Here is a 52,146-nt window from a genome sequence, read left to right on the forward strand (position 1 = left end):
GTAATTATCAGTTTTTGTCAATTAATGTCAGTACATATCGATTAGAAGAACATAATATATATGACGTCCATAATCGCCAGCAGCGACCATAAAATAATGTAGAGCATGAAATGCTCGCGAATATTATTAACCAGATAGTGAAAGATGCGGCGCATCAATGTTTTTCCTGTCATTAAAAATGGCCTCACCAACGAGGCCATTGATCAATTATCGCTTAAAACGGGACAGCCTGAATGGCGTCAGGTCAAAAGCTGACGGTTTACCTTGGGCAAAATCAGTCGCAATTTCGCCCAGTACGGAAGCAAACTTAAAACCGTGTCCGCTGAGTCCGGTAATCACCAGCGTGTTGTCATGGTCTGGCAACGTATCGATAATGAAGTCTTCATCTGGCGAGTTATCGTAAGTACAGGATGCGCCATGCAGACAACAGCCAATGCCAGGCAAAATAGCGCGCAGGAATGGGAAAGCCTCAGAACCATCGCTGGCGACAGCGGCAAACGGTTTACGTTCTTCAGGTGAATGAATGACCTGTCCGCCGTTATGTTTGCCAATTTTTAACTCGTCATTCTCAGCCGGAAAACCGTAGTATTGATCGCCATTTGGCAGTTCGCCGGTAAATGCCGGGAATTTGTTTTTGACACTGTAGCGCCCGTCAGCCTGATACCATGCGAACACCTTACGCACCGGTTGTATCGGCAGTTCCGGCAGCAATGCCTTGACCCAGGTACCGGCGCTGACGACGACTTTTTTCGCGTGGTAGTCACCATCGGCTGTTGCAATCGTTACGCCATCATCGTGGTGATGAATCGCCGTGACGGGGCATTTAAACAGCTGTGCACAACCCGCCTCTTCAGCCAGGCGAATCCAGGTTTTAATGGCTAACTCACTACGTAAAAAACCGGATTCAGCTTCAAACAGTCCGATATAGTTTTCAGGCACGCGAAGTTCTGGCCAGCGAGCCATGATGGCTGCAGCATCCAGCTGCTCGACATTGAGCTGCCACTGTTTGGCACTTTGCGCTACGGTCGCTAAGAAGGTTGAATCTGCAGGGCCCAGGTTGATAACGCCAGAGCGAACAAAAACAGGCTCTTCATTTTGTGCGGAAAGTTCATCCCACAAGGTCTGGGCACGTAGCACCAGTGGAACGTATTTTTCACCTTCGCCATACGCATGACGAATTAATCGTGTATCGCCGTGGTGGCTGCCCTGCTGATGCGGTGGCATATGCGCATCGATCATCAAAACGTTGAGACCGGCGCGAGTGGCGTAGTATCCGGCTGCGGCGCCCACGGAACCGCTGCCAATAATGATTAAGTCGTATTTCATCCGCTTCTCTCTGCAATCGCGATAGTATACGTTAAATAATTCGAGTTGCAGGACAAAACGCTCTGGCCGTTTTGAATAGCGCTTGCGCTGGCCCCGAAGGGGCGAGGCCAAAGGCCGAGTAAAGCCAATGCACATGCAACTTGAAGTATGACAGGTATAGCAGCGTAAATAACTGAACCGGAATATTCAACCTGCAAATAAGAAAGGCACCGCGAAGGTGCCTTTTGATGGTGTGATGTATCAGGTTTAATGTCGCTGATACTCATTTACCTGGTAATCGCCAGATTCAATTTTGGCGATTCCGGCTTCTAATATCGAAATAAATTGCCTGGCAACATCAGTGGTTAACCAGAGCGTTTGACCGACTTCAGTCCCATCCGGGTCCGGACGATTCGGGGTCTGGTAGTGCAAACGCAGCATCAGCGCATCGTAGCTATCAACAGTGCTGATGTCCCACCCTACAAGCGGATGAGTCTGAATGACTTCATTATTCTTTTCCATCATGCCCCCTAATTCGTGTTACTAGACAACGGTTTTCGAGGTTCAATGCGTTTTTTTCTGAAGCAACTTCAGTATATCAATAAATAAGGGTATTCATTGAAAATTTAAAGAGGGCGGCGCATAAATTTTTTGTTTTCAGTGTTATCTGACTAATAAAACAACATGTTATTCATTTTTTTTTAGCATGTTGTGCAATTATTTTGGTGATTTGATTAAAAGATAATCAAGGTGCTTAATATAAATTATCTGCCAGCGTGGTGAATGCAAGATTGATTTAAAGGATTCACGTATAAAAAAGCCGGGGCGACCCGGCAAACAAACATCACTGCATATCATTTTTTATTCGTTGATGAACCAGTCATCCGCGCTTTCCCAGGTTTCCTGTAGGATTTCGCTGATGCGTTCTTTGTCCTCTTTTGATGCGCCAATAACCGACAGATTGTTGGCCCCGGCATAACGAACGGTAACGTTACCTTCGTTATCCGGAAAATGATGATGAATACGGCGGGAGAGTTCACCTGCCAGCGCGTCGATAGCACCGGCTGGTAAAGGTGAAGTTTTGGCAATAGTGACTTCAATACGCATAATAGCCCCCTGTTGGATATACTGGTTATTTATACAGTTAACTGCGCCAGTTGACAACAGTGGGCTACACTTTTTTAGCGTTTTACTGACCAGCGTACCGTTTCACCGCCAAGGAAAGGCACCAGCGTATCGTTTTCCAGCGCAATGCTCTCCGGGACCTGGTGCTCCACGCGTTCCAGCTCAATAAAGGTCTCATTCACCGGCAAACCATAGAACTGCGGGCCATTGAGTGAGCAGAAGGCTTCGAAATGGTCCAGAGCGTTCATCTCTTCGAACACAGTGGCATAGCTGCCCAGCGCGGTCGGCGCATTAAAGCAGCCCGCACAGCCGCAACTGGACTCCTTACGATGACGCGCATGCGGTGCGGAGTCGGTGCCAAGGAATGCACGACTGAATCCGCTGGCAACCAGTTCGCGCAGCGCCTGCTGGTGAACATTACGTTTGAGTATCGGCAGACAGTACAGATGCGGACGAATTCCGCCGACCAGCATATGGTTGCGGTTAAACATTAAATGCTGCGGTGTGATGGTTGCTGCAAGAAGCTCGTTGCCCTCGCGAACGTACTCGGCGGCATCTTTGGTCGTGATATGTTCAAACACCACTTTTAGCGCGGTTAAACGCTGACGTAAGGGGTCCATCACCGTTTCGATAAAACGTGCTTCGCGATCGAAAATATCGATATCAGCATGCGTTACTTCACCATGCACCAACAGTGGCATCCCCAATTTTTCCATGCGCTCCAGTACCGGCATAATGGCATCGACCGAGGTTACACCGTGTGTAGAGTTGGTTGTTGCATTGGCGGGATACAGTTTAGCGGCGGTGAAGACACCTTCGTTGAATCCACGCTCAAGTTCATTAGGATCCAGCGTGTCCGTTAAGTAGCAGGTCATTAATGGCGTAAAGTGATGTCCGGCGGGTACAGCGTCCAGAATGCGCTGACGGTACGCAATGGCCGCGTCAACGGTAGTGACCGGCGGAGCGAGGTTTGGCATAACAATCGCGCGACCATAAGTTTCACTGGTATAAGGCACGACAGTTTTCAACATGTCGCCATCGCGAAGGTGAAGGTGCCAGTCGTCTGGGCGGCGGATCTTTAAAACCTGGGATGGTGCAGTCATCAATATGCTCCGGCTGAGGATAGTCTTTTTTGCCGGAAACAAAGGATAAGCGGAAACGTTTTCGTTTGCACGAAAAAAAAGGGCGCATTCGCGCCCTGTTGTTGATTAATCGGTAAACGGGATAATGATTTCGCCCGGTTTAACCTCAATCCCTTTCGCCAGTTTTTTCGCCAACGCTTCGCCTTTGCTGCTGTCTTCACGCAGAATATAGGCCGGTTGCTGGTTAAAGTAATTGCGCAGCGACTGATTTAAGTAGGGCATCAGCGTTTGCAGTACAGATTGCATTTTCTCTGGTGTGACGGTCGCGTCGACCACTTCCATTTCTTGCAGATAAATCGCGCCTTTTTCTTTATTGAAGACTGGCAATGCTTTTAACTTCAATTTCATGGTCGCTTTCTGGCTACCAAAAAGGGAATTCATATCCAGATTGGCATCGCCTGTCAGCGTCACTTTATTCGGTTCTTCGCGACCAATCTGGCTGGCGAGATTGGTCAGTACGATGTGGGCTTCAGCGACGCCAGGCAGACCAATATCTTTCGAGAAGTCGTTATGCTTAGCCAGTGCCTGATTAATCTCTTGCTCGCTAACCGTGTATTGTGTGAGTTGATTACAACCAACCAACAGGCCGCTGACAATCAGTGCAGCAGCAAAAAAAATCTTTTTCATGGGGTTCCTCAACATGATGCTTGTGGCGTAATCGTGACACAAAGCAGCATCAAGCACCAGCGACCCGGACACCAGCAGAAAAAACTGAAATTGAGTCCGGGACGTCTGGTCAGCTATCAGGCATCAGGTTCCAGCATGCCGCGTGACGGGCGTTTATGGCTAAACTGCCAGCCCAGCGCGAGGAAGGTGATAAAGCCGATAATGCCGAGCATCATCCACGGGAGTTCTGGCTGTGACAATGCTTTACCCATGTCAAACAGCCAGCCGCCACCGATATAACCGATGGCACCGCCGATGGCTAACCCGAGGCGGCTAAAGCCCATGTAGCTGCCCCGTGCGCGCGCATTTGCCAACGACGCGCTCAGCGTCTCGCGTGCCGGTTCCGCAATGATAGAACCGATATAGAAGGTGCAAATCAGGGTGAAAAGCTGCTGTAAATTTCCGACCAGACCGATGGGCATCATGCTAAGAGACATGATCAGCAGGCCTGCCATCAGCCGATGCTCAAGACGAAAACGTTTCTCACTCCAGCGGGCGATAGGGTAGAGCAGCGTTAAAGAGAGACACGCCTCGATGGCATACATCCACTTCACGGCGGCTGGCGAACCGGCAATGTCATTAACCATAATTGGCAGCATCAACATAACCTGTACCGCCAACATGTAATACCCCGCCAGCGTCAGGACATAGGTGACAAATCGTTTGTCATGCATCACATGGCTCATGCCTTCGCGCACGGGAATTTTCACGGTGGACAGCTTCCATGCCGGAAGCAGCCAGGCGTTAAACGCAGCGCACAAAACGAACAAGATCGCACCCGTAGCGCAGACCAGACGGAAATCGTACTGTAACAGCCAACTGCCGAGTAATGCGCCAACAACGGCACCGGCACTGTCCTGCATCATCAGGATGGAGAAAAAGCGCCCGCGCTTTTCCGGGCGGATCAGTTTGACCACCAGTGCCGAACGGGGCGGGTCGAATAATGTACCGCCTAAGCCGGAGAGGAAACAGGAAAACCACAATAGCCAGGGTTCGTGCGCAATCCCCATCGTGGCGAACCCGGCGGCACGCATCAACATGCCGGTCACAATCATGGGTTTGGCACCAAAGCGGTCAGCAATTGCGCCGCCAAAAATCCCCAGACCTTGCTGAATAAATTGGCGCAATCCAAGTGCGATACCGACCATCACGGCGGCCCAGCCCATTTGGTCGACGAAACGGATAGAGATCAGTGGGAAAACGACAAAGAAACCCAGCACGACCAGCATATTATCGATGAGCAGGAAATATTTACCCAGGTTCCTTGCCTGCGAGACTTGCGACATTTCCCCTCCAGGGAAAAAACTCGTCACTCGGTGGAGAGTTTAAAAGATAAGCACCTTCTATTCTGCGGTGTCGTTTGCGCTTTTCCCACCCTTGGCGGGACAATATTTTTTTATCAAAAGTCCGTCTTGATAGAGAGTTTTCATCAAAATGTGTGAATAATTCAAAAAATGGCATTTTGCTCTTTTCACAGGGTGTATTTGCACAGGTATAGTAATGCGAATTGCGTATTGAAGACGTTACGGGAAGGAGTAGGTATAGAATGTTTGGCTATCGCAGTAACGTGCCAAAAGTGCGCTTAACCACGGACCGCCTGGTCGTGCGTTTGGTGCATGAGCGTGATGCCTGGCGTCTGGCAGATTATTACGCAGAGAATCGTCATTTCTTAAAGCCCTGGGAACCTATCCGCGATGAAAGCCACTGCTACCCCTCTGGCTGGCAGGCGCGTCTGAGCATGATCTCTGAATTTCATAAACAAGGTACAGCCTGGTATTTCGCGCTGCTCGATCCCGACGAAAAAGAAATTATCGGCGTTGCGAACTTTTCGAACGTGGTGCGCGGATCTTTCCACGCCTGTTATCTCGGTTATTCCATTGCGCAGAAGTGGCAAGGGCAGGGGCTGATGTACGAAGCCCTGACCGCCGCAATTCGTTATGTACAGCGGACGCAACATATTCACCGCATTATGGCGAACTACATGCCACACAATAAGCGTAGCGGCGATTTGCTGGCGCGACTCGGCTTTGAGAAAGAAGGGTATGCAAAAGACTATCTGCTGATTGATGGGCAGTGGCGCGATCATGTGCTGACGGCGTTGACAACATCAGAATGGACCCCCGGTCGCTAAGTTTCAGGCGCGCGGCCTGAATAATGGAGAAGACGATGAAATACGAATTAACCGCCACTGAAGCCCGTGTGATTGGCTGCTTATTAGAAAAACAGGTTACTACACCGGAACAATATCCCCTTTCCGTGAATGGTGTGGTGACCGCGTGTAATCAAAAAACCAACCGTGAACCGGTGATGAATCTGTCGGAAGCCGACGTGCAGGACCAGCTTGATAACCTGGTAAAAAGGCATTTTCTGCGTACGGTGAGCGGCTTTGGTAATCGCGTGACCAAATACGAACAGCGGTTCTGTAATTCAGAGTTTGGCAATCTTAAGCTTAGCGCGGGTGAAGTGGCATTGATCACCACGCTGTTACTCCGTGGCGCTCAGACACCGGGTGAATTGCGTAGCCGCGCATCCCGAATGTATGAGTTCAGCGATATGGCGGAAGTGGAGTCGACGCTGGAGAAACTGGCTACCCGGGAAGATGGCCCTTATGTGGTCCGCCTGGCGCGTGAACCTGGAAAGCGAGAAAGTCGTTATATGCACCTGTTTTGTGGCGAGGTTGATGAGTCACTCGCTGCGGCAGATGAACCGCAGGCGGCGTCTGGAGATTTGCAGGCGCGTGTTGAAGCGCTGGAAACTGAAGTGGCAGAGCTGAAACAGCGGCTCGATTCGTTATTGGCACACCTGGGAGACTAACGTGGGAAAATTGCGTATCGGCGTGGTCGGGTTAGGGAGTATCGCGCAAAAGGCATGGTTGCCTGTGTTGGGCGCATCTGCGGACTGGACATTGCAGGGCGCATGGTCGCCCTCGCGGGAAAAAGCGCTGCGTATTTGTGAAACCTGGCGAATGCCATACGTTGATTCTGTACAGAATTTAGCGGCAACCTGCGATGCCGTTTTCGTTCATTCCAGTACCGCCACTCACTACGCCGTAGTGAGTGAGTTGCTGAATGCCGGCGTTCACGTTTGCGTGGACAAGCCGCTGGCAGAAAATCTGCGCGAAGCTGAACAACTGGTGGAGCTGGCGGCGCGGAAAAAACTGACACTAATGGTTGGGTTTAATCGTCGCTTTGCGCCGCTGTATCAGGATCTAAAGGCGCAGTTGGGCAATGCGGCGTCTGTTCGTATGGACAAGCACCGTACGGATAGCGTCGGGCCGCACGATCTGCGTTTTACGCTGCTGGATGATTATCTGCACGTGGTAGACACCGCGCTGTGGCTGGCGGGAGGACAGGTTCAACTTAATGGCGGCACGCTGTTAACAAATGACACCGGTGAGATGCTGTATGCTGAACATCATTTTTCTGCCGACCAGCTACAGATAACCACCAGCATGCACCGCCGTGCAGGTAGCCAGCGCGAGTGTATCCAGGCCGTGACGGAAGGGGGCTTGATTGATGTGACGGATATGCGGGAATGGCGCGAGGAACGCGGGCAGGGTGTGGTACATAAGCCCATTGCAGGATGGCAAACGACGTTAGAACAACGTGGGTTTGCCGGATGCGCACGTCATTTTATAGCCTGCGTACAAAATCAGACGGTTCCTGAGACGGCGGGCGAGCAGGCGATTCTGGCGCAGCGTGTGGTTGAAAAACTGTGGCGGGAGGCGATGGAGGAATAACCCCCTGTAACATCTGGCGGTAGTAATTCACGCTAATCCAGGTACTATATGCCCACTCAAAAAACACCTCTTTTCAAGCTATAGACCAGTTTGTCGGCCTGATAAGACGCTTTAGCGTCGGCATTAGGCTCTGCGACATCACCGGATGAGGGCTCAACGCCTTCTCCGGCCAATGGACTGGCTATGCGGGGTTCTGCCTCAGAGTCTGGAATACAACATAGATGAATTTATTAAAATCGCTGGCAGCCGTCAGCTCGATGACGATGTTCTCACGTGTGCTGGGTTTTGCGCGTGACGCGATTGTCGCCAGAATCTTTGGCGCAGGGATGGCGACCGACGCCTTTTTTGTGGCATTCAAACTTCCTAACCTGCTGCGCCGTATTTTTGCTGAGGGTGCGTTCTCCCAGGCGTTTGTACCGATTCTTGCCGAATACAAAAGTAAGCAGGGCGAAGACGCCACCCGCGTGTTTGTCGCCTATGTTTCTGGTCTATTGACGCTGGCGCTGGCCGTCGTCACGGTGGCCGGGATGCTTGCTGCGCCGTGGGTGATCATGGTCACCGCGCCAGGGTTTGCTGATACTGCAGATAAGTTCACACTGACTACCCAACTGCTGCGGATAACTTTTCCTTATATTCTGCTGATTTCGCTGGCCTCACTGGCAGGTGCAATCCTTAACACATGGAATCGCTTCTCCATTCCCGCGTTTGCGCCGACGTTTCTGAATATCAGCATGATTGGTTTTGCGCTGTTTGCCGCGCCTTATTTCCATCCGCCGGTGCTGGCGCTGGCGTGGGCTGTCACCGTGGGCGGTGTGCTGCAATTGGTTTATCAGCTTCCGCATTTGAAGAAAATTGGCATGCTGGTACTGCCGCGTGTCAACTTCCGCGATGAAGGTGCGATGCGCGTCGTGAAGCAAATGGGGCCGGCGATCCTTGGGGTTTCCGTCAGCCAGGTTTCCATGATTATTAACACGATCTTCGCCTCGTTTCTGGCCTCCGGCTCAGTGTCATGGATGTATTATGCTGACCGTCTGATGGAGTTTCCCTCCGGTGTTTTGGGGGTTGCGCTGGGGACAATCCTGCTGCCGTCACTGTCCAAAAGTTTTTCCAGCGGTAATCATGATGAGTATTGTCGCCTGATGGACTGGGGGCTGCGCCTGTGTTTTCTGCTGGCGTTACCCAGTGCCGTGGCGTTGGGTATCCTGGCGAAACCGCTGACGGTGTCGCTGTTCCAGTATGGAAAATTTACCGCGTTTGATGCGGCGATGACCCAGCGTGCGCTGGTGGCGTATTCGGTCGGTCTGATTGGCATTATCATCGTGAAAGTATTGGCGCCTGGTTTTTACTCGCGTCAGGATATTAAAACGCCGGTAAAAATTGCCATTGTGACGCTGATTCTGACCCAGGTGATGAACCTGGCGTTTATCGGGCCGTTGAAGCATGCCGGACTGTCGTTGTCGATCGGTTTGGCGGCGTGTCTGAATGCTTCACTGCTCTATTGGCAACTGCGCAAACAGAAAATATTCACCCCACAGGCAGGATGGGCCTGGTTCCTGACGCGTCTGGTGATTTCAGTGCTGGTGATGTCTGCTGCGCTGGTAGGGATGCTTTACATGATGCCGGACTGGTCACAAGGGACAATGGTGTGGCGTGTGATGCGTTTGCTGGCGGTGGTGGTCGTGGGAATCGTGGCCTACTTCGCCGCTCTTGCGGCGCTGGGCTTTAAAGTGAAAGAGTTCGTTCGCCGGACGGCGTAATGGACATCCTATGCCGGATGGCGGTACCACGCCGCATCCGGCCAACAGAATAGCGTTGCCTGATAAGCACAATGCCATCAGGCAATGATCAAATAGAGAATTTTTTCCCACCGCGATGTGCCGCAGATGTGTGGCCGTTCGCGCCATACAGCGTCGGCTCCTGGTGCGGTTTCAGCACTTGAATTGCCTGTTGATTGCGTTCGATTTGCCCTTCCAGCAGCCAACCATTGTGCTGGTTGAGATCACGCAAATGCTGTGTTTTCTTCGTGATTGTCTGCCAGCGCTCGGCAATCTCATCGTTGGCGCTGCGCGTGGCGTCATTCTCCAGGCGGCGCTGCTGTTCCAGATAATCGAGGGTGGCCAGCAAAGAACTTTTTTCTTCTGTAATTCGCTGTAGCTGGCTACCGTTGATCTGCCCTGCAGAGAGCTGATGCTGCTCAGCATCCATCACTGTTTTTAGGTCATTGAGGACGGTCGTCATCTGATCAAGTATTTCTGACAAACGAGTCATACTTTATTTACTCTGTAGGTAGCTCTGTGCCTCGCGGATCAGCGAGTCGGCAATTTTTCCGGTATCCATTTTCAGCTCGCCGTTGCGGATCGCGGTTTTCAGCGCTTCGACACGTTCCATATTGATGTCATTGGTGCCGGGCTGCATCAATTTGGCCTGAGCGTCACTCAGCATTACGCTGGTGCTGTTTGTCGTCGCTGTTTTTTCCTTCCGCGCTTTTTGTACCGGCGAGTCGCTGGTTTCGCGTGGCTGGACAGTGCTTACTGGCTTCAATGGTGAGGTACGATCAATACTCATTTTTTCTATCCTCATCGAGGGGTTACGCTATAGCGGCCCGCTTTAATCATTGGTTGATTATCTATCGGCACTCGCTAAAAAATCTTTAACCTATTATAGGTTAATAAGAATATTCCCATCAGAATCGACGATTCCACTCACCACCTGACCAGAAATCATCCGCACTCGGGCGTTTTGCGCGACGGCTGCATTGTTGAGCGCTTTACCTTCGGCATTGACCCGAAAGCCGTCTCCGTTGGCGATAACCATCACGCGTTGACCCGCTTTTATCCGCCACGCCTGGCGCAACATTGTGAGCTGGATTGGCTGACCGGGAACCAGGTCGCGCAGGCTCACGGCATCCTGAACCTGGTTAATGTCCAGTACGGCGCGTGGCGGCAGTTGATCCAGACGACCACGTTTTAGCGTTACGCTGGCCGCGTTCAGTGCGCTTCCGCGGGCAACAGGGGTCGCTGCGACAACATAGTTGCCGGTGGCTTGCACAGTGACCTGCAGATAGCGTTTTTCATTGGCGCAGCGGGCCAGCACGTTCACGTTACCCCACAGTTTCGCACTGCCGGACACGCTCAGCGCAGGCTGATCGCAGCTGGGCTGCAAGTTTGGCGGCGTACGGACAGTGACGACCACCTCATCGCTAAACCCGGCCAGGCGCTGGGAAAACCACGCGGTTAACTGCGAATTCAGGTCTTGTGCCAGCGTCATAGGGCTGAACAGCAGTGCTGCCACGACTATTCCACGTTTAAACGTTTGCATCAAAACCTCGCGCTTTTTCAGGTAGTGGCAGGATTCTACCTGTGTGACGCAGTCATCAACGCAACAAATAGCGACGCATTTTGCGTTTATTCCGGCGATAACGCGCGCGTGATGGGATTTAAGCTGTCGGCTGAATTTTGTCATTTGCGGAGGAGATATGCTCGATAAGCTCGATGCCGCCTTACGTTTTCAACAGGAAGCGCTGAATTTGCGCGCCCAACGCCAGGAAATATTAGCGGCCAACATTGCCAATGCCGACACGCCGGGGTATCAGGCGCGCGACCTGGATTTCGCCAGTGAATTAAAAAAAGTCATGGTGCGAGGGCGGGAAGAAACAGGCGGTGTTTCGTTGACGCTGACCTCTGCACAACACATTCCTGCCCAGACTGTCTCGGCTCCTTCTACGGAGTTGCTCTATCGCATTCCTGACCAGCCGTCTCTGGATGGCAACACGGTGGATATGGACAGGGAGCGTACGCAGTTTGCGGATAACAGCCTGAAGTACCAGATGGGGCTTACCGCGTTAGGTGGGCAAATCAAGGGCATGATGAACGTGCTGCAAGGAGGGAACTAACCCGTGGCGTTGCTCAATATTTTTGATATCGCAGGTTCTGCGCTGACGGCTCAGTCTCAGCGTCTGAACGTGGCTGCCAGCAACATGGCGAACGCCGATAGCGTGACCGGACCTGATGGTCAGCCGTATCGCGCAAAGCAGGTTGTTTTTCAGGTTGATGCAGCACCAGGCGCAGCAACCGGTGGCGTAAAAGTTGCTGACGTCATTGAAAGTCAGGCGCCGGACAAGCTGGTTTATGAACCGGGCAATCCGCTGGCGGATGCGAATGGCTACGTAAAAATGCCGAATGTCGACGTGGTTGGCGAGATGGTTAACACCATGTCTGCTTCACGCAGCTATCAGGCAAACGTTGAAGTGCTCAATACCGTGAAGAGCTTGATGCTTAAAACGCTGACGCTGGGCCAGTAAAGGAGGCGCATATGTCCGTTGCTGTAAAAATGAATGACCCGAGTACGTCGGGTGTTAATGCTGCCACTGGCAACAGTTCGCTGACAGGGAGCAACGCGGCTGATCTGCAAAGCAGCTTTTTGACGCTTCTGGTTGCGCAGTTAAAAAACCAGGACCCGACCAACCCGCTGCAAAACAATGAGTTGACTACCCAGTTAGCGCAAATCAGTACCGTAAGCGGCATTGAAAAATTGAATACCACGCTGGGATCGATCTCCGGACAGATCGATAGCAGCCAGTCGTTGCAGGCCAGTACTCTGATTGGTCATGGCGTCATGATCCCGGGGACCACCATTCTGACCGGTAAAGGTGCGGAAGAAGGGGCAACGACGACCACGACACCGTTTGGCGTTGAGCTGCAGCAACCGGCAGATAAGGTTACCGCAACCATTACCGATAAAGACGGCAAGGTGGTACGCACCATCGATATTGGCGGGTTGAAAGCGGGTGTGCATACCTTTACCTGGGACGGCACGATGACGGACGGCACGGATGCACCGAGCGGTTCGTATAACGTCTCGATTGCGGCCAGTAATGGCGGAACGCAGCTTGTGGCGCAGCCTCTACAGTTTGCGCTGGTGCAGGGTGTTATCCGCAGTAACGGCGGTAACACGCTGGATCTGGGCACCTATGGAACCACCACCCTCGACGAAGTACGGCAGATAATCTAAGCCTTCACACTTATCAGGAGTAAGTCATGGCCTTTTCACAAGCGGTCAGCGGTCTGAACGCTGCAGCGACCAACCTCGATGTCATTGGTAACAACATCGCCAACTCCGCCACCTACGGTTTTAAATCCGGTACGGCATCCTTTGCCGATATGTTCGCCGGTTCTAAAGTGGGTCTGGGCGTTAAAGTTGCGGGTATTACCCAGGACTTTACCGATGGCACCACGACCAACACCGGACGTGGGCTGGATGTGGCTATCAGCCAGAACGGTTTTTTCCGTATGGTTGACAGCAATGGTTCCGTTTTCTTCAGCCGTAACGGTCAGTTCAAACTCGATGAAAACCGCAACATCGTCAATATGCAGGGTTTACAGCTGACGGGCTACCCGGCCACCGGTACGCCGCCGACCGTTCAGCAGGGCGCGAACCCGGCACCGATCACCATTCCCAACACGCTGATGGCGGCAAAAGCCACCACCACCGCGTCGATGCAGATCAACCTGAACTCCACTGACAAAGAACCAAAGAATAAGACATTTAGCCCAAGTGATGCGGATTCGTACAACAAAAAAGGTACAGTGACCGTTTTTGATAGCCAGGGTAACGCCCATGACATGAATATTTTTTATGTCAAAAATGCGCAAAGCAACACTTGGGAAGTCTTCACGCAAGATGCTTCTACCGGAGATCCTGCGAAACCTGCAGGATTTATGCGCTTTGACGATAATGGAGCGTTTATAGGTATTAGTACTACCGCCAATGAGGCGGTACCGGGTGCTACACAAACACCATGGCCAAAGTCTATCAATATTGATACCGGTACGATCAATGGCGCGGTCCCGGCTGGCTTCTCGCTGAGCTTCCTTAACTCCATGCAGCAGAACACCGGTGCAAATAACATTGTTGCCACGAATCAGGACGGCTACAAACCAGGCGATCTGGTGAGCTACCAGATTAACAATGACGGTACCGTAGTCGGTAACTACTCGAACGAACAGAAACAGCTTCTGGGACAGATCGTGCTGGCAAACTTTGCCAACAACGAAGGTCTGGCGTCTCAGGGTGATAACGTCTGGGCGGCAACTCAGGCCTCCGGTGTGGCGCTGCTGGGTACCGCGGGTACGGGTAACTTCGGCAAGCTGACCAACGGTGCGTTGGAAGCCTCTAACGTGGATTTGAGTAAAGAACTGGTGAATATGATTGTCGCTCAGCGTAACTATCAGTCGAATGCGCAGACTATCAAAACCCAGGATCAGATCCTTAACACACTGGTCAACCTGCGCTAAGCGCCTGACGGGATGGCTTAATGGATCACGCAATATATACCGCCATGGGCGCGGCCAGTCAGACGCTGAATCAACAAGCGGTGACGGCCAGCAACCTGGCAAATGCCTCGACACCGGGTTTTCGTGCTCAGCTCAACGCGCTGCGTGCGGTTCCCGTAGAAGGGCTTTCACTGCCGACGCGTACGCTGGTGGTTGCTTCCACGCCTGGGGCCGATATGACGCCAGGCCAGATGGATTATACCTCCCGCCCGCTGGATGTGGCCTTGCAGCAGGATGGCTGGTTGGCTGTGCAGACCGCTGATGGCAGCGAAGGATACACCCGCAATGGCGCTATTCAGGTGAGTCCAACCGGTGAGCTGACTATTCAGGGACATCCGGTGATCGGCGAAGCGGGGCCGATAGCGGTACCGGAAGGGTCGGAAGTGACTATCGCCGCTGACGGAACGATTTCGGCGCTCAACCCAGGCGATCCCGCAAATACGGTGGCGCCAGTAGGACGTCTGAAGCTGGTTAAAGCGACGGGAAGTGAAGTGCAACGTGGTGATGACGGGATGTTCCGTCTGAATGCGGCAGCGCAGGCTACCCGCGGGCCGACACTGCAAGCCGACCCCAGCATCCGCGTGATGTCGGGCGTACTGGAAGGCAGTAACGTCAAACCCGTTGCGGCGATGAGCGATATGATTGCCAGCGCTCGCCGCTTCGAAATGCAGATGAAGATTATCAGTAGCGTGGATGATAACGCGGGCCGCGCCAACCAACTGCTGTCGATGAGTTAATACAGGACATTTTATGATCAATTCATTATGGATCGCCAAAACCGGCCTGGACGCGCAGCAAACCAACATGGATGTGATTGCCAACAACCTGGCAAACGTCAGTACGAATGGTTTTAAACGCCAGCGTGCGGTGTTTGAAGATCTGCTGTACCAGACAATTCGTCAACCGGGAGCTCAGTCTTCTGAACAGACAACACTGCCGTCTGGTTTGCAGATTGGTACCGGTGTGCGTCCGGTTGCGACCGAACGTTTGCACAGCCAGGGTAATCTGTCACAGACCAATAACAGTAAAGATGTGGCGATTAAAGGCCAGGGCTTTTTCCAGGTCATGTTACCGGATGGGACGTCAGCTTATACACGTGATGGCTCTTTCCAGGTGGATCAGAACGGTCAGTTGGTCACGGCGGGTGGTTTTCAGGTACAGCCTGCAATCACTATCCCGGCTAACTCGCTGAGTATCACCATTGGACGAGACGGTATTGTCAGTGTGACTCAGCAGGGCCAGGCTGCGCCTGTTCAGGTGGGACAACTCAACCTGACGACCTTCATGAATGATACTGGCCTGGAAAGTATTGGTGAGAATTTGTACACCGAAACGCAATCGTCCGGTGCACCGAACGAAAGCACGCCAGGGTTGAACGGCGCGGGCCTGTTGTACCAGGGTTATGTGGAAACCTCTAATGTCAACGTGGCGGAAGAACTGGTCAACATGATCCAGGTTCAACGTGCTTATGAAATCAACAGTAAAGCGGTATCGACCACCGATCAGATGCTGCAGAAACTGACGCAACTCTAAAGTGACGTCCGGTGGGGTGAAAGCCTCACCGGCGCACTGATTTTGAAGATGAAGGCAATGCGAAAATACGCGCTTCACCCATACCCGATTTTGGCCCTGCTGGTGGTTTCACTGACAGGATGTGCCTGGATACCGGCCACTCCGCTCGTGCAGGGCGCGACGACTGCCCAGCCCGTTCCAGGCCCTACGCCGGTGGCGAATGGATCAATATTTCAGTCTGCGCAGCCGATTAATTATGGCTACCAGCCGTTATTTGAAGACCGCCGTCCGCGCAATATTGGCGATACGCTGACTATCGTATTGCAGGAAAACGTCAGTGCGAGCAAAAGCTCCTCGGCGAATGCCAGTCGTGATGGCAAAACTAACTTTGGTTTTGACACGGTACCCCGTTACCTGCAGGGGCTGTTTGGCAACGAGCGTGCCGACGTAGAGGCTTCTGGCGGCAACTCGTTTAACGGTAAAGGCGGCGCGAACGCCAGAAACACCTTCAGTGGTACGTTGACCGTGACGGTTGATCAGGTACTGGTGAATGGCAATTTACATGTCGTGGGTGAAAAACAGATCGCCATTAACCAGGGCACTGAATTCATTCGCTTCTCTGGAGTTGTTAACCCGCGCACCATTAGCGGCAGCAACTCTGTACCGTCAACGCAGGTTGCGGATGCGCGTATTGAATATGTCGGTAACGGCTATATCAACGAGGCGCAGAATATGGGCTGGTTGCAGCGTTTCTTCCTTAATTTATCGCCGATGTAAGCGAGGTATCCAGTGTTTAAAACTCTTGTTGGAATGGTACTGGTCCTGGCTACCACCTTTGCGCATGCCGATCGCATTCGTGATCTGACCAGTGTTCAGGGGGTGCGTGAAAACTCGCTGATAGGCTACGGGCTGGTGGTGGGGCTGGACGGTACGGGTGACCAGACTACCCAGACACCGTTTACCACGCAAACGCTGAATAACATGCTTTCTCAGTTGGGGATCACCGTGCCGACGGGCACCAATATGCAGTTGAAAAACGTGGCGGCGGTGATGGTGACTGCGTCATTCCCGGCGTTTGGCCGTCAGGGACAAACCATCGATGTGGTGGTCTCTTCAATGGGGAACGCCAAAAGCCTGCGTGGCGGGACGTTGCTGATGACGCCGCTGAAAGGGGTTGATAGCCAGGTATATGCGTTGGCGCAGGGGAATATTCTGGTCGGTGGTGCAGGTGCCGCAGCGGGTGGAAGTAGTGTCCAGGTGAACCAGCTCAATGGTGGACGTATCACCAACGGTGCCATTATTGAACGTGAGTTACCCACCCAGTTTGGTGGTGGTAATACCATTAATCTGCAGCTGAATAATGAAGATTTCACCATGGCACAGCAGATAACCGACACCATTAACCGTTCTCGCGGATTTGGCAGTGCGACTGCGCTGGATGCACGCACGATTCAGGTACGCGTCCCGAGTGGTAATAGCTCGCAGGTACGTTTCCTCGCGGATATCCAGAATATGGAAGTGAACGTCACACCGCAGGACGCGAAGGTGATTATTAACTCCCGTACGGGATCGGTGGTAATGAACCGTGAAGTGACGCTGGATAGTTGCGCTGTAGCACAAGGCAACCTGTCGATTACGGTTAACCGCCAGGCGAATGTCAGCCAGCCGGATACACCGTTTGGTGGTGGACAAACCGTGGTGACGCCACAAACGCAGATTGATCTGCGCCAGAGCGGTGGTTCGTTGCAGAGCGTTCGTTCCAGTGCCAACCTGAACAACGTCGTACGAGCATTGAATGCGCTGGGGGCAACACCGATGGATCTGATGTCTATCCTGCAGTCCATGCAAAGTGCAGGTTGTCTGCGCGCCAAACTGGAAATCATCTAATGATTGGTGATAGCAAACTGCTGACCAGCGCAGCCTGGGATGCACAATCACTGAACGAACTGAAAGCGAAAGCGGGTCAGGACCCGGCGGCCAATATCCGCCCGGTCGCCCGCCAGGTTGAAGGGATGTTCGTGCAGATGATGTTGAAAAGCATGCGCGAGGCGCTACCCAAAGACGGTGTGTTTAGCAGCGACTCCACGCGTTTATACACCAGCATGTATGACCAACAGATCGCCCAGCAGATGACGGCAGGAAAAGGACTGGGACTGGCAGAAATGATGGTCAAGCAGATGACGCAAGGACAGGGGCAACCTGCGGATGATGCGCCGCAGGTGCCGATGAAGTTCTCGCTGGAAACGGTGACCAGCTATCAAAATCAGACGCTGACGCAACTGGTGCGTAAAGCGATGCCCAGAACTACAGAAAGCAGTGATGAACCGCTGTCGGGTGACAGCAAAGACTTCCTCGCTCAACTTTCGTTGCCTGCAAAACTGGCCAGTCAACAGAGTGGGGTTCCTCATCATCTGATTCTGGCGCAGGCTGCGCTGGAGTCCGGGTGGGGGCAACGACAAATTCGACGAGAGAACGGCGAGCCGAGCTTTAACATTTTTGGGGTAAAAGCCTCGGGAAGCTGGAAAGGGCCGACCACTGAAATCACCACCACCGAATACGAAAACGGTGAGGCGAAAAAAGTGAAAGCGAAATTCCGTGTTTATAGCTCCTATCTTGAAGCACTGTCGGATTATGTCGGTCTGATATCTCGAAATCCGCGTTACGCCGCGGTGACCGGTGCTGCGACCGCTGAGCAGGGTGCCCAGGCATTGCAGAATGCCGGTTACGCCACTGACCCTAACTATGCGCGTAAATTAACTAGCATGATCCAGCAGCTAAAATCGATGAGCGAAAAGGTGAGTAAAACCTACAGCACGAATCTCGATAATCTCTTTTAAATAGCTCAAGTCTGCTGACCTGCTGCCGATAATACCGAGTATTGAAGGATTACAAGGAACCTCCATGTCCAGCTTGATTAATAACGCGATGAGTGGACTCAGCGCAGCGCAGGCCGCGTTGAACACTGCCAGTAATAACATCTCCAGCTATAACGTTGCCGGATATACCCGACAAACGACAATTATGGCGCAAGCGAACAGCACGCTGGGTGCGGGGGGCTGGGTCGGCAATGGTGTTTATGTTTCTGGCGTACAGCGTGAGTATGACTCATTTATCACTAATCAGTTACGTGCGGCGCAGAACCAGAGCAGCGGTCTGACGACACGTTATGAGCAAATGTCAAAAATCGACAACCTGCTCGCCAGCAAAACCAGTTCGATCTCAACGTCGATGCAGGGCTTTTTTACCAGCCTGCAGACGTTGGTGAGTAACGCAGAAGATCCGGCGGCACGTCAGGCACTTATCGGTAAAGCTGATGGCTTAGTCAATCAGTTCAGAACGACGGACCAATATCTGCGCGATCAGGATAAGCAGGTCAATATTGCGATTAAAGCCAGCGTCGATCAAATCAACAACTATTCGAAGCAAATTGCCAGCCTTAACGACCAAATCTCCCGTTTGACGGGCGTTGGCGCGGGTGCATCACCTAACGATCTGCTCGATCAGCGCGATCAACTGGTGAGTGAGCTGAACAAGATTGTCGGCGTGGAAGTCAGTATTCAGGACGGCGGCACCTATAACGTGACCATGGCGAATGGCTATTCGCTGGTGCAAGGCAGCAATGCTCGCCAACTGGCCGCTGTACCTTCCAGCGATGATCCCTCTCGCACGACTGTCGCTTATGTTGACGGTGTGGCCGGAGAAGTTGCCATCCCGGAAAAGCTGATCACGACCGGTTCGCTGGGCGGGCTGTTGACGTTCCGTTCGCAGGAACTCGACCAGACGCGTAATACCCTTGGTCAGTTGGCTCTCGCTTTTGCTGATGCGTTTAACACGCAGCACAAAGAAGGTTTTGATGCCAACGGCGACCCGGGCAAAAACTTTTTCGATATTGGTGGCCCGGCAGTCCTTAGCAATACGAAGAATAAAGGGACCGGTGCGCTTGATGTAAAAATGACGGATAGCTCGTCGGTACAAGCCACAGACTATAAAATTACGTTTGATGGTACTGACTGGCAGGTGACCCGTCTGGCTGACAATACCAGCTTTAAGCCGACGGTCACTGGCGGAAAAATGTCGTTTGATGGGCTGGAAATCACCGTCAAAAATGGTGCGGTGGCAAATGACAGCTTTACGGTGAAACCCGTGGGGGACGCCATTATTAATATGAAAGTGGCGGTGACCGATGAGTCGAAAATCGCCATGGCTGAAGTGTCCAAAAATGACGCTGATCCCAATGTTGATAAAGGAAAAAGCGATAACCGTAACGGCCAGAAACTGCTGGATCTGCAAACCAAGGCAACCATCGGGAATAAAACCTTTAACGATGCTTACGCTACGCTGGTGAGCGATGTCGGCAACAAAACGGCGACCTTAAAAACCAGCAGCACCACGCAAAACAATGTGGTCACGCAGCTTTCAAATCAGCAACAGTCTATTTCCGGGGTTAACCTCGACGAAGAGTACGGGAATTTGCAGCGTTATCAGCAGTATTACCTGGCCAACGCTCAGGTGCTGCAAACGGCGAATTCGCTCTTTGATGCACTGCTGAATATTCGCTAAGGGAGAGGAACTCAATGCGTATCAGTACTCAGATGATGTACCAGCAGAACATGCGCGGCATCACCAACTCTCAGGCTGAATGGATGAAATTTGGCGAGCAGATGTCAACGGGGAAACGCGTGAACAACCCGTCTGACGATCCGATTGCCGCATCACAGGCCGTGGTCCTTTCGCAGGCTCAGGCGCAGAACACGCAATATACGCTGGCACGCTCGTTTGCAACGCAAAAAGTCTCGCTGGAAGAGAACGTATTGAGTCAGGTGACGACGGCAATTCAGGCTGCGCAGGAAAAAATTGTTTATGCCGGGAACGGAACGTTAAGCGATGACGACCGTGCATCGCTGGCCACCGATCTGCAGGGGATCCGCGATCAGCTGATGAACCTGGCAAATAGTACCGATGGTAATGGTCGCTATATTTTCGGTGGATATAAAACTGAATCGGCACCGTTTGCCCAGGCAGATGGCGCTTACAGTGGCGGTACAACAAACGTTACCCAACAGGTCGATGCCTCGCGCACTATGGTTATTGGTCATACTGGGGATAAGGTGTTTGCCAACGTCACCAGCAATGCCGTGCCGGAACCGGGTGGCGGTACTCAGGAAAAGAACCTGTTTAAAATGCTGGATACTGCTATTGATGCGCTCAAAACCCCTATTGAGGGTGATGACGTGGCAAAAGCTACCGCCGCTGCTGCCATTGATAAAACCAACCGTGGTTTAAAGAATTCACTCAATAATGTTTTGAGCGTCCGTGCAGAACTAGGTACGCAGCTTAGTGAATTAAGCTCGCTTGATTCACTGGGTGCCGATCGCGCATTAGGCCAAACCCAGCAGATGAGCAATCTGGTTGACGTTGACTGGAATGCGGCGATTTCTTCGTATGTTATGCAGCAGGCTGCGCTACAGGCATCGTATAAAACGTTTACCGATATGCAGGGAATGTCACTGTTCCAGCTCAACCGGTAACGACCCTTTTTGAAACATATCATGAAACTGGATATGTTTGTCTGCCCGCTCCACATACACCCCGGAGCGGGCATTTTTTTAGGCTGCAGTTGTCTGGCTAACAGGCAATTTACCGGTCAGTCTAATTACCAGTGCAACAACACCGCAGAAAGTGGCCAGCGTCACCACGCCTTCCCAGTTTGCCAGCGCATAGACCTGACTTCCGAGTACGGAACCCAGCGCCATGCCGATAAACACCATGGTAAATAGCAACGCATTCAGACGACCTCTTGCCTGAGGCTCCAGGCTATAAACCAGGTTTTGGTGGGCGACCAGGCTGGATTGCAGCCCGAGATCAAAGCCTATCGCCGACAGGGCAATCAGCAGCCACTGCCCCTGTACTGGCAGGGCTGGAAGCAAGAACATAAGTGCAAAAGAAAGCGTGACTAACAGCGCACCCAACTGTGTTACCCGTCCGGCACCTACTTTATCTGCCAGATGACCTGCCATAGGGGCTGCCAGCGCTCCGGCTGCCCCTGCAATACCAAATGCTCCCGCCATCGCGCTGCCCATGTGGTAATGTTCAGAGAGCATAACCGCCAGTGTTGACCAGAAGGCACTGAAGGCAACAGACAGGAAGCCCTGTGCCCACGCCGCCCGGCGCAGTGGAGGATAACGTCGCCACAGTTGCGCCATGGACAGCATTAATGCCGGATAACTCAGCGTGGAATGGACCGTAAAGCGGGGCAGCATTTTCCACATCAGCACGGTAATCACGGCAATACTGACGGCGGCAAGTTGATACATTTCCCGCCAGCCATAGGCTTCACCTACCAGCCCGCTGATGGTCCGTGAGAGTAAGATCCCCAGTAGAAGACCGGTCATGACGGTACCCACCGTTTTTCCCTGTTTGCCTTCAGGCGCCAGGATGGCTGCGGCCGGCACGATATCCTGAGCCATGGTCGCTGCCATTCCCATCATTAAGCTAACCAGCAGTAGCGAATGTAGCTGCCCGGTAAAACTGCAGGCCAACAGCAGTGCGGCAAGAGAGACGCTTTTTAGCAGGATTAATGTCCGGCGGTCATAACGGTCGCCCAACGGCAACAAAAATAAAATGCCCAGCGCGTATCCTGCCTGGGTGAGCGTTGGCACCAGACCCATGCCGGTGATGCTTAAGGCCAGGTCCTGGCCCATTAATGGTAAAAGAGGCTGGGCATAATAGATTGCTGCAACGCTGAACCCAGCGCCCAGTGCCAGAACAAAAATAACCCAACGGGAAAGTGCGGTGTGTGTGTTCACAAATGATTCCTCAATCACGGGATGTGCGGCTATTTTTATCCTTCAACCGGTGGCACGGTAGCGAGCGCAGTGGTAAAACAGTTATACGCTACACGTATGAATAATGACTAAATGATAAAAACTGAACGTATAGATAGGGTGGAGTTGATGCGCACGTTTGTGCGCATCGTTGAGGCTGGTTCGCTTTCAGCGGCGGCAAAGCAAATGGGCACCACTCAGGCAACCGTCAGTCGACGACTGCAATCCCTTGAGACGCTGTTGGGCGTTAAGCTGATTATGCGTACCACCCATGCAATGAAACTGACTGATGATGGTGAACGGGGGTATCAGCACGCCAAACACATTATCGACGCCTGGCTGGCGCTGGAGGACGGGTTGAACGTCACGGAGGATGAGCCAGTGGGGACGTTGCGGGTTCGGGCACCGCATGCGTTCGGCCAACAGCAACTCCTTGAACCGCTTCTGCAATTTCTTTCCCGCTATCCACAGTTATCCGTTGAGTGGATGCTGAATGATAAGACCGTTGATTTTCTCAGCGACAATATCGACTGCGCTATCCGGGTTGGGGCTGAGGTCGATCCGGCAACGGTTTCGGTATTGTTAGCTGAAGTCCCGCGAAGTATGGTGGCAAGTCCCGAGCTTCTCGCGCAATTTGGGATTTTGACTCACCCTGAACAGTTATCGGCGCTGCCCTGGATCGCGGTAAATACATTTTATCAGCACAACGTGTCGTTACTTCACCACAGGCGTAAAGAAGCTATCACGCTGAATATTTCTCCCAGATTAAGTACCGACAGTATTTACGTCGCCAGAAATGCTGCACTTGCGGGGCTGGGGATTACCCTTGTCTCAAGCTGGATGGTTGAAGACGATATCGCCTGTGGAAGATTGATTACGCTATTACCTGACTGGCATGCGGCGTCATTGCCTGTGCATTTGGTTTATCCCTGGGCTCGTTATTACCCAACCCGCTTGCGCAAATTTCTGGCATTAATGAAAGAGGTTATGCCACAGGTAACGGGGATGAGGGGCGTTCACGACGTATAAAAAAAGCCGACCCAGAGGTCGGCTTTTTCATTGCTTATGATTTACTCAACAGGCTGCGGGCGTGTTGCTGGCGCGGTTGCCTGATGGCTGGCACTGTGTCCGCCTGCCGCACCTTTACCCTCAAAGGCAAAAGCAGGACGCTGCCAGTCGCTATGACGCGGCGCTTCTGGTACATATTCCGGTGCTGGTGCACGAGTCATCGGCGCGGTCGCATGGCTGTGAAGATGTTCCGCATCAGCGCTGGTTGCGATAACTTCAGCCTTAACGACTGCGGCTTCAACGACAGGCGTTGTAACAACTTCTTTCGGCGCTGCAACTTCTTCAACAACTGGCACGGTTTCAACAACAGGCGCTGATTCCACAACTTCTGCAGTCTCTGCAACCACTTCTGGCTGAGAAATAATAACTTCTTCCGCAGGCGCCTCGACAACCGGCGCAATCACGGCTTCAGAGACAGGTTCGGCTTTCGCAGCGGTCTCCTCGGCAACGGGTGCGTCAGACTCAGCGATAATTTGCGGTTGTTCCTCAACCGGAGTAGCTATAACTTCCGGATGCGTGGTTTCAACCTGTGCGGTTTCAACAACTGCGGCCTGAGGTTCAACAATGGTCACCTCTGGCTTAGCGGCTTCAACTGGCGCAGGGGCGTCCGCAATGTGCTCAACGACAGCAGCAGCGATCTGAGGCTCTACCGCCACAGATGCGTTTTGTTCCAGCTCCAGTTTCTGCTCGCGCTGTTCTTCAACCTGCATGTCCTGAGTACGGGCAACAGGGTAGCTAATCCAGACTTTGCCGGATGCTAATTCAGGAGAAGCACAGGCAACTGTTAACGGCATCGGCGACTGAACCGGATAACGTTCGTCACGATAGCGACGACGACGCTGCCCGCTTACGCGCAGATGGCGAGGAGAACGACGCGAGCGACGAGGCATACCGTTGGTATCACGTGCTTCGTTGTTGTCTTCCTGCTCTGGTGCAACGACTGCAGGTAAATCGACTTTAGCCAGTTCGGTACGTTGTGCCGGTGCGGACTGTTCAACTGGTTGAGCAATGACGGTTTCAGCAACCATGACTGCAGTGGCCACTTCGGCTTCAACCGGCGCGCTGTCGGTGAATCGAACTTTCTGATTCAACTGACGCTGTTTACGACGAGTCTGCGGCTGACGCACGCGTTCTTCCTGCTCGGAATCCTGTGCAGGCTGTTCAGCCAGGTTCAGCTCTTTAACTTCCTGCTGCGCCTGACGCTTATCATCGTTGCGACGGCGGTTGCGCTCGCGACGTGGAGCCTGCTGCTCGTCGCCGGATTTCGCTTTATCTGCAACATCGCTGGATTGCTGGCGGTTGTCACGCGTTTCAGCATTCTGCTGTTGCGCCTGACGACGGTTACGACGATTTTCATCGCGGTTTTCGCCATTTTCAGAACGTTCGTTGCGGTTGTCACGATCGCCACGGTTGTCGCGGTTATCACGGCGTTCGTTGCGGTCGCGACGATTGTTTTGGCGCGGCTTACGACGATCCTGCTGGCGTTCAGTCTTTTCTTCGGCTTTCGGTGCAGGTTGTTCCACTGGTTTCACTTCTTCGCTGCCACTAAAGATAGACTTCAGCGCGCCGAAGAAACGGCTAATCAAACCAGGCTGTGCGGCTGTTGCGGCAGTTGTTGCGGCAACTTTTGGCGCAACGGAAGGTTTAGCAACAGGTTCTTGTAGCGCCGGGGCAGGCGGAACATCAGGCATCGCGAACGTTGCAAGTGCCGGTTGCTCAGGTTGCTTACGCTCGACGTATTCTTCTTCCGTCGGTAATGCCATCGCTTCTTCGTGCAGTTTCGGCAGCAGATAGCTCAGGGTTGGCGTCTCTTCCCCTTTGCGTACACGCAGTACGGAATAGTGCGGCGTTTCCATCTGATCGTTTGGCACGATCACACAGCGCACACCATTCTGACGCGTCTCAATGGCATTGACTGCAGTACGTTTTTCGTTGAGCAGATAAGACGCAATGGGTACCGGGACGATCGCGTGAACTTCCTGGGTATTCTCTTTCAGCGCTTCTTCTTCGATCAGACGCAGAATGGAGAGCGACAGCGATTCGTTGTCACGCACGGTACCGGTGCCGGAGCAACGCGGGCAGACGTGGTGACTGGATTCACCCAGAGACGGGCTCAGACGCTGACGGGACATTTCCAGCAGACCGAAGCGAGAAATATGGCTGATCTGAATACGCGCTCTATCCTGGCGAACGGCTTCACGCAGACGGTTTTCTACCGCACGCTGGTGGCGAACCGGGGTCATATCGATAAAGTCGATGACGATCAGGCCACCAAGGTCACGCAGACGAAGTTGGCGCGCAATTTCATCGGCAGCTTCGAGGTTGGTGTTAAACGCCGTTTCTTCAATATCACCGCCGCGGGTTGCGCGTGCGGAGTTGATATCGATAGCAGTCAGCGCTTCAGTGCTGTCGATAACGATTGACCCGCCGGAAGGCAGACGCACTTCACGTTGGAAGGCAGATTCAATCTGGGATTCAATTTGGTAGTGGCTGAATAGCGGGATTTCGCCAGTGTACAGTTTGATTTTGCTGCTGAAATCCGGACGCCCCAGCGCAGCGATGTGCTGACGCGCCATCTCCATCACTTTCGGGTTATCGATAAGGATTTCACCAATATCCTGACGTAAATAGTCACGGAAAGCACGAACGATGACGTTGCTTTCCTGGTGGATCAGGAACGGAGCAGGGCGGCTTTCAGCCGCTTTTTGAATGGCTTCCCAGTGTTTCAGACGGAAGCTCAGGTCCCACTGTAGTGCTTCGGCGGATTTGCCAACACCCGCGGTACGTACGATAAGCCCCATGCCATCAGGCAGTTCAAGGCTTGCCAGCGCTTCTTTTAATTCGGTACGATCGTCGCCTTCAATGCGACGAGAGATGCCGCCCGCACGCGGGTTGTTTGGCATCAAAACGAGATAGCTGCCTGCCAGACTGATAAAGGTTGTCAGTGCTGCGCCTTTATTTCCGCGCTCTTCTTTATCTATCTGAACGATAACTTCCTGACCTTCACGCAACACATCTTTAATGTTGGGACGGCCATGGGAACTGTAGTTTGCAGGAAAATATTCGCGGGCAATTTCTTTTAACGGGAGGAAACCGTGACGTTCAGCGCCGTAATCAACGAAAGCAGCTTCCAGACTCGGTTCAATACGGGTAATTTTACCTTTATAGATGTTGGCTTTTTTCTGCTCGTGTCCAGGACTTTCGATATCCAGATCGTACAGACGTTGCCCATCTACAAGGGCGACACGCAACTCTTCCTGCTGAGTCGCGTTAATTAACATTCTTTTCATCGTAACTTACTCATTATTCTTACATTGACGACTAAGCTGCGGGCAGAGAAATGCCTTTCCGGGTGTGAACCGATGGCCTCGTGTCTATTCGCGTCGCCAACCTCACGGTTATCGTCAGCTCAAAGAGGCGCAGAGTGTCGGTTGCCTGTATTTCATACGGAAACACAGCGCAATTATCAGGGGAACAGTCTGGGTATTACTCTCCAGAGAAGCTTCCATTGTGCTTGTCGTCTTTCACGCTGTTGGTGCGTTGGCTTCATCTTCTCACCCCAGCTACTTACGGGAGTAAGCTGCTGGGAATTCCAGACTTGCCGCCTTCCTACAACGCGAAATCCATAGAGCACTTACCGGTAAGGACTGCAACCCGCAGCCCGCTAACTGCCTGAAAGATCAATACGTCTTACGCCATTGCTGCGTTGATGATCGGTCGGGCAAAATTGGGTCATTCCGGAAAAGTTCTTGTTTTAACAAGATTCAACACGGAAACAAGCTCATTATTCCACTGCTAACCTTGTTATAGCAAGATGACTTTTGCCATTTATCACCCGGTTACTCACAGTTTTTACACTTCCGCCTGGTGATTGCTTTAATAACCACCAAATCGGTTATGTCAAACTTAAGTAATAGGGTATAGCAGTTAATATAAGCATAGAAAAATGTGTGGCGCGAATCTTGATGGCTATTTAAAATCGGCCCCCATGAAAACAGAGACTCCAGCCGTAAAAATAGTTGCCATTACTGCCGATGAAGCAGGGCAACGCATCGACAACTTTTTGCGCACCCAGCTCAAAGGCGTGCCGAAAAGTATGATTTATCGCATTTTGCGTAAAGGCGAAGTGCGGGTGAATAAAAAACGCATCAAACCCGAGTACAAACTTGAAGACGGGGATATTGTGCGTATTCCACCTGTGCGTGTCGCTGAGCGTGAAGAAGAAGCGATTTCTCCGAATTTGCAGAAGGTCGCTGCGCTGACTGATGTCATTTTGTATGAAGATGACCATATTCTGGTGCTTAACAAACCTTCTGGCACTGCCGTTCATGGTGGCAGCGGATTAAGCTTTGGGGTGATCGAAGGTTTACGCGCCTTACGTCCGGAAGCGCGTTTCCTTGAACTGGTGCATCGTCTGGACCGTGATACCTCCGGTGTGTTGCTGGTCGCCAAAAAGCGCTCGGCGCTGCGTTCACTGCATGAACAATTGCGTGAAAAAGGGATGCAAAAAGACTACCTGGCGCTGGTGAGGGGTCAGTGGCAATCGCATGTCAAAACTGTGCAGGCACCTTTGTTAAAGAACATTCTGCAAAGCGGTGAGCGTATCGTGCGGGTGAATCAGGAAGGGAAACCGTCGGAAACCCGTTTTAAAGTGGAAGAACGCTATGCGTTTGCCACGCTGGTACGCTGTAGCCCGGTAACCGGTCGTACTCACCAGATCCGTGTTCATACGCAATTTGCCGGGCATCCGATTGCTTTTGATGACCGCTATGGTGACCGTGAGTTTGATAAGCAACTGGCGGGTACGGGGTTGAACCGGCTGTTCCTGCATGCTGCTGCGTTGAAGTTTACTCATCCCGGTACGGGCGAGATTATGCGTATTGAAGCGCCGATGGATAATCAGCTGAAACGCTGTCTTGAGGTATTGCGCAGTAAAGCCTGATACGCGTTGCTTATCAGGCCTACAATCGCGCAATGCGCCGTAGGCCTGATAAGACGCACCGCGTCGCCATCAGGCAGATTAACTAGGCTTTTAACGGGTTCATGTCTTCCCGGCGCAGCATCTGACACAACGCGATCAGCGGCAAGCCAATCAGTGTGTTAGGGTCGCGGCCCTCCAGACGCTCAAAGAGCGCTATACCTAATCCTTCACTTTTAAAGCTACCTGCGCAATGTAACGGGCGTTCTTTACGCACGTAATCTTCAATTTCCATTTCACTTAAATGGCGGAAATGGACGTCGAACGGTTCAACTTCGGTTTGTAGATGACCGTTAGCTGAATTATAAAGCGCCAGTCCTGTGTAAAAAGTGACAATATTTCCACTGGCTTTGGTTAATTGTCGTCTGGCATTTTCTTCTGTTAATGGCTTACCGGTTATTTCGCCATCAAGAACACAAATTTGATCAGACCCAATTATCAAATGTGATGGAAACCGATGGGCAAGGGATTGCGCTTTTTCCTGTGCCAGGCGTAACACTAAATGCCGAGGTGTTTCGCCAGGTAAGGGGGTTTCATCAACCTCTGGGGCTGCGCATTCAAACGGGATGGCCAATTTTTCGAGCAAAGCGCGACGCCAGGGAGAGGTGGACGCAAGAATAAGTTGAGGCATATTTTTTCCCCCGCATATAGCGTAATGATGAGAGCCATTTTAAACTATGGACTTCGTCCTTCAAGCTGGCTGCGATGGCTTGTCGTGATCGATTTTAAGTCGATGACCCGCAATGTGTGCGAATTATTGGCAAAAGGCAACCACAGGCTGCCTTTTTCTTTGACTATATGACGTTACAAAGTTAATATGCGCGCCCTATGCAAAAGGTAAAATTACCCCTGACTCTTGATCCGGTTCGTACGGCTCAAAAACGCCTCGATTATGAAGGTATCTATACTTCTGATCTGGTTGAGCGCGTCGCCGATTCTGTAGTCAGTGTGGACAGTGATGTGGAATGCTCCATGTCGTTCGCTATCGATAACCAGCGCCTTGCCGTTATAACCGGTGATGCGAAGGTTTCGGTCACGCTCGAGTGTCAGCGTTGCGGGAAACCGTTCCCACTTCATGTTCACACAACATATTGTTTTAGTCCTGTCCGTTCTGACGAGCAGGCTGAAGCACTCCCGGAAGCGTATGAGCCGATTGAGGTAAACGAATTCGGTGAAATCGATCTGCTTGCAATGGTTGAAGATGAGATTATCCTCTCCTTGCCGGTAGTTCCGGTGCATGATTCTGAACACTGTGAAGTGTCCGAGGCGGACATGGTCTTTGGCGAATTGCCTGATGAAGCGCAAAAACCAAACCCATTTGCCGTATTAGCCAGCTTAAAGCGTAAGTAATTGAGGAGTAAGGTCCATGGCCGTACAACAGAATAAACCAACCCGTTCCAAACGTGGCATGCGTCGTTCTCATGACGCTCTGACCGCAGTCACCAGCCTGTCTGTAGACAAAACTTCTGGTGAACAACACCTGCGTCACCACATCACTGCCGACGGTTTCTACCGTGGCCGTAAGGTAATCGCTAAGTAATCACGCATGGCTCAATGGATTTCCCACTTCGGTGAGAAAGACAGAGAGCACACGCGTGATGAAGCTTAGTGAGGCTTTCCCCGGGTAACTGGGGAAATACCTAACCGGGCAGCGACGATACCTTGACACGTCTAACCCTGGCGTTAGATGTCATGGGGGGAGATTTTGGCCCTACCGTGACAGTGCCTGCAGCATTGCAGGCACTGAATTCTAATTCGCAACTCACTCTTCTTTTAGTCGGGGATCCCGATACAATCACGCCATTACTTGCCAAAGCTGACTTCGAACAACGTTCACGTCTGCAGATTATCCCTGCTCAGTCAGTTATTGCCAGTGATGCCCGGCCCTCGCAAGCAATCCGCGCCAGTCGTGGAAGCTCAATGCGTGTCGCCCTGGAGCTCGTGAAAGAAGGTCGAGCGCAAGCCTGTGTCAGCGCTGGTAATACGGGCGCACTAATGGGGCTTGCGAAACTCTTGCTCAAACCCCTTGAGGGTATTGAGCGTCCTGCGCTGGTCACGGTTTTACCGCATCAGCAAAAGGGCAAAACGGTGGTACTGGACTTGGGTGCCAACGTGGATTGCGACAGTACGATGTTGGTGCAATTTGCCGTCATGGGTTCCGTGTTGGCAGAAGAGGTGGTTGGGATTGCCAATCCTCGCGTTGCGTTACTCAATATCGGTGAAGAAGAAACTAAGGGTCTCGACAGTATTCGGGATGCTTCTGCTGTGCTAAAAACAATCCCTTCCATCAATTATATCGGCTATCTTGAAGCCAATGAGTTGCTGACTGGCAAAACTGATGTGTTGGTCTGCGACGGCTTTACAGGTAATGTCACATTAAAGACGATGGAAGGTGTTGTCAGAATGTTCCTTTCACTGCTGAAATCTCAGGGTGAGGGCAAAAAACGGTCGTGGTGGCTGCTGTTATTAAAACGTTGGTTACAAAAAAGCCTGACAAGGCGATTTAGTCACCTCAACCCCGACCAGTATAATGGCGCCTGTCTGTTAGGATTGCGCGGCACGGTGATTAAGAGTCATGGTGCTGCCAATCAGCGAGCATTTGAAGTCGCGATTGAACAGGCAGTGCAGGCGGTGCAGCGACAAGTTCCTCAGCGAATTGCCGCTCGCCTGGAATCTGTATACCCAGCTGGATTCGAACTGCTGGACGGTGGCGAAAGTATCAACTCACGAGTGCACAGGTAACAGTGCCGGCTGAGGGTGCTGTCAACGTACCAGTGATTTGCTCGTGGCGGTATATAACCAAAAAGTGACTGAGCGTACATGTATACGAAGATTATTGGTACTGGCAGCTATCTGCCTGAACAAGTGCGTACTAACGCCGATTTGGAAAAAATGGTCGAGACGTCTGATGAGTGGATCGTCACTCGTACAGGTATCCGCGAGCGCCATATTGCTGGGCCAAATGAAACAGTTGCGACGATGGGCTTTGCTGCCGCTAACCGTGCACTTGAAATGGCCGGCATCGACAAAGAGCAAATTGGTCTGATTGTGGTTGCTACCACGTCATCAACCCACGCATTTCCAAGCGCGGCGTGCCAGATCCAAAGTATGCTGGGGATCAAAGGCTGTCCAGCGTTTGATGTTGCAGCAGCCTGTGCTGGTTTTACCTATGCACTTAGCGTTGCCGATCAGTATGTAAAATCTGGCGCGGTCAAACATGCGCTGGTTGTCGGATCGGATGTGCTGGCGCGCACGTGTGATCCAACCGATCGCGGGACAATCATTATTTTTGGTGATGGCGCCGGTGCGGTTGTACTGAGCGCATCAGAAGAGCCGGGTATTATCTCCACCCATCTGCATGCTGATGGTAGCTATGGCGAACTGCTGACGCTGCCAAATGCCGATCGCGTGAATCCGGAAAACCCGATTCACCTGACGATGGCGGGTAACGAAGTATTTAAAGTTGCGGTTACCGAACTTGCTCATATCGTTGATGAAACGCTGGAAGCAAATAATCTCGACCGTTCTGCGCTGGACTGGCTGGTGCCACATCAGGCAAACCTTCGCATTATCAGCGCGACAGCGAAAAAGCTGGGTATGTCGATGGATAATGTCGTCGTCACGCTGGACAGACACGGCAATACGTCAGCTGCTTCCGTACCGTGCGCGTTGGACGAAGCCGTCCGCGACGGGCGAATTAAAGCAGGGCAGTTGGTATTGCTTGAAGCCTTCGGAGGTGGATTCACCTGGGGCTCCGCGCTGGTTCGTTTCTAGTATAAGGATTTTAACATGACGCAATTTGCATTTGTGTTCCCAGGTCAGGGTTCTCAAACCGTTGGAATGTTGTCGGATATGGCAGCAAGCTACCCAATTGTTGAAGAAACTTTTGCTGAAGCTTCAGCGGCGCTGGGCTATGATCTTTGGGCTCTGACTCAACAAGGTCCGGCAGAAGAACTGAATAAAACCTGGCAGACGCAGCCAGCACTGTTGACGGCATCTGTCGCGTTGTATCGCGTATGGCAGCAGCAGGGTGGTAAAACGCCTGCGCTGATGGCGGGTCACAGTCTGGGTGAATACTCTGCGCTGGTGTGTGCAGGTGTTATCAATTTTGCTGATGCCGTGCGCCTGGTTGAACTGCGCGGCAAATTTATGCAGGAAGCTGTTCCGGAAGGCACAGGTGGCATGTCTGCTATCATCGGTCTGGATGATGCCGCTATCGCGAAAGCGTGCGAAGAGTCTGCTGAAGGTCAGGTGGTTTCACCGGTAAACTTTAACTCACCGGGTCAGGTAGTTATCGCTGGGCACAAAGAAGCTGTAGAGCGTGCAGGCGTGGCCTGTAAAGCTGCTGGTGCTAAGCGTGCGTTACCGCTGCCAGTGAGTGTTCCATCTCACTGCGCGCTAATGAAGCCTGCAGCCGAGAAACTGGCTATTGAACTGCAGAAAATTACCTTTAACACGCCGACTGTTTCCGTTGTGAACAACGTTGACGTGAAGTGCGAAACCACCGCCGATGCCATTCGCGATGCGTTGGTTCGTCAGCTTTACAGCCCGGTTCAGTGGACTAAGACCGTTGAATTTATGGCATCTCAGGGCGTAGAGCACCTGTATGAAGTCGGTCCGGGTAAAGTCCTCACCGGTTTGACGAAACGTATTGTTGACACCCTGACTGCTTCGGCACTGAATGAGCCGGCGGCGTTGTCTGCGGCGCTAGAGCAATAAAAGAGGAAAACCATGAGTTTTGAAGGAAAAATCGCGCTGGTTACCGGTGCAAGCCGTGGCATTGGCCGCGCAATTGCTGAGACACTCGTTGCCCGTGGCGCGAAAGTGATCGGTACTGCAACAAGCGAAAGCGGCGCGCAGGCCATTAGCGATTACTTAGGTGCAAATGGTAAAGGTCTGATGTTGAATGTGACCGATCCTGCATCTATCGAATCTGTTCTGGAAAATATTCGTGCAGAATTTGGTGAAGTCGATATCCTGGTCAATAATGCCGGGATTACTCGTGATAACCTGTTAATGCGCATGAAAGATGACGAGTGGAACGATATCATCGAAACCAACCTGTCATCTGTTTTCCGTCTGTCAAAAGCGGTAATGCGAGCTATGATGAAAAAGCGTCATGGTCGTATTATCACTATCGGTTCTGTGGTTGGTACCATGGGAAATGCGGGTCAGGCTAACTACGCTGCGGCGAAAGCGGGTCTGATTGGCTTCAGTAAATCACTGGCGCGTGAAGTCGCGTCCCGTGGTATTACTGTAAACGTTGTTGCTCCGGGCTTTATTGAAACGGACATGACGCGTGCGCTGTCTGATGATCAGCGTGCGGGTATTCTGGCGCAGGTTCCTGCGGGTCGCCTTGGTGGCGCTCAGGAAATCGCCAGCGCGGTTGCATTTTTAGCTTCCGACGAAGCAAGTTACATCACTGGTGAGACTTTGCACGTCAACGGCGGGATGTACATGGTTTAACCACGATTGAAAAATATTTGCGTTATTAGGGCGAATGGCCTCAAAATAACGTAAAATCGTGGTAAGACCTGCCGGGATTTAGTTGCAAATTTTTCAACATTTTATACACTACGAAAACCATCGCGAAAGCGAGTTTTGATAGGAAATTTAAGAGTATGAGCACTATCGAAGAACGCGTTAAGAAAATTATCGGCGAACAGCTTGGCGTTAAGCAGGAAGAAGTTACCAACAATGCTTCCTTCGTTGAAGACCTGGGCGCGGATTCTCTTGACACCGTTGAGCTGGTAATGGCTCTGGAAGAAGAGTTTGATACTGAGATTCCGGACGAAGAAGCTGAGAAAATCACTACCGTTCAGGCTGCCATTGATTACATCAACGGCCACCAGGCGTAAGTGAACATCTCCAGGCGGTCATTCGACCGCCTGAGTTTTATCTTTTTTTCCCACTTGAATTATTTTTCCCTCCCTGGAGGACAACCGTGTCTAAGCGTCGTGTAGTTGTGACCGGACTGGGCATGTTGTCTCCTGTCGGCAATACCGTAGAGTCTACCTGGAAAGCTCTCCTTGCCGGTCAGAGTGGCATCAGCCTGATCGACCATTTCGATACTAGCGCCTATGCAACGAAATTTGCTGGCTTAGTAAAGGATTTTAACTGTGACGACATTATCTCGCGCAAAGAACAGCGCAAGATGGATGCCTTCATTCAATATGGAATTGTCGCTGGCGTTCAGGCCATGCAGGATTCTGGCCTCGAAATTACGGAAGAGAACGCTCACCGTGTTGGCGCCGCTATCGGCTCCGGTATTGGCGGTCTCGGTCTTATCGAAGAAAACCATACCTCTCTGGTAAATGGTGGACCGCGTAAGATCAGCCCGTTCTTCGTTCCGTCGACGATTGTTAACATGGTGGCGGGTCATCTGACCATCATGTACGGCCTGCAAGGGCCAAGCATCTCCATCGCCACGGCCTGTACTTCAGGCGTGCACAACATCGGTCATGCCGCGCGTATCATTGCATACGGCGATGCAGACGCGATGGTTGCGGGTGGAGCAGAAAAAGCCAGTACGCCGCTGGGTGTGGGTGGCTTTGGCGCAGCACGTGCGCTGTCTACGCGTAACGATAACCCGCAAGCGGCAAGCCGTCCGTGGGACAAAGAGCGTGACGGTTTTGTGCTGGGCGACGGCGCAGGTATGGTGGTACTCGAAGAGTACGAGCATGCGAAAGCACGTGGCGCAAAAATCTATGCTGAAGTGGTTGGCTTTGGTATGAGCAGCGATGCTTACCATATGACATCACCGCCGGAAAACGGTGCAGGTGCTGCACTGGCGATGGTCAATGCACTGCGTGATGCGGCGATTGAACCTGGACGTATTGGCTATGTCAATGCGCATGGTACGTCCACACCAGCAGGTGATAAAGCAGAAACCCAGGCCGTGAAATCGGTGTTTGGTGATGCTGCACGTAGCGTGATGGTCAGTTCAACCAAATCCATGACCGGACACCTGTTGGGTGCTGCGGGCGCGGTAGAGTCTATTTTCTCTATTCTGGCGCTGCGCGATCAGGCAGTTCCGCCAACCATCAACCTGGATAACCCGGATGAAGGTTGTGACCTGGACTTCGTTCCGCACGAGGCGCGTCAGGTTAGCGGTATGGAATATGCACTGTGCAACTCCTTCGGCTTCGGTGGTACCAACGGTTCTGTGATCTTCAAAAAGATCTAAGTACCCGAAGGTGACCTACCTGGCTCTAAGAGAAAAGGCCCGCTTGTCGGGCCTTTTTTTATTCAATTTTCAGTCCTTGTCCTGGGTGACTCATCCTGCCAAACTAGCGGACCACGAATAAGGAGCCACTATGTTCTTAATTAATGGCCGTGAGCAGGAAATGCTGGCTGCCAGCGATCGGGCGACGCAGTTTGGTGATGGCTGCTTTACCACTGCGCGTATTACCGACGGCAAAATTTGTTTTTTTGCAGCGCATCTCCAGCGTTTACAGGACGCATGCCAAGCATTGTTTATCCCCTTCGATAAGTGGTCAGAACTGCAAGCTGAAATGGAAAAACTGGCTGCAGGCCATGCACGTGGCGTACTGAAAGTGATTATCAGTCGTGGCAGTGGCGGTCGTGGTTACAGTGGGGCAAGCTGTCTTGAGCCGACTCGTATCCTCTCCGTTTCTGTTTACCCTGCACATTATGATAGCTGGCGAAAGCAAGGCATCGTGCTGGCGTTAAGTCCTGTTCGTCTGGGACGCAATCCGATGCTTGCCGGGCTTAAACATCTGAATCGGCTGGAGCAGGTGCTGATCCGCTCTCATCTTGAACAGACGGATGCCGATGAAGCGCTGGTGCTTGACAGCGAGGGATGGGTTACGGAATGCTGTGCGGCTAATTTGTTCTGGCGAAAAGACGACGTGGTTTATACGCCGCGGCTGGATCAGGCTGGTGTGAATGGCATTATGCGACAATTCTGTATACGTATGCTGGCACAATCGCCTTTCAGGGTTGTCGAAGTGTATGCCGGGTTGGAGGAGGTTATGCAGGCTGAAGAAATCGTCGTCTGCAATGCATTAATGCCTGTTCTCCCCGTGCGTACCTGTGATGACAGGCCGTTGTCTTCACGTTTGTTATTCAATTTTTTAGCCCCACTTTGTGAGCACCCAAATTAGTCATGAAAAAATTGTTACTCGTTGTCCTGTTATTGCTGGTTGTGCTGGGCATTGCCGCGGGAGTGGGAATGTGGAAAGTTCGCCATCTGGCGGACAGTAAGTTATTGATCAAAGAAGAGACTATTTTTACGCTAAAAGCGGGGACGGGCCGCCTGGCGCTGGGGGAACAGCTGTATACGGACAAGGTTATTAATCGTCCGCGGGTATTCCAGTGGTTATTACGTGTTGAACCCGATCTTTCGCATTTTAAAGCCGGAACCTACCGTTTAACGCCTGATATGACCGTACGCGAGATGCTGCAATTGCTGGAAAGCGGCAAAGAAGCACAGTTTCCGTTACGTCTGGTCGAGGGGATGCGCCTGAGCGATTACCTGAAACAATTGCGCGATGCGCCGTATATCAAGCATACGCTGAGCGATGATAGCTACGAAACCGTCGCCAGGGCATTGAAGCTGGAAAACCCGGAATGGGTGGAAGGCTGGTTCTGGCCAGATACCTGGATGTATACCGCGAATACTACTGATGTGGCGTTGCTGAAGCGTGCGAATCAAAAGATGGTTAAAACCGTGGATACGGTCTGGGAAGGGCGCGCTGATGGCCTGCCGTATAAAGACAAAAATCAACTGGTGACGATGGCCTCAATTATTGAGAAAGAGACCGCTGTTGCCAGCGAGCGTGACCAGGTGGCCTCAGTCTTTATTAACCGCTTACGTATCGGTATGCGCTTACAGACCGATCCGACCGTGATTTACGGTATGGGGGCACGGTATAATGGTAAATTGTCGCGTGCAGATCTGGAAATGCCGACCGCCTATAACACTTATACCATCACAGGTTTGCCGCCGGGTCCGATTGCCATGCCTGGTGAGGCTTCGCTGCAGGCGGCCGCACATCCGGCAAAGACCCCGTATCTCTATTTCGTGGCTGACGGTAAAGGCGGTCACACGTTTAACACTAATCTTGTCAGCCACAACCGCTCCGTGCAGGATTATCTGAAAGTGCTTAAGGAAAAAAATGGGCAGTAATTACATCGTCATCGAGGGCCTGGAAGGTGCCGGAAAAACCACTGCGCGTGACGTAGTGGTCGAGACACTTGAGCAGCTTGGGATTCGCGACATGGTATTTACCCGCGAACCCGGTGGGACCCAGCTTGCGGAGAAATTAAGAAGTCTGGTGCTGGACATCAAATCGGTTGGCGATGAAGTGATTACCGATAAAGCCGAAGTCCTGATGTTTTATGCCGCGCGCGTACAGCTGGTTGAAACCGTGATTAAGCCAGCGCTGGCAAAAGGCCGCTGGGTTATTGGCGATCGTCACGATCTGTCGACTCAGGCCTATCAGGGCGGCGGCCGTGGCATCGATCAAAACATGCTGGCAACACTGCGTGATGCCGTGCTAGGCGATTTTCGCCCTGACCTGACCCTGTATCTGGATGTGACACCCGAGGTAGGGTTAAAACGTGCTCGAGCACGTGGTGAACTGGACCGTATTGAACAGGAGTCTTTCGATTTCTTCAATCGCACCCGCGCACGCTACCTTGAACTGGCTGCCAAAGACGCCAGTATTCGTACGATTGATGCAACACAGCCGCTTGATGTCGTGATGGAGGATATCCGCAATACCATCACCGAGTGGGTGAAGGAGCAGGGCGCATGAAATGGTATCCATGGTTACGACCAGATTTTGAAAAACTGGTAGCCAGCTACCAGGCGGGTCGTGGTCACCATGCGCTACTGATTCAGGCGTTACCCGGAATGGGTGACGACGCGCTGATTTACGCTCTTAGCCGCTATTTAATGTGCCAGCAGCCGGAAGGACACAAAAGCTGCGGGCACTGCCGTGGCTGTCAGTTGATGCAGGCAGCTACACACCCTGACTACTATTCGCTGCTGCCAGAAAAAGGAAAAAGTACGCTGGGTGTTGATGCGGTACGTGAAGTCAGTGAGAAGCTCTACGAGCACTCACGGCTGGGAGGGGCAAAGGTGGTATGGATCCCCGATGCTGCTCAGTTGACCGATGCGGCAGCCAATGCTTTGCTGAAAACGCTGGAAGAGCCACCGGCACAGACCTGGTTTTTCCTCGCCAGCACAGAGCCGGCAAGATTATTGGCGACGCTACGCAGCCGCTGTCGGTTACATCATCTTGCTCCCCCGCCTGAATCGTATGCCATTTCCTGGCTTGCCCGCGAAGTGACGGCATCTCAGGAGGCGCTACTGAGCGCATTACGGCTGAGTGCCGGGTCGCCCGGAGCGGCATTAACGTTGCTACAAGCTGAAAGCTGGGCGCACCGGACTGACTTCTGTGTGGCACTGGCGAACACATTGCAATCCGGCGACTGGTATATCCTGTTGGCGGCACTTAATCATGAGCAAGCTGCGACCCGTTTACACTGGCTGGCAACGTTGTTTACAGATGCCCTCAAACGCCCGTATGGTGTGGCCCATTTAACCAATCCTGACGCTCTGGCGTTGATATCGTCAATCGCTGAGCGGTTATCCGTAGCGCAGATACAGGCGATACTCGGTGATGTTTGTCACTGTCGTCAGCAATTGCTAAATGTGACCGGCGTAAACCGTGAACTGGTATTAACCGATCTTATTCTCCGTACTGAGCATTATCTGCAACCAGGCACCATACTGCCTGTTCCCCATCTTTGAGAGAGACATTATGTTCTTAGTCGACTCACACTGCCATCTTGATGGTCTGGATTATCAATCTCTGCATAAGGACGTGGATGACGTGTTGGCGAAAGCGGCCGCGCGTGATGTGAAGTTCTGTCTTGCCGTTGCCACCACGCTACCGGGATACCGCAGTATGCGCGAACTGGTTGGTGAGCGTGACAATGTGGTTTTCTCATGTGGTGTTCATCCGCTAAACCAGGATGAAACCTATGATGTCGAGGATTTGCGTCGTTTTGCCGCCGAAGAGGGCGTCGTTGCGATGGGTGAAACGGGGTTAGACTATTTTTACACACCGGAAACTAAAGTTCGCCAGCAGGAATCATTCATTCACCATATCCAGATTGGCCGTGAGTTACACAAGCCAGTTATCGTTCATACCCGCGATGCGCGTGCCGATACGCTGTCGATTCTGCGCGAAGAAAAAGTGACGGATTGTGGCGGCGTACTACACTGTTTTACAGAGGACAGGGAAACTGCGGGTAAATTGCTGGATCTCGGATTTTATATTTCATTTTCTGGCATCGTCACGTTCCGCAATGCCGAACAGCTCCGTGATGCCGCGCGTTATGTTCCTCTGGATCGTTTGTTGGTTGAGACTGATTCCCCATACCTTGCGCCTGTACCGCATCGCGGAAAAGAGAATCAGCCCGCCATGGTTCGTGATGTCGCAGAGTACATGGCCGTATTGAAAGGTGTTGCCGTTGAAGAACTGGCGCAAATCACCACAGATAACTTTGCCCGCCTGTTTCACATCGACGCTTCTCGCCTGCAATCAGTCCGCTAACTGAGTTTTTTTAAAGCTCGTAATTAATAAATAAAGCGAGTAAAGTTCACCGCCACAAAATGGGCGGTGAATAACCAGTTGGAAACATTCAGATACTCATTTTATCGGAATGTGCGAGTTTTTCGGCCATCCACAGCTGAATTGTGATAGCCGTCAAACAAAAATGAACTGAATTATTTTACTCTGTGTAATAAATAAAGGGTACTTAGATGCCCTGTCCACGGCGAGGTTCTCCCCCCTCGCCAATGCGTGAGAACGTAGAAATACACAATATCATGCAAGCTTGCGTCAAGACGGCAAGTGAGTGAATCGCCAGGAGCTTACGTGGGTAAGCCACTGGGGTAAATGAACGCAGCCAGCGCCGAGACGGTTTGCAGGATGAAGTGTATAAAAGCACAAATACTCAGGAGCACTCCTAATTATGTTTAAGAATGCATTTGCTAACCTGCAAAAGGTCGGTAAATCGCTGATGCTGCCGGTATCCGTACTCCCGATTGCAGGTATCCTGCTGGGTGTCGGTTCCGCTAACTTCAGCTGGCTGCCAGCCGTTGTATCGCACGTAATGGCAGAAGCAGGCGGTTCTGTTTTTGCGAACATGCCGCTGATTTTCGCTATCGGTGTTGCGTTAGGCTTCACCAACAACGACGGCGTATCTGCTCTGGCATCAGTTGTTGCCTACGGCATCATGGTCAAGACCATGGCTGTTGTTGCGCCGCTGGTTCTGCATTTACCTGCTGAAGAGATCACAGCGAAACACCTGGCAGATACGGGTGTTCTCGGGGGGATTATCTCCGGTGCGATCGCAGCGTATATGTTCAACCGCTTCTACCGAATCAAATTGCCTGAGTACCTCGGCTTCTTTGCCGGTAAGCGCTTCGTTCCTATTATTTCTGGTCTGGCTGCCATCTTCACCGGTGTGGTCCTGTCCTTCATTTGGCCGCCGATCGGTACTGCTATTCAGACGTTCTCCCAGTGGGCGGCGTACCAGAACCCAGTTGTCGCATTCGGTATCTATGGTTTCATCGAACGCTGCCTGGTGCCGTTTGGTCTGCACCATATCTGGAACGTTCCATTCCAGATGCAGATCGGTGAATACACCAACGCTGCGGGTCAGGTATTCCACGGCGACATCCCTCGCTATATGGCTGGTGACCCAACTGCGGGTAAACTGTCTGGTGGCTTCCTGTTTAAAATGTACGGCCTGCCTGCTGCTGCTATTGCAATCTGGCACTCTGCTAAACCGGAAAACCGCGCGAAAGTGGGCGGTATCATGATCTCCGCTGCGTTGACCTCGTTCCTGACCGGTATTACCGAGCCGATCGAGTTCTCCTTCATGTTCGTGGCACCGATCCTGTACATCATCCACGCTATTCTGGCTGGTCTGGCATTCCCAATCTGTATTCTGCTGGGTATGCGCGACGGTACATCGTTCTCCCACGGTCTGATCGACTTTATCGTTCTGTCCGGTAACAGCAGCAAGTTGTGGTTGTTCCCGATTGTCGGTATCGGTTATGCGATCGTGTACTACACCATTTTCCGTGTGTTGATTAAAGCGCTGGACCTGAAAACTCCGGGTCGTGAGGATGCGACTGAAGACAATAAAGCGGGCGCGACTGGCGAAATGGCTCCGGCCCTGGTTGCCGCGTTCGGTGGTAAAGAAAACATCACTAACCTCGATGCGTGCATCACGCGTCTGCGCGTCAGCGTTGCTGACGTTGCCAAAGTGGATCAGGCTGGCCTGAAGAAACTGGGTGCGGCAGGCGTTGTGGTCGCGGGCTCTGGTGTTCAGGCGATTTTCGGTACCAAGTCCGATAACCTGAAAACTGAAATGGATGAGTACATCCGTAACAGCTAAGCAGTAAGAAGTTGGGGAGAACTAAGGCAGCCTGCGGGCTGCCTTTTTTATGTTTTAATTAGCTTGAACGCGAATCGGCGCCGTTGCAGCGAACAGCCATGGGCGCGCGTCGCTGCCCACGCGTGGCGATAGCGTTTCTCTTACCTGTTGATGATAATCATCAATCCACTGTTTCTCTGCATCACTCAGCAGATGCAATTCCACAAGGTTCAGATCGATGGGGACCAGTGTCAGGGTAGAGAAGCGGCAAAAACCGGGTCGGCTATTGATAATCTCCACCTGATTTTCAATGCGGATGCCATATTGTCCAGCCAGATAATAACCGGGTTCGATGGTGATAATGTTACCCGCCACCAAAGGCCAGGGATTTACTTTTTTTGCAATTCGATGGGGTTGTTCATGGATCAGTAGCTGGTGGCCTACACCGTGTCCTGTGCCGTGGTCAAAATCCAGACCCAACTCCCAAAGCGCCCGGCGGCTAAACGCATCCAATTGATGACCCTGCGTGCCGCTGGGGAATTGCAATGAGATCAGTGATAAAAACCCTTTCAGCACGGCGGTGTAATGCAGTCGTCGCTGCGGATCCTGTGGACCAAAGGCGAGTGTTCTTGTTGTATCCGTAGTACCATTTTTATACTGGCCGCCGGAATCATTCAGATACATTGCCTGTGTGGTGATGGGCGTATTTGTTTTCTCACTGGAATGGTAATGGCACATCGCCGCATTGCTGGCAGAGGCGGAAATAGTACTGAAACTTTGTTCTATAAATCCTGGCTGCTGCTGGCGAAACGCCAGCTGTTTGGCCTGTGCTTCCAGTTCAGTGACAGGATTACCTGCTGCCTCGCGCAGCGGGACCTCATGCGCCAGCCAGGCCAGAAAGTTTACCCATGCGGCACCATCCTGTTCATGGCATTCCCGATACCCTGACAGTTCAACATCATTTTTATGCGCTTTAATTAATGTGATGGGATCGGGGGCCCAGAGAACCTCTCCCCCGTTTTGCTCAATGGCGAACCGCAGCGCGACTGGCGCATAGTCTTTATCAACCAGGAAACGCTTACCTTGGGCAAGTTGCTGGCAGCGTGGGAGAAAGTTCTCTTGTGGGGCCAGCGTGACCGTCTCCAGCAATGATGCAGGCAGTTGCTGCGTCTTATTATTATCAACAAACCACTCCAGTTCGCCGCTGCGATGGAGCAGGGCAAACGAAAAAGGAACAGGAACCATCGCAAGATCGGCTCCACGTACATTGAGTAGCCAGGCGATGTTATCCGGTAGCGTGATCGCCAGCACGTCGGCCTGATGCTGAGTCAGTTGCTCCACTATTCGTACGCGCTTATGCGCGCTACTTTCACCGCTTATCTCAATGGGCATTTCACGAATAACACCACAGGGGGCAGCTGGACGGTCGAGCCAGATCTGGTCGAAGGGATCGCGTTCCATCGGAATCAGTTTGCAGTGAGTGGCCGACAGTGCTTCAAATTGACTGTTGACCATCAGCAGAGGTTCAAAGCCGATACGCGCACCAGAGGTTACGTAAGCCTGCAAATAGTCGGCCAGAGGTTCATCGTGCAAATGATGGATTTCAAAATCATCGAGAGAGACTTCGTTACGCACCTGGACCTGATAGCGCCCATCGACAAACATCAGCGCGCGATCGCGAAGTACCAATGCAAGACCAGCGGAACCGCTAAAGCCGGTGAGCCAGGCCAGTTTATTGTCGTGCGGAGTGCAGTCTTCGCTCTGATGAGCATCGGCACGGGGGACAATCATGCCATCCAGTCCCTGAGCTAATAGCAGACTGCGCAGGGCGGAAAGGGGAGTTGAGTTGTGCATAGTTACCTTCAGGCCTTAACGGAACGGCGGTTCGTTGAATGTACGTAATTTGCGGGAATGCAGCCGGTCGCCTTCAGCACGCAGTCGGTCGATAGCCCGGATGCCAATTTGCAAGTGCTCAGAAATAGCCCCTTCATAAAAACGGTTGGCCTGACCTGGCAGTTTGATCTCGCCATGCAGTGGCTTGTCGGAAACACACAGCAACGTGCCATAAGGGACGCGGAAGCGGTAGCCCTGGGCTGCAATGGTGGCACTCTCCATATCAATAGCGACGGCACGACTGAGGTTAAAACGCAGCGCAGAAGCGGAATAGCGTAATTCCCAGTTACGATCGTCGGTGGTGACGACGGTGCCGGTACGTAGCCGCTGTTTAACCTCTTCACCCGGCATGCCGCTGACTTCTTTGGTGGCGTCATACAGTGCGCGCTGAACTTCGGCGATGCTGGGAATCGGAATATCCGGCGGCAGCACGGCATCCAGTACATGGTCGTCGCGCAGATAGGCATGAGCCAGAACATAATCACCAATTGCCTGACTTTCGCGCAGGCCACCACAGTGGCCAATCATCAACCAGACGTCAGGACGCAGCACGGCCAGATGATCGCAAATGGTTTTGGCGTTAGAGGGGCCGACGCCGATATTAACCAGCGTGATCCCCTGACCGTCGGCGGTAATTAAATGCCAGGCAGGCATCTGGTGTTTTTTCCACGCCAGATCGGAGATGGCCTCTTCCGGTGCTTCAGTTTCTGCAGTGATCCAGATCCCCCCTGCGCATGACAGCGCAATATAGGGACTGTCCGGGTCAAGAATTTGACTACAGCCCCAACGGACGAATTCATCCACGTAGCGGGTGTAGTTGGTGAACAGCACGAAGGGCTGAAAATGCTCAACCGGTGTTCCTGTGTAATGACGCAGGCGCGCCAGAGAAAAATCGACCCGACGGGCGTCGAAGTGCGACAGCGGAGAAAACTCTGCCGGATGGTAGGTACCATCTGCCGTTTCGTCACCAATTTGTGAGAGTTCGGTAGTAGGGAAATGGCGCGTTAACCCGGCACTCATCGAGCGGTCGAGCGTGAGTTCAGAACCGTCAATTACATACGGATAGGGGATTTCATGCTGTGATGGCTCGACGGAAATATGCGCATCATAATCCTGATACAGCAGCGTCAGTTGTTCTTCAAGATAAGGGCGAAAAAGCGACGGGCGGGTGATGGTCGTGGTATAGCAGCCAGCATGGGTAAAACGTCCGTATGCGCGCGTTTTCGGTGGGTTTGTGGCACTGCCATCCCAGGTGACACAAAGCGATGGGTAAACAAAAAGACCGTTTTGGCGGGCGGTGTCGTCAGGGAGTGTCCCTGTTTCAATATACTTACCAATGGCACTACGCAGAGCCTTTACCGACTGCTCGTACAGCGCGTCCAGTTTATCCAGTGCCTGAGCGGGTGTCAGGCTGGAGCCCTTATTGTTCATGTCTGTCTCCTTGTTCCACAGATGTACTGCTCTCCCGATAGTATGTCACAGGAATGTGAAACAAAAGTCAGACGTTGAGGAAGATTATGCGAAGACCCGATGGCCTTCGCATAAAGGTTTACGCGTGTTGCTTATCTCTCATCAGTATTGCGGTGACGGCCGAAATAAGGCATCCGGCCATCAGGTAAATGGCAACGCTGTGCCAGTCGCCGCCGGAGAAAGTCACTAATGCAGCGGCAATAAAAGGCGTAAAACCACCGCCGACAACGCTGGCAACCTGATAGCCCACGCCCGCGCCACTGTAGCGATAGCTTGCGCCAAACAGGCCGGTAAACATAGGCTGCTGTACGCAGACCACCATATCGTGCGCAATGTTGGCCAACATAATCGCGAAGAACACTATCCAGAAGATGGACTGCGCTTCCAGGGCCATGAAGAACGGGAAAGCGCTGAGCGTACCGACCAGTGCTCCGGTAATATAAACGCGCCGACGGCCAAAGCGATCGGCAAGCCAGGCAAAGCAGGGGATGGTCAAACAACTCAGCCCACCAACCAGTAATCCGATATTCAGAAACAGTTCGCGCGGCAGCCCCAGGTTTTGGGTGGAGTAGTTGAGAGCAAACGCGGTGACGATGTACATCGTCAGGAGCTCACACAGACGCAGGGCGATAATTTTCAGAAATGCCCCTGGGTGACGGGTGAGTGCCTCGATAACCGGCAGTCGTTTTTTCACCGGTTGGGGTTCCTGTTTTTGCTGTTCGAATTCAGCCGATTCATCCATTCTGTTGCGCATCCACAGCGCGCCCAGAACCAGCACAATGCTGAACAGGAACGGAATACGCCAGCCCCAGCTCAGGAACTGCTCATCGGTTGTTTGCGAGCTAATCAACGAGACCAGCCCCGTAGAGAGCAGTAGCCCGACGCCGTAACCGACCTGAACGCCGCTACTGTAGAAAGCTTTTTTATTTTTCGGGGCACTTTCAACAGAGAGTAATGCCGCGCCACCCCACTCGCCGCCGACGGCGAAACCCTGAATGGCACGTAGCGTCACCAGCAGGACAGGTGCCCACCAGCCAATGGTGTCGAAAGAGGGAATGATACCAATCAGTGCAGTTGCAATCCCCATCATCCAGACGGTAAGCATCAACATTCGTTTGCGGCCCAGGCGATCGCCAAAGTGGCCGAAGATGATTCCGCCTAGTGGGCGGAACAGAAACCCGACACCAAAGGTGGCGAAGGCAGCGAGCGTCCCCATTGCTGGGCTAACCTGCGGAAAAAATTCGCGGTTGAATACCAGCGCGGCGGTGATGCCATAAAGCAGAAAGTCATACCAGTCGACCACGGCACCCGCGAAGCTGCCGAGTGCGGCACGTCGGGCACGGTTAAGCGATGAGGTGTCCTGCTGGGGACCCGTGGAGGTGAGGGTGGAATCCATAGTTATCCTGTCTGTACTGTTTTTTAATTATTAGTATTGGAGTTAGGTTACGCACATTGCAGTCGAGATATAAACGACTGTAATGAGACTACCGCGACAGACGAGAAGATAAAACGATTTTATCCCTTACAAGAGGGCAAGATGAAAAATAAGACGATTGAAGAAATTAATAAGCAAAAAGCCTGCTTAGTTTCCTAAGCAGGCTTCTTAAATTTGGCTCCTCTGACTGGACTCGAACCAGTGACATACGGATTAACAGTCCGCCGTTCTACCGACTGAACTACAGAGGAATCGTGTGAACGAGGCGCATATTAGCGGGGGCGATGGGGGTTGTCAAAGGGGTAAATGAAATTGTGTGTTCGTTTGCTGACAAATTCAACAAAGCGGCGATCTTTCATGCTTTTTAGGCATTTGCCCCATTCTGGTGCGTGTCTACCTCTTGTGGGGCAGTCCGGAAAAAGGCGGAATCAGTAGAAGCTATCCCTTTCCTGCGCTATCCCTTACTTAACGGGAGCTTAACATTAAATACTCGTCTACAGATGAAACTGGCAAGTATCTTGCAATCCTGAGTTTCATGACTGCCAGCATGGGTTCTGGTATTCCGACAGGAGGCAAAATGAACTTCAGACGACTGAAATACTTCGTAAAAATCGTCGATATTGGTAGCCTGACCCAGGCAGCGGAAGTGTTGCATATCGCTCAACCCGCGCTGAGCCAGCAGGTTGCTACGCTGGAGGGGGAACTGGATCAACAGTTGTTGATCCGCACTAAACGCGGGGTGACGCCGACGGAGGCGGGGAAAGTGTTGTATACGCACGCCCGGACGATATTACGTCAGTGTGAACAGGCACAGCTTGCGGTCAATAATGTAGGGCAGACCCTGAGTGGACACGTCTCTATTGGCCTGGCACCTGGCACTGCAGCATCATCAATTACCATGCCGTTATTACAGACCGTTCGCGCCGAGCTGCCCGATGTACTGGTCTATTTGCATGAAAACAGCGGGGCGGTGCTGAACGATAAATTGCTCAGTGGTCAATTAGATATGGCGGTGCTCTACGAGCGCTCGCCGATCGCGGGTATTTCCAGTCAACCGTTACTCAAAGAGGATCTTTTCCTGGTGGGGACGCGTGAATGTCCTGGGCCAAGTGTCGATTTAACGGCAGTCGCGCAGATGAATTTGTTTCTGCCACGGGATTACAGTGCGGTTCGCCTCCGTGTTGACGAAGCCTTCTCACTGCGCCGCTTAACGGCCAAAGTAATAGGTGAAATTGATTCTATCTCTACCCTAACGGCCGCGATTGCCAGCGGTATGGGGGTGACGGTTTTGCCTGAATCAGCAGCCCGGGCATTATGTCATGCAGCGAATGGCTGGATGGCGCGGATTACAACGCCCTCAATGAATCTGCCCCTCTCGCTTAATATGTCAGCCAGAGGCAGTTTGACACCACAGGCTCAGGCGGTGAAAGAAATTCTGTTGTCGCTGGTTAGCCGTCCGGCTCTGGACAATCGTGAGCTACAGTTGGTGAGTTAAACCTTATTCCAGCCAGGAATAAGATGCAGGTTTTTATTATTTGTTATGCCGGGCGTCAGACTTTAACAATAGCGTAATGTCTGATGTACCCGGAGCGAAAAGTGAATTTCCAGCAACTTAAAATAATCCGCGAGGCGGCCCGCCAGGATTACAACCTGACGGAAGTCGCGAATATTCTTTATACCTCGCAGTCGGGGGTAAGTCGGCATATTCGTGAACTTGAAGACGAACTTGGCATCGAAATTTTTATTCGCCGTGGTAAGCGTTTACTTGGCATGACCGAACCGGGGAAGGCGCTGCTGGTGATCGCTGAACGTATTCTTAATGAAGCCAGCAATGTTCGCCGACTGGCGGACCTGTTTACCAATGATACGTCTGGTGTGTTGACCATTGCGACCACACACACACAGGCGCGCTATAGTTTGCCTGCGGTGATCAAAGCATTTCGTGAACTCTTCCCGGAGGTTCGCCTGGAGCTTATCCAGGGGACTCCGCAAGAAATTGACGTTCTCCTGCAAAATGGTGGCGCTGACATTGGTATTGCCAGTGAACGACTCAGCAGCGATCCGCTGCTGGTCGCGTTTCCCTGGTTTCGTTGGCAGCACAGCCTGCTCGTTCCACATGATCATCCATTAGTTAAGGCTTCCCCGCTTACGCTCGAGTCTATTGCTCACTGGCCGCTCATTACCTATCGGCAGGGCATTACGGGGCGCTCACGTATTGATGAGGCATTTGCGCGTAAAGGGTTGGTGCCGGATATTATCCTCAGTGCACAGGACTCGGATGTGATTAAAACGTATGTCGCGCTTGGGCTGGGAATCGGACTGGTGGCGGAGCAATCCAGTGGCGAGCAGGAGGAGGGGACGTTAACTCGCCTTGATACCCGGCATTTATTTGATGCGAACACCGTTTGGCTGGGGCTCAAACGCGGTCAGTTGCAGCGCAATTACGTCTGGCGCTTCATCGAACTATGCAACGCAGGTTTATCTGTGGAAGAGATTAAACGCCAGGCAATGGAGCCTGATGAAGTGATGATTGATTATCAAATATAAAGCAAAAAGCCTGCTTAGTTTCCTAAGCAGGCTTCTTAAATTTGGCTCCTCTGACTGGACTCGAACCAGTGACATACGGATTAACAGTCCGCCGTTCTACCGACTGAACTACAGAGGAATCGTGTGAACGAGGCGCATATTACTGACCTCACCATGACGTGTCAACAGTAAAATTAATACGCCATATCAATTGGTTAATTAATCTTCAAATTCAGTATTAATGCACATTTGATGAGCGAAAATGGTCTTCTTCCTGGCTATCGCGCAACCGAAGCATTGGATTCTGGCGATAGAACTGGAAAAAGCGTTGCCACAATGCCGGGAAACGTGGTGCAAACAACTCGGGGGCGCTGAAGAAATACTCGGATAATACCGCAAAGCATTCTGCAGGATCGGTTGCTGCGTAGGCATCTATACTGCAGGCCGTTTCACCCACTAGATCGATTTCATCCTGGATGTTGTTCATCGCGGCATGGAGATCGTGCTCCCAGTTCGCAATTTCCCTCAGCGGGATAGCCGGAACGCCGCTGGCGCGATCGCCATTACGCATATCAAGTTTATGTGCCACTTCATGAATAATCAGATTAAAGCCGGAAGCATCGAAGGAATCCTGTATATCAAGCCAGTTCAGGATCACCGGACCCTGTTGCCAGCTTTGGCCTGACTGAATAAGCCGTTGATTGTGCACCAGCCCAATGTCATCTTCCCATTCGTCATCCACGACAAACGGGGCAGGGTAAATGAGGACTTCATGAAAACCATCAAGCCACTCGATGCCTAATTCCAGAACAGGCAAACAGAAAAGCAGAGCAATTCGTGCACTTTTTAGTGCGTCCAGTTCAAATCCTTGTAGTGCAACCAATCTTTTTTGCTGTAAAAAACGCTCGGCCAGGGCAATAAGCCTGGCTTGTTCTTGTTCAGTAAGATTCACCAGAAGAGGAATTGCCAGGGCATCATCCCAGGGCCAGTCATCATTCCGGGCTGTTTCTTGCTCTTTCCAGGGCCACTTAATCATCGTTTTGCTCGCAAACTCGTCACTTGAACGAAATTGACGGAACTGGGTCTGTTAAAATGCCAAATTACCTGGCATCATGGCAACCACCAGAACGGAGAGATGCCAGAGCGGCTGAATGGACCGGTCTCGAAAACCGGAGTAGGGGCAACTCTACCGGGGGTTCAAATCCCCCTCTCTCCGCCACTATTCAAACACTTGCACGCCTTGCTTTCAACGACAGCAGCTACAGATGTTTTTTTCTTTGAGTATCCTCACAAGTTTGTCAGTCTATTGCCTTCGCGACATAAAAATCCGCTTCAAATAAACAAAAAGCCCGCTTCATATGAAGCAGGCCTGATACGTCTTGTACAAAATTAGAACTGGTAGACTAAACCAACGGCAACAATATCGTCGGTTGCGATGCCATTGCTTTCATAGAAGCTGTCATCTTCATCCAGCAGGTTGATTTTGTAATCAACGTAGGTGGACATATTTTTGTTGAAGTAATAAGTCACACCGACATCAACATATTTTACCAGGTCTTTGTCAACGTAACGCCAATTACCATGGCTGACTCTCTGACCGCCTAAATCACTGCCTTTGGACTGCAGGTAAGATACGGACGGACGCAGACCGTAATCGAACTGGTACTGAGCCACAACTTCAAAGTTTTGCGTTTTGTTTGCGATACCGCCTTTATCAACATCGTCACCAGCAGCATTTTTATAAGTACCTTTGCCGTATGCAGTCATATTGCGGGTTTCTGCATACATCGCAGCCAGGTAGATATCATTGGCATCATATTTCGCACCGATGGTCCAGGCATCAGCTTTGTCACCGCCAGCATAGCTGTTACGGCTATTAATGCCATCGTTGTAACCGCGGGCGACCTGATTATCGGTACGGTCAGATGAAGAATACGCCGCGCCGAGGCTTAAACCGAAGTCGAAGTCATAGGAGGTGGACATACCGAACCCGTCGCCGTTTTCACGAGACAGTTTACGGTCACCACCGTTGCCAGTACCTTCGCCTGAACCTGGGTTTTCATTATTACCCTGGTACTGCAGAGCGAAGTTCAGACCGTCGACCAGACCAAAGAAACCGTGGTTACGATAAGTGGCAACACCGTTGGTACGGCCTGTCATATAAACGTCGGTCTGGGTGTAGGTATCGCCACCGAATTCTGGCAGCATATCGGTCCACGCTTCTACATCGTATACCACGCCATAGTTACGACCGTAATCGAAGGTGCCATATTCGCCAAAGCCTAAACCAGCGAAGCCCAGACGAGTCCAGGAGTTTGCGCCTTCACCTTCGGTGCTGTTGGCCTGAACGTTATATTCCCACTGGCCGTAACCCGTCAGCATGTTATTGATCTGAGTTTCGCCTTTGAAGCCAACACGAACGTAAGTCTGGTCGCCATCATCGCTCGCATCATCAGAGAAATAATGTAAGCCATCTACTTTACCGTACAGATCTAATTTATTGCCGTTCTTATTATAGATTTCAGCTGCATTTGCAGCGCTGGCCGCTAATAACGCGGGGACAATAATTGCCAGTACTTTTCTTTTCATTATGTATTTCCTTATGATAATAATTTATATGAATATGTAGTGCATCCAAAAAACTACATTTTGATACTATCTATGAAGTTCATTTAATTTAAAATATAACATGTAACAATTATATAT

General features: G+C 52.0%; 51 protein-coding genes and 3 tRNA genes. 34 read left to right on the forward strand and 20 right to left on the reverse strand.

The genetic code is table 11. The features are described 5' to 3' along the window. Window positions 1–41 precede the first annotated feature (41 nt). The 7 genes from NNN64_RS13685 to mdtH all read right to left on the reverse strand — a co-directional run bounded on the left by NNN64_RS13685 (window position 42) and on the right by mdtH (window position 5,524). On the reverse strand, window positions 42–155 hold the full coding sequence (locus tag NNN64_RS13685) for a YceO family protein (RefSeq protein ID WP_003846814.1): 114 nt from the start codon (window positions 153–155) through the stop codon (window positions 42–44). A gap of 52 nt (window positions 156–207) precedes the next feature. Continuing rightward, on the reverse strand, window positions 208–1,326 hold the full coding sequence (gene solA, locus NNN64_RS13690; RefSeq protein ID WP_271441723.1) for an N-methyl-L-tryptophan oxidase: 1,119 nt from the start codon (window positions 1,324–1,326) through the stop codon (window positions 208–210). 246 nt (window positions 1,327–1,572) lie between these two features. Beyond that, window positions 1,573–1,827 (reverse strand): biofilm formation regulator BssS, encoded by a 255-nt coding sequence (bssS, locus tag NNN64_RS13695; protein WP_003036154.1) that lies wholly within the window; start codon window positions 1,825–1,827, stop codon window positions 1,573–1,575. A 339-nt stretch (window positions 1,828–2,166) separates the two neighbouring features. Beyond that, window positions 2,167–2,412: a DNA damage-inducible protein I gene (dinI, locus tag NNN64_RS13700; protein WP_202038314.1), complete on the reverse strand. Its 246-nt coding sequence runs from the start codon at window positions 2,410–2,412 to the stop codon at window positions 2,167–2,169. A 74-nt stretch (window positions 2,413–2,486) separates the two neighbouring features. Then, the gene (gene pyrC, locus NNN64_RS13705; RefSeq protein WP_271441724.1) at window positions 2,487–3,533 is read right to left on the reverse strand and encodes a dihydroorotase; all 1,047 of its coding nucleotides are present in this window, start codon (window positions 3,531–3,533) and stop codon (window positions 2,487–2,489) included. A 105-nt stretch (window positions 3,534–3,638) separates the two neighbouring features. Beyond that, the gene (locus NNN64_RS13710) at window positions 3,639–4,199 is read right to left on the reverse strand and encodes a lipoprotein (protein ID WP_061068127.1); all 561 of its coding nucleotides are present in this window, start codon (window positions 4,197–4,199) and stop codon (window positions 3,639–3,641) included. 116 nt (window positions 4,200–4,315) lie between these two features. Further along, window positions 4,316–5,524, reverse strand: coding sequence for a multidrug efflux MFS transporter MdtH (gene mdtH, locus NNN64_RS13715; RefSeq protein ID WP_137383040.1), 1,209 nt, complete (start codon window positions 5,522–5,524; stop codon window positions 4,316–4,318). A 260-nt stretch (window positions 5,525–5,784) separates the two neighbouring features. Between mdtH and rimJ the strand changes: the two genes are divergently transcribed. The 4 genes from rimJ (at window position 5,785) to murJ (ending at window position 9,734) form a co-directional block, all read left to right on the forward strand. Further along, the gene (gene rimJ, locus NNN64_RS13720; RefSeq protein ID WP_005129064.1) at window positions 5,785–6,369 is read left to right on the forward strand and encodes a ribosomal protein S5-alanine N-acetyltransferase; all 585 of its coding nucleotides are present in this window, start codon (window positions 5,785–5,787) and stop codon (window positions 6,367–6,369) included. A 35-nt stretch (window positions 6,370–6,404) separates the two neighbouring features. Beyond that, a complete protein-coding gene (locus tag NNN64_RS13725) occupies window positions 6,405–7,052 on the forward strand; it encodes a YceH family protein (protein ID WP_048211222.1) in 648 nt (215 codons plus the stop codon). A gap of 1 nt (window position 7,053) precedes the next feature. Continuing rightward, entirely contained in the window at window positions 7,054–7,977 is a 924-nt protein-coding gene (locus NNN64_RS13730; protein ID WP_271441725.1) for a Gfo/Idh/MocA family protein, read from the forward strand. Window positions 7,978–8,198: 221 nt separating this feature from the next. Beyond that, the gene (murJ, locus tag NNN64_RS13735) at window positions 8,199–9,734 is read left to right on the forward strand and encodes a murein biosynthesis integral membrane protein MurJ (protein ID WP_271441726.1); all 1,536 of its coding nucleotides are present in this window, start codon (window positions 8,199–8,201) and stop codon (window positions 9,732–9,734) included. A gap of 88 nt (window positions 9,735–9,822) precedes the next feature. Here the strand turns inward: murJ and flgN are convergent, their stop codons facing one another. The 3 genes from flgN to flgA all read right to left on the reverse strand — a co-directional run bounded on the left by flgN (window position 9,823) and on the right by flgA (window position 11,295). After that, entirely contained in the window at window positions 9,823–10,245 is a 423-nt protein-coding gene (gene flgN / locus NNN64_RS13740; protein WP_271441727.1) for a flagella biosynthesis chaperone FlgN, read from the reverse strand. Window positions 10,246–10,248: 3 nt separating this feature from the next. Beyond that, window positions 10,249–10,542: a flagellar biosynthesis anti-sigma factor FlgM gene (flgM, locus tag NNN64_RS13745; RefSeq protein WP_005129057.1), complete on the reverse strand. Its 294-nt coding sequence runs from the start codon at window positions 10,540–10,542 to the stop codon at window positions 10,249–10,251. Between the two features lie 93 nt (window positions 10,543–10,635). Continuing rightward, window positions 10,636–11,295, reverse strand: coding sequence for a flagellar basal body P-ring formation chaperone FlgA (gene flgA, locus NNN64_RS13750; RefSeq protein WP_271441728.1), 660 nt, complete (start codon window positions 11,293–11,295; stop codon window positions 10,636–10,638). Window positions 11,296–11,452: 157 nt separating this feature from the next. On the opposite strand from flgA, the gene flgB reads away from it, so the two are divergent. From flgB to flgL, 11 genes are all read left to right on the forward strand, one after another. Further along, window positions 11,453–11,869 carry a flagellar basal body rod protein FlgB gene (flgB, locus tag NNN64_RS13755; RefSeq protein ID WP_003036189.1) on the forward strand — a complete coding sequence of 139 codons (417 nt, stop codon included), beginning with the start codon at window positions 11,453–11,455 and terminating at the stop codon, window positions 11,867–11,869. A gap of 3 nt (window positions 11,870–11,872) precedes the next feature. Beyond that, on the forward strand, window positions 11,873–12,277 hold the full coding sequence (flgC, locus tag NNN64_RS13760) for a flagellar basal body rod protein FlgC (RefSeq protein ID WP_045441655.1): 405 nt from the start codon (window positions 11,873–11,875) through the stop codon (window positions 12,275–12,277). 11 nt (window positions 12,278–12,288) lie between these two features. Further along, window positions 12,289–12,987: a flagellar hook assembly protein FlgD gene (gene flgD, locus NNN64_RS13765; RefSeq protein WP_271441729.1), complete on the forward strand. Its 699-nt coding sequence runs from the start codon at window positions 12,289–12,291 to the stop codon at window positions 12,985–12,987. Between the two features lie 26 nt (window positions 12,988–13,013). After that, window positions 13,014–14,270 (forward strand): flagellar hook protein FlgE, encoded by a 1,257-nt coding sequence (gene flgE, locus NNN64_RS13770; protein WP_271441730.1) that lies wholly within the window; start codon window positions 13,014–13,016, stop codon window positions 14,268–14,270. A gap of 20 nt (window positions 14,271–14,290) precedes the next feature. Continuing rightward, window positions 14,291–15,046: a flagellar basal body rod protein FlgF gene (locus tag NNN64_RS13775; RefSeq protein WP_045441661.1), complete on the forward strand. Its 756-nt coding sequence runs from the start codon at window positions 14,291–14,293 to the stop codon at window positions 15,044–15,046. 13 nt (window positions 15,047–15,059) lie between these two features. Next, window positions 15,060–15,842 carry a flagellar basal-body rod protein FlgG gene (gene flgG / locus NNN64_RS13780; RefSeq protein ID WP_005129045.1) on the forward strand — a complete coding sequence of 261 codons (783 nt, stop codon included), beginning with the start codon at window positions 15,060–15,062 and terminating at the stop codon, window positions 15,840–15,842. A gap of 57 nt (window positions 15,843–15,899) precedes the next feature. Continuing rightward, window positions 15,900–16,598, forward strand: a complete 699-nt coding sequence (gene flgH, locus NNN64_RS13785) for a flagellar basal body L-ring protein FlgH (RefSeq protein WP_003836756.1) — start codon at window positions 15,900–15,902, stop codon at window positions 16,596–16,598. A 33-nt stretch (window positions 16,599–16,631) separates the two neighbouring features. Next, window positions 16,632–17,708: a flagellar basal body P-ring protein FlgI gene (locus NNN64_RS13790; protein WP_137383046.1), complete on the forward strand. Its 1,077-nt coding sequence runs from the start codon at window positions 16,632–16,634 to the stop codon at window positions 17,706–17,708. Next, complete coding sequence (gene flgJ / locus NNN64_RS13795; RefSeq protein WP_271441731.1) at window positions 17,708–18,658, forward strand: flagellar assembly peptidoglycan hydrolase FlgJ; 951 nt, start codon at window positions 17,708–17,710, stop codon at window positions 18,656–18,658. Before NNN64_RS13790 ends, flgJ begins: the two co-directional genes overlap by 1 nt. 64 nt (window positions 18,659–18,722) lie before the next feature. Further along, window positions 18,723–20,381 (forward strand): flagellar hook-associated protein FlgK, encoded by a 1,659-nt coding sequence (flgK, locus tag NNN64_RS13800; RefSeq protein WP_271441732.1) that lies wholly within the window; start codon window positions 18,723–18,725, stop codon window positions 20,379–20,381. A gap of 14 nt (window positions 20,382–20,395) precedes the next feature. Further along, the gene (gene flgL / locus NNN64_RS13805; protein WP_271441733.1) at window positions 20,396–21,349 is read left to right on the forward strand and encodes a flagellar hook-associated protein FlgL; all 954 of its coding nucleotides are present in this window, start codon (window positions 20,396–20,398) and stop codon (window positions 21,347–21,349) included. A 78-nt stretch (window positions 21,350–21,427) separates the two neighbouring features. Here flgL and NNN64_RS13810 read toward each other — a convergent pair whose 3' ends face one another. Continuing rightward, complete coding sequence (locus NNN64_RS13810; RefSeq protein ID WP_271441734.1) at window positions 21,428–22,627, reverse strand: MFS transporter; 1,200 nt, start codon at window positions 22,625–22,627, stop codon at window positions 21,428–21,430. A 111-nt stretch (window positions 22,628–22,738) separates the two neighbouring features. Here NNN64_RS13810 and NNN64_RS13815 point away from each other — a divergent pair, with 111 nt between their 5' ends. Next, window positions 22,739–23,674 carry a LysR family transcriptional regulator gene (locus NNN64_RS13815; protein WP_271441735.1) on the forward strand — a complete coding sequence of 312 codons (936 nt, stop codon included), beginning with the start codon at window positions 22,739–22,741 and terminating at the stop codon, window positions 23,672–23,674. A gap of 41 nt (window positions 23,675–23,715) precedes the next feature. On the opposite strand, the gene rne is transcribed toward NNN64_RS13815, so the two are convergent. After that, window positions 23,716–27,003: a ribonuclease E gene (rne, locus tag NNN64_RS13820; RefSeq protein WP_271441736.1), complete on the reverse strand. Its 3,288-nt coding sequence runs from the start codon at window positions 27,001–27,003 to the stop codon at window positions 23,716–23,718. A gap of 698 nt (window positions 27,004–27,701) precedes the next feature. Between rne and rluC the strand changes: the two genes are divergently transcribed. After that, entirely contained in the window at window positions 27,702–28,655 is a 954-nt protein-coding gene (gene rluC, locus NNN64_RS13825) for a 23S rRNA pseudouridine(955/2504/2580) synthase RluC (protein ID WP_271441737.1), read from the forward strand. An 82-nt stretch (window positions 28,656–28,737) separates the two neighbouring features. Here rluC and NNN64_RS13830 read toward each other — a convergent pair whose 3' ends face one another. Then, window positions 28,738–29,322 (reverse strand): Maf family protein, encoded by a 585-nt coding sequence (locus NNN64_RS13830; protein ID WP_271441738.1) that lies wholly within the window; start codon window positions 29,320–29,322, stop codon window positions 28,738–28,740. A 197-nt stretch (window positions 29,323–29,519) separates the two neighbouring features. On the opposite strand from NNN64_RS13830, the gene yceD reads away from it, so the two are divergent. The 14 genes from yceD to ptsG all read left to right on the forward strand — a co-directional run bounded on the left by yceD (window position 29,520) and on the right by ptsG (window position 42,137). After that, entirely contained in the window at window positions 29,520–30,041 is a 522-nt protein-coding gene (gene yceD / locus NNN64_RS13835; protein WP_003036239.1) for a 23S rRNA accumulation protein YceD, read from the forward strand. Between the two features lie 16 nt (window positions 30,042–30,057). Further along, complete coding sequence (gene rpmF / locus NNN64_RS13840) at window positions 30,058–30,231, forward strand: 50S ribosomal protein L32 (RefSeq protein ID WP_003036242.1); 174 nt, start codon at window positions 30,058–30,060, stop codon at window positions 30,229–30,231. A gap of 122 nt (window positions 30,232–30,353) precedes the next feature. After that, window positions 30,354–31,433, forward strand: coding sequence for a phosphate acyltransferase PlsX (gene plsX / locus NNN64_RS13845; RefSeq protein WP_271441739.1), 1,080 nt, complete (start codon window positions 30,354–30,356; stop codon window positions 31,431–31,433). Between the two features lie 78 nt (window positions 31,434–31,511). Continuing rightward, window positions 31,512–32,465, forward strand: a complete 954-nt coding sequence (gene fabH / locus NNN64_RS13850; RefSeq protein WP_271441740.1) for a beta-ketoacyl-ACP synthase III — start codon at window positions 31,512–31,514, stop codon at window positions 32,463–32,465. 15 nt (window positions 32,466–32,480) lie between these two features. Continuing rightward, complete coding sequence (gene fabD, locus NNN64_RS13855; protein WP_271441741.1) at window positions 32,481–33,410, forward strand: ACP S-malonyltransferase; 930 nt, start codon at window positions 32,481–32,483, stop codon at window positions 33,408–33,410. 12 nt (window positions 33,411–33,422) lie between these two features. Continuing rightward, complete coding sequence (fabG, locus tag NNN64_RS13860) at window positions 33,423–34,157, forward strand: 3-oxoacyl-ACP reductase FabG (protein ID WP_003036255.1); 735 nt, start codon at window positions 33,423–33,425, stop codon at window positions 34,155–34,157. A gap of 155 nt (window positions 34,158–34,312) precedes the next feature. After that, window positions 34,313–34,549 carry an acyl carrier protein gene (gene acpP / locus NNN64_RS13865; protein WP_000103754.1) on the forward strand — a complete coding sequence of 79 codons (237 nt, stop codon included), beginning with the start codon at window positions 34,313–34,315 and terminating at the stop codon, window positions 34,547–34,549. Between the two features lie 86 nt (window positions 34,550–34,635). Continuing rightward, window positions 34,636–35,877, forward strand: coding sequence for a beta-ketoacyl-ACP synthase II (fabF, locus tag NNN64_RS13870; RefSeq protein ID WP_005129014.1), 1,242 nt, complete (start codon window positions 34,636–34,638; stop codon window positions 35,875–35,877). A gap of 130 nt (window positions 35,878–36,007) precedes the next feature. Then, complete coding sequence (gene pabC / locus NNN64_RS13875) at window positions 36,008–36,817, forward strand: aminodeoxychorismate lyase (RefSeq protein WP_271441742.1); 810 nt, start codon at window positions 36,008–36,010, stop codon at window positions 36,815–36,817. A gap of 2 nt (window positions 36,818–36,819) precedes the next feature. Further along, the gene (gene yceG / locus NNN64_RS13880; RefSeq protein ID WP_271441743.1) at window positions 36,820–37,842 is read left to right on the forward strand and encodes a cell division protein YceG; all 1,023 of its coding nucleotides are present in this window, start codon (window positions 36,820–36,822) and stop codon (window positions 37,840–37,842) included. Then, complete coding sequence (gene tmk / locus NNN64_RS13885) at window positions 37,832–38,473, forward strand: dTMP kinase (protein ID WP_271441744.1); 642 nt, start codon at window positions 37,832–37,834, stop codon at window positions 38,471–38,473. The genes yceG and tmk overlap by 11 nt, the downstream gene beginning before the upstream one ends. Further along, window positions 38,470–39,474: a DNA polymerase III subunit delta' gene (gene holB / locus NNN64_RS13890; protein WP_271441745.1), complete on the forward strand. Its 1,005-nt coding sequence runs from the start codon at window positions 38,470–38,472 to the stop codon at window positions 39,472–39,474. The genes tmk and holB overlap by 4 nt, the downstream gene beginning before the upstream one ends. Before the next feature lie 10 nt (window positions 39,475–39,484). Beyond that, entirely contained in the window at window positions 39,485–40,282 is a 798-nt protein-coding gene (locus NNN64_RS13895; RefSeq protein WP_101742067.1) for a metal-dependent hydrolase, read from the forward strand. A 421-nt stretch (window positions 40,283–40,703) separates the two neighbouring features. Then, on the forward strand, window positions 40,704–42,137 hold the full coding sequence (gene ptsG, locus NNN64_RS13900) for a PTS glucose transporter subunit IIBC (protein WP_137383018.1): 1,434 nt from the start codon (window positions 40,704–40,706) through the stop codon (window positions 42,135–42,137). 54 nt (window positions 42,138–42,191) lie between these two features. Here the strand turns inward: ptsG and NNN64_RS13905 are convergent, their stop codons facing one another. The 4 genes from NNN64_RS13905 to NNN64_RS13920 form a co-directional block, all read right to left on the reverse strand. After that, window positions 42,192–43,970, reverse strand: a complete 1,779-nt coding sequence (locus NNN64_RS13905) for an aminopeptidase P family protein (RefSeq protein ID WP_271441746.1) — start codon at window positions 43,968–43,970, stop codon at window positions 42,192–42,194. Between the two features lie 15 nt (window positions 43,971–43,985). Further along, entirely contained in the window at window positions 43,986–45,440 is a 1,455-nt protein-coding gene (locus tag NNN64_RS13910) for an AMP nucleosidase (RefSeq protein ID WP_271441747.1), read from the reverse strand. 118 nt (window positions 45,441–45,558) lie between these two features. Beyond that, window positions 45,559–46,875 carry a shikimate transporter gene (gene shiA / locus NNN64_RS13915; protein ID WP_271441748.1) on the reverse strand — a complete coding sequence of 439 codons (1,317 nt, stop codon included), beginning with the start codon at window positions 46,873–46,875 and terminating at the stop codon, window positions 45,559–45,561. A gap of 214 nt (window positions 46,876–47,089) precedes the next feature. After that, a tRNA-Asn gene (locus NNN64_RS13920) sits at window positions 47,090–47,165 on the reverse strand. 326 nt (window positions 47,166–47,491) lie between these two features. Between NNN64_RS13920 and nac the strand changes: the two genes are divergently transcribed. Together nac and cbl are read left to right on the forward strand one after the other, a co-directional pair. After that, complete coding sequence (nac, locus tag NNN64_RS13925; RefSeq protein ID WP_271441749.1) at window positions 47,492–48,409, forward strand: nitrogen assimilation transcriptional regulator NAC; 918 nt, start codon at window positions 47,492–47,494, stop codon at window positions 48,407–48,409. Between the two features lie 101 nt (window positions 48,410–48,510). Further along, the gene (gene cbl, locus NNN64_RS13930; protein WP_005127780.1) at window positions 48,511–49,461 is read left to right on the forward strand and encodes an HTH-type transcriptional regulator Cbl; all 951 of its coding nucleotides are present in this window, start codon (window positions 48,511–48,513) and stop codon (window positions 49,459–49,461) included. Between the two features lie 42 nt (window positions 49,462–49,503). On the opposite strand, the gene NNN64_RS13935 is transcribed toward cbl, so the two are convergent. Then, window positions 49,504–49,579: transfer RNA gene (locus NNN64_RS13935), tRNA-Asn, on the reverse strand. A gap of 99 nt (window positions 49,580–49,678) precedes the next feature. Further along, a complete protein-coding gene (gene mtfA, locus NNN64_RS13940) occupies window positions 49,679–50,476 on the reverse strand; it encodes a DgsA anti-repressor MtfA (protein WP_271441750.1) in 798 nt (265 codons plus the stop codon). Window positions 50,477–50,569: 93 nt separating this feature from the next. On the opposite strand from mtfA, the gene NNN64_RS13945 reads away from it, so the two are divergent. Next, window positions 50,570–50,659: transfer RNA gene (locus NNN64_RS13945), tRNA-Ser, on the forward strand. A gap of 170 nt (window positions 50,660–50,829) precedes the next feature. On the opposite strand, the gene ompC is transcribed toward NNN64_RS13945, so the two are convergent. Then, window positions 50,830–52,029 (reverse strand): porin OmpC, encoded by a 1,200-nt coding sequence (gene ompC, locus NNN64_RS13950; protein ID WP_271441751.1) that lies wholly within the window; start codon window positions 52,027–52,029, stop codon window positions 50,830–50,832. Window positions 52,030–52,146 lie beyond the last annotated feature (117 nt).

Origin of the sequence: Citrobacter sp. Igbk 14 (genome assembly GCF_028069825.1) — a bacterium.
In the GTDB taxonomy this organism is placed as follows: Bacteria; Pseudomonadota; Gammaproteobacteria; order Enterobacterales; family Enterobacteriaceae; genus Citrobacter.

Coding starts and splice junctions, on each gene's coding strand:
- NNN64_RS13685 (WP_003846814.1), bottom strand. CDS start 155: ATGCGCCGCATCTTTCACTATCTGGTTAATAATATTCGCGAGCATTTC.
- solA (WP_271441723.1), bottom strand. CDS start 1,326: ATGAAATACGACTTAATCATTATTGGCAGCGGTTCCGTGGGCGCCGCA.
- bssS (WP_003036154.1), bottom strand. CDS start 1,827: ATGGAAAAGAATAATGAAGTCATTCAGACTCATCCGCTTGTAGGGTGG.
- dinI (WP_202038314.1), bottom strand. CDS start 2,412: ATGCGTATTGAAGTCACTATTGCCAAAACTTCACCTTTACCAGCCGGT.
- pyrC (WP_271441724.1), bottom strand. CDS start 3,533: ATGACTGCACCATCCCAGGTTTTAAAGATCCGCCGCCCAGACGACTGG.
- NNN64_RS13710 (WP_061068127.1), bottom strand. CDS start 4,199: ATGAAAAAGATTTTTTTTGCTGCTGCACTGATTGTCAGCGGCCTGTTG.
- mdtH (WP_137383040.1), bottom strand. CDS start 5,524: ATGTCGCAAGTCTCGCAGGCAAGGAACCTGGGTAAATATTTCCTGCTC.
- rimJ (WP_005129064.1), top strand. CDS start 5,785: ATGTTTGGCTATCGCAGTAACGTGCCAAAAGTGCGCTTAACCACGGAC.
- NNN64_RS13725 (WP_048211222.1), top strand. CDS start 6,405: ATGAAATACGAATTAACCGCCACTGAAGCCCGTGTGATTGGCTGCTTA.
- murJ (WP_271441726.1), top strand. CDS start 8,199: ATGAATTTATTAAAATCGCTGGCAGCCGTCAGCTCGATGACGATGTTC.
- flgN (WP_271441727.1), bottom strand. CDS start 10,245: ATGACTCGTTTGTCAGAAATACTTGATCAGATGACGACCGTCCTCAAT.
- flgM (WP_005129057.1), bottom strand. CDS start 10,542: ATGAGTATTGATCGTACCTCACCATTGAAGCCAGTAAGCACTGTCCAG.
- flgA (WP_271441728.1), bottom strand. CDS start 11,295: ATGCAAACGTTTAAACGTGGAATAGTCGTGGCAGCACTGCTGTTCAGC.
- flgB (WP_003036189.1), top strand. CDS start 11,453: ATGCTCGATAAGCTCGATGCCGCCTTACGTTTTCAACAGGAAGCGCTG.
- flgD (WP_271441729.1), top strand. CDS start 12,289: ATGTCCGTTGCTGTAAAAATGAATGACCCGAGTACGTCGGGTGTTAAT.
- flgE (WP_271441730.1), top strand. CDS start 13,014: ATGGCCTTTTCACAAGCGGTCAGCGGTCTGAACGCTGCAGCGACCAAC.
- NNN64_RS13775 (WP_045441661.1), top strand. CDS start 14,291: ATGGATCACGCAATATATACCGCCATGGGCGCGGCCAGTCAGACGCTG.
- flgG (WP_005129045.1), top strand. CDS start 15,060: ATGATCAATTCATTATGGATCGCCAAAACCGGCCTGGACGCGCAGCAA.
- flgH (WP_003836756.1), top strand. CDS start 15,900: ATGCGAAAATACGCGCTTCACCCATACCCGATTTTGGCCCTGCTGGTG.
- NNN64_RS13790 (WP_137383046.1), top strand. CDS start 16,632: ATGGTACTGGTCCTGGCTACCACCTTTGCGCATGCCGATCGCATTCGT.
- flgJ (WP_271441731.1), top strand. CDS start 17,708: ATGATTGGTGATAGCAAACTGCTGACCAGCGCAGCCTGGGATGCACAA.
- flgK (WP_271441732.1), top strand. CDS start 18,723: ATGTCCAGCTTGATTAATAACGCGATGAGTGGACTCAGCGCAGCGCAG.
- flgL (WP_271441733.1), top strand. CDS start 20,396: ATGCGTATCAGTACTCAGATGATGTACCAGCAGAACATGCGCGGCATC.
- NNN64_RS13815 (WP_271441735.1), top strand. CDS start 22,739: ATGATAAAAACTGAACGTATAGATAGGGTGGAGTTGATGCGCACGTTT.
- rne (WP_271441736.1), bottom strand. CDS start 27,003: ATGAAAAGAATGTTAATTAACGCGACTCAGCAGGAAGAGTTGCGTGTC.
- rluC (WP_271441737.1), top strand. CDS start 27,702: ATGAAAACAGAGACTCCAGCCGTAAAAATAGTTGCCATTACTGCCGAT.
- NNN64_RS13830 (WP_271441738.1), bottom strand. CDS start 29,322: ATGCCTCAACTTATTCTTGCGTCCACCTCTCCCTGGCGTCGCGCTTTG.
- yceD (WP_003036239.1), top strand. CDS start 29,520: ATGCAAAAGGTAAAATTACCCCTGACTCTTGATCCGGTTCGTACGGCT.
- rpmF (WP_003036242.1), top strand. CDS start 30,058: ATGGCCGTACAACAGAATAAACCAACCCGTTCCAAACGTGGCATGCGT.
- fabH (WP_271441740.1), top strand. CDS start 31,512: ATGTATACGAAGATTATTGGTACTGGCAGCTATCTGCCTGAACAAGTG.
- fabD (WP_271441741.1), top strand. CDS start 32,481: ATGACGCAATTTGCATTTGTGTTCCCAGGTCAGGGTTCTCAAACCGTT.
- fabG (WP_003036255.1), top strand. CDS start 33,423: ATGAGTTTTGAAGGAAAAATCGCGCTGGTTACCGGTGCAAGCCGTGGC.
- acpP (WP_000103754.1), top strand. CDS start 34,313: ATGAGCACTATCGAAGAACGCGTTAAGAAAATTATCGGCGAACAGCTT.
- pabC (WP_271441742.1), top strand. CDS start 36,008: ATGTTCTTAATTAATGGCCGTGAGCAGGAAATGCTGGCTGCCAGCGAT.
- yceG (WP_271441743.1), top strand. CDS start 36,820: ATGAAAAAATTGTTACTCGTTGTCCTGTTATTGCTGGTTGTGCTGGGC.
- tmk (WP_271441744.1), top strand. CDS start 37,832: ATGGGCAGTAATTACATCGTCATCGAGGGCCTGGAAGGTGCCGGAAAA.
- holB (WP_271441745.1), top strand. CDS start 38,470: ATGAAATGGTATCCATGGTTACGACCAGATTTTGAAAAACTGGTAGCC.
- NNN64_RS13895 (WP_101742067.1), top strand. CDS start 39,485: ATGTTCTTAGTCGACTCACACTGCCATCTTGATGGTCTGGATTATCAA.
- ptsG (WP_137383018.1), top strand. CDS start 40,704: ATGTTTAAGAATGCATTTGCTAACCTGCAAAAGGTCGGTAAATCGCTG.
- NNN64_RS13905 (WP_271441746.1), bottom strand. CDS start 43,970: ATGCACAACTCAACTCCCCTTTCCGCCCTGCGCAGTCTGCTATTAGCT.
- NNN64_RS13910 (WP_271441747.1), bottom strand. CDS start 45,440: ATGAACAATAAGGGCTCCAGCCTGACACCCGCTCAGGCACTGGATAAA.
- shiA (WP_271441748.1), bottom strand. CDS start 46,875: ATGGATTCCACCCTCACCTCCACGGGTCCCCAGCAGGACACCTCATCG.
- nac (WP_271441749.1), top strand. CDS start 47,492: ATGAACTTCAGACGACTGAAATACTTCGTAAAAATCGTCGATATTGGT.
- mtfA (WP_271441750.1), bottom strand. CDS start 50,476: ATGATTAAGTGGCCCTGGAAAGAGCAAGAAACAGCCCGGAATGATGAC.
- ompC (WP_271441751.1), bottom strand. CDS start 52,029: ATGAAAAGAAAAGTACTGGCAATTATTGTCCCCGCGTTATTAGCGGCC.